The organism is Bacillus mobilis (genome assembly GCF_001884045.1).
GTDB lineage: Bacteria > Bacillota > Bacilli > Bacillales > Bacillaceae_G > Bacillus_A > Bacillus_A mobilis.
Map to the genome: position 1 here is coordinate 1 of NZ_MACF01000130.1, position 57,671 is coordinate 57,671.

60 protein-coding genes and 1 riboswitch are annotated in these 57,671 nt (G+C 36.8%); of the genes, 21 read left to right on the forward strand and 39 right to left on the reverse strand.

The features are described 5' to 3' along the window. The 3 genes from BAQ44_RS25055 to BAQ44_RS25065 all read left to right on the forward strand — a co-directional run. On the forward strand, nucleotides 1-1,088 hold a 1,088-nt coding region (locus BAQ44_RS25055), incomplete at its 5' end, for an MSCRAMM family protein (RefSeq protein WP_116758414.1). A 486-nt stretch (nucleotides 1,089-1,574) separates the two neighbouring features. Beyond that, complete coding sequence (locus BAQ44_RS25060; protein ID WP_071724422.1) at nucleotides 1,575-2,975, forward strand: M28 family metallopeptidase; 1,401 nt, start codon at nucleotides 1,575-1,577, stop codon at nucleotides 2,973-2,975. Between the two features lie 147 nt (nucleotides 2,976-3,122). Then, the gene (locus tag BAQ44_RS25065; RefSeq protein ID WP_063262354.1) at nucleotides 3,123-3,497 is read left to right on the forward strand and encodes a hypothetical protein; all 375 of its coding nucleotides are present in this window, start codon (nucleotides 3,123-3,125) and stop codon (nucleotides 3,495-3,497) included. A gap of 25 nt (nucleotides 3,498-3,522) precedes the next feature. On the opposite strand, the gene BAQ44_RS25070 is transcribed toward BAQ44_RS25065, so the two are convergent. From BAQ44_RS25070 to BAQ44_RS25090, 5 genes are all read right to left on the reverse strand, one after another. Next, entirely contained in the window at nucleotides 3,523-4,194 is a 672-nt protein-coding gene (locus BAQ44_RS25070) for an ABA4-like family protein (RefSeq protein ID WP_071724424.1), read from the reverse strand. Beyond that, entirely contained in the window at nucleotides 4,178-4,492 is a 315-nt protein-coding gene (locus BAQ44_RS25075; protein WP_071724426.1) for an anti-sigma factor, read from the reverse strand. Before BAQ44_RS25075 ends, BAQ44_RS25070 begins: the two co-directional genes overlap by 17 nt. Further along, nucleotides 4,479-5,006 (reverse strand): RNA polymerase sigma factor, encoded by a 528-nt coding sequence (locus BAQ44_RS25080; protein ID WP_071724429.1) that lies wholly within the window; start codon nucleotides 5,004-5,006, stop codon nucleotides 4,479-4,481. The genes BAQ44_RS25075 and BAQ44_RS25080 overlap by 14 nt, the downstream gene beginning before the upstream one ends. A 274-nt stretch (nucleotides 5,007-5,280) precedes the next feature. Then, nucleotides 5,281-6,951 carry an arginine--tRNA ligase gene (argS, locus tag BAQ44_RS25085; protein WP_001086441.1) on the reverse strand — a complete coding sequence of 557 codons (1,671 nt, stop codon included), beginning with the start codon at nucleotides 6,949-6,951 and terminating at the stop codon, nucleotides 5,281-5,283. Further along, complete coding sequence (locus BAQ44_RS25090; RefSeq protein ID WP_000414868.1) at nucleotides 6,951-7,388, reverse strand: YwiB family protein; 438 nt, start codon at nucleotides 7,386-7,388, stop codon at nucleotides 6,951-6,953. Before BAQ44_RS25090 ends, argS begins: the two co-directional genes overlap by 1 nt. A gap of 202 nt (nucleotides 7,389-7,590) precedes the next feature. Between BAQ44_RS25090 and BAQ44_RS25095 the strand changes: the two genes are divergently transcribed. Beyond that, nucleotides 7,591-8,577, forward strand: a complete 987-nt coding sequence (locus tag BAQ44_RS25095; protein WP_071724431.1) for a S66 family peptidase — start codon at nucleotides 7,591-7,593, stop codon at nucleotides 8,575-8,577. Between the two features lie 26 nt (nucleotides 8,578-8,603). Here BAQ44_RS25095 and BAQ44_RS25100 read toward each other — a convergent pair whose 3' ends face one another. After that, a complete protein-coding gene (locus BAQ44_RS25100) occupies nucleotides 8,604-8,966 on the reverse strand; it encodes a YxeA family protein (RefSeq protein ID WP_061680051.1) in 363 nt (120 codons plus the stop codon). Between the two features lie 234 nt (nucleotides 8,967-9,200). Between BAQ44_RS25100 and BAQ44_RS25105 the strand changes: the two genes are divergently transcribed. Next, the gene (locus tag BAQ44_RS25105; protein WP_064476077.1) at nucleotides 9,201-10,238 is read left to right on the forward strand and encodes a PTS sugar transporter subunit IIC; all 1,038 of its coding nucleotides are present in this window, start codon (nucleotides 9,201-9,203) and stop codon (nucleotides 10,236-10,238) included. A gap of 345 nt (nucleotides 10,239-10,583) precedes the next feature. Here the strand turns inward: BAQ44_RS25105 and speB are convergent, their stop codons facing one another. From speB to BAQ44_RS25125, 4 genes are all read right to left on the reverse strand, one after another. Beyond that, entirely contained in the window at nucleotides 10,584-11,456 is an 873-nt protein-coding gene (gene speB, locus BAQ44_RS25110) for an agmatinase (RefSeq protein WP_061680052.1), read from the reverse strand. Nucleotides 11,457-11,673: 217 nt separating this feature from the next. After that, the gene (speE, locus tag BAQ44_RS25115) at nucleotides 11,674-12,501 is read right to left on the reverse strand and encodes a polyamine aminopropyltransferase (RefSeq protein WP_000424696.1); all 828 of its coding nucleotides are present in this window, start codon (nucleotides 12,499-12,501) and stop codon (nucleotides 11,674-11,676) included. A gap of 163 nt (nucleotides 12,502-12,664) precedes the next feature. Next, entirely contained in the window at nucleotides 12,665-13,828 is a 1,164-nt protein-coding gene (locus BAQ44_RS25120) for an MFS transporter (protein WP_071724433.1), read from the reverse strand. 5 nt (nucleotides 13,829-13,833) lie between these two features. After that, nucleotides 13,834-14,241 (reverse strand): MerR family transcriptional regulator, encoded by a 408-nt coding sequence (locus BAQ44_RS25125; RefSeq protein ID WP_061680054.1) that lies wholly within the window; start codon nucleotides 14,239-14,241, stop codon nucleotides 13,834-13,836. Between the two features lie 152 nt (nucleotides 14,242-14,393). On the opposite strand from BAQ44_RS25125, the gene BAQ44_RS25130 reads away from it, so the two are divergent. Then, nucleotides 14,394-15,119: a glycerophosphodiester phosphodiesterase gene (locus BAQ44_RS25130; RefSeq protein WP_061680055.1), complete on the forward strand. Its 726-nt coding sequence runs from the start codon at nucleotides 14,394-14,396 to the stop codon at nucleotides 15,117-15,119. 102 nt (nucleotides 15,120-15,221) lie between these two features. Then, the gene (locus tag BAQ44_RS25135) at nucleotides 15,222-17,273 is read left to right on the forward strand and encodes a transglycosylase domain-containing protein (protein ID WP_071724436.1); all 2,052 of its coding nucleotides are present in this window, start codon (nucleotides 15,222-15,224) and stop codon (nucleotides 17,271-17,273) included. Nucleotides 17,274-17,306: 33 nt separating this feature from the next. Here the strand turns inward: BAQ44_RS25135 and BAQ44_RS25140 are convergent, their stop codons facing one another. Next, nucleotides 17,307-17,816, reverse strand: coding sequence for a YwhD family protein (locus BAQ44_RS25140; RefSeq protein WP_000136683.1), 510 nt, complete (start codon nucleotides 17,814-17,816; stop codon nucleotides 17,307-17,309). A gap of 25 nt (nucleotides 17,817-17,841) precedes the next feature. After that, entirely contained in the window at nucleotides 17,842-18,516 is a 675-nt protein-coding gene (locus BAQ44_RS25145) for a site-2 protease family protein (protein ID WP_063262363.1), read from the reverse strand. Between the two features lie 112 nt (nucleotides 18,517-18,628). On the opposite strand from BAQ44_RS25145, the gene BAQ44_RS25150 reads away from it, so the two are divergent. Next, nucleotides 18,629-18,814, forward strand: coding sequence for a 2-hydroxymuconate tautomerase (locus tag BAQ44_RS25150; RefSeq protein WP_001147171.1), 186 nt, complete (start codon nucleotides 18,629-18,631; stop codon nucleotides 18,812-18,814). Between the two features lie 39 nt (nucleotides 18,815-18,853). Here BAQ44_RS25150 and BAQ44_RS25155 read toward each other — a convergent pair whose 3' ends face one another. From BAQ44_RS25155 to BAQ44_RS25180, 6 genes are all read right to left on the reverse strand, one after another. Beyond that, complete coding sequence (locus BAQ44_RS25155; RefSeq protein ID WP_000262748.1) at nucleotides 18,854-20,158, reverse strand: HD domain-containing protein; 1,305 nt, start codon at nucleotides 20,156-20,158, stop codon at nucleotides 18,854-18,856. A gap of 147 nt (nucleotides 20,159-20,305) precedes the next feature. Further along, on the reverse strand, nucleotides 20,306-21,253 hold the full coding sequence (locus BAQ44_RS25160; protein WP_000787719.1) for an ABC transporter substrate-binding protein: 948 nt from the start codon (nucleotides 21,251-21,253) through the stop codon (nucleotides 20,306-20,308). Between the two features lie 190 nt (nucleotides 21,254-21,443). Beyond that, complete coding sequence (locus BAQ44_RS25165; RefSeq protein WP_000212060.1) at nucleotides 21,444-22,256, reverse strand: ABC transporter ATP-binding protein; 813 nt, start codon at nucleotides 22,254-22,256, stop codon at nucleotides 21,444-21,446. Nucleotides 22,257-22,271: 15 nt separating this feature from the next. Further along, nucleotides 22,272-23,288, reverse strand: coding sequence for a FecCD family ABC transporter permease (locus BAQ44_RS25170; RefSeq protein WP_001260777.1), 1,017 nt, complete (start codon nucleotides 23,286-23,288; stop codon nucleotides 22,272-22,274). After that, a complete protein-coding gene (locus BAQ44_RS25175; RefSeq protein ID WP_061680058.1) occupies nucleotides 23,285-24,340 on the reverse strand; it encodes a FecCD family ABC transporter permease in 1,056 nt (351 codons plus the stop codon). Before BAQ44_RS25175 ends, BAQ44_RS25170 begins: the two co-directional genes overlap by 4 nt. Before the next feature lie 312 nt (nucleotides 24,341-24,652). Further along, on the reverse strand, nucleotides 24,653-24,877 hold the full coding sequence (locus BAQ44_RS25180; protein WP_000526074.1) for a YuzB family protein: 225 nt from the start codon (nucleotides 24,875-24,877) through the stop codon (nucleotides 24,653-24,655). A gap of 436 nt (nucleotides 24,878-25,313) precedes the next feature. On the opposite strand from BAQ44_RS25180, the gene BAQ44_RS25185 reads away from it, so the two are divergent. After that, nucleotides 25,314-26,006 carry an RsfA family transcriptional regulator gene (locus tag BAQ44_RS25185; RefSeq protein WP_063262365.1) on the forward strand — a complete coding sequence of 231 codons (693 nt, stop codon included), beginning with the start codon at nucleotides 25,314-25,316 and terminating at the stop codon, nucleotides 26,004-26,006. A gap of 29 nt (nucleotides 26,007-26,035) precedes the next feature. On the opposite strand, the gene BAQ44_RS25190 is transcribed toward BAQ44_RS25185, so the two are convergent. Then, complete coding sequence (locus BAQ44_RS25190) at nucleotides 26,036-26,626, reverse strand: lipoprotein BA_5634 family protein (RefSeq protein WP_061680060.1); 591 nt, start codon at nucleotides 26,624-26,626, stop codon at nucleotides 26,036-26,038. A 173-nt stretch (nucleotides 26,627-26,799) separates the two neighbouring features. Between BAQ44_RS25190 and lipL the strand changes: the two genes are divergently transcribed. Further along, complete coding sequence (gene lipL / locus BAQ44_RS25195; protein ID WP_063262367.1) at nucleotides 26,800-27,645, forward strand: octanoyl-[GcvH]:protein N-octanoyltransferase; 846 nt, start codon at nucleotides 26,800-26,802, stop codon at nucleotides 27,643-27,645. A 48-nt stretch (nucleotides 27,646-27,693) separates the two neighbouring features. Here the strand turns inward: lipL and pta are convergent, their stop codons facing one another. Continuing rightward, the gene (pta, locus tag BAQ44_RS25200; RefSeq protein WP_000067226.1) at nucleotides 27,694-28,665 is read right to left on the reverse strand and encodes a phosphate acetyltransferase; all 972 of its coding nucleotides are present in this window, start codon (nucleotides 28,663-28,665) and stop codon (nucleotides 27,694-27,696) included. A 280-nt stretch (nucleotides 28,666-28,945) separates the two neighbouring features. Here pta and hemQ point away from each other — a divergent pair, with 280 nt between their 5' ends. The 4 genes from hemQ to gerQ all read left to right on the forward strand — a co-directional run bounded on the left by hemQ (nucleotide 28,946) and on the right by gerQ (nucleotide 32,368). Next, complete coding sequence (gene hemQ, locus BAQ44_RS25205) at nucleotides 28,946-29,689, forward strand: hydrogen peroxide-dependent heme synthase (RefSeq protein ID WP_061680061.1); 744 nt, start codon at nucleotides 28,946-28,948, stop codon at nucleotides 29,687-29,689. Between the two features lie 347 nt (nucleotides 29,690-30,036). After that, nucleotides 30,037-31,314, forward strand: coding sequence for a serine hydrolase (locus BAQ44_RS25210; RefSeq protein ID WP_116758416.1), 1,278 nt, complete (start codon nucleotides 30,037-30,039; stop codon nucleotides 31,312-31,314). Nucleotides 31,315-31,489: 175 nt separating this feature from the next. Further along, a complete protein-coding gene (gene cwlJ, locus BAQ44_RS25215) occupies nucleotides 31,490-31,912 on the forward strand; it encodes a cell wall hydrolase CwlJ (protein WP_000538161.1) in 423 nt (140 codons plus the stop codon). A gap of 27 nt (nucleotides 31,913-31,939) precedes the next feature. Next, nucleotides 31,940-32,368 (forward strand): spore coat protein GerQ, encoded by a 429-nt coding sequence (gerQ, locus tag BAQ44_RS25220; protein WP_000068647.1) that lies wholly within the window; start codon nucleotides 31,940-31,942, stop codon nucleotides 32,366-32,368. A gap of 30 nt (nucleotides 32,369-32,398) precedes the next feature. Here gerQ and BAQ44_RS25225 read toward each other — a convergent pair whose 3' ends face one another. From BAQ44_RS25225 to BAQ44_RS25235, 3 genes are all read right to left on the reverse strand, one after another. After that, nucleotides 32,399-32,767 carry a DUF423 domain-containing protein gene (locus tag BAQ44_RS25225; protein WP_000688322.1) on the reverse strand — a complete coding sequence of 123 codons (369 nt, stop codon included), beginning with the start codon at nucleotides 32,765-32,767 and terminating at the stop codon, nucleotides 32,399-32,401. Between the two features lie 65 nt (nucleotides 32,768-32,832). After that, a complete protein-coding gene (locus BAQ44_RS25230; RefSeq protein WP_001167358.1) occupies nucleotides 32,833-33,120 on the reverse strand; it encodes a YwdI family protein in 288 nt (95 codons plus the stop codon). Nucleotides 33,121-33,126: 6 nt separating this feature from the next. Continuing rightward, nucleotides 33,127-34,119, reverse strand: a complete 993-nt coding sequence (locus BAQ44_RS25235; protein ID WP_071724440.1) for a potassium channel family protein — start codon at nucleotides 34,117-34,119, stop codon at nucleotides 33,127-33,129. Between the two features lie 95 nt (nucleotides 34,120-34,214). Between BAQ44_RS25235 and BAQ44_RS25240 the strand changes: the two genes are divergently transcribed. From BAQ44_RS25240 to BAQ44_RS25250, 3 genes are all read left to right on the forward strand, one after another. Then, nucleotides 34,215-35,498 carry a purine/pyrimidine permease gene (locus BAQ44_RS25240; protein WP_063262371.1) on the forward strand — a complete coding sequence of 428 codons (1,284 nt, stop codon included), beginning with the start codon at nucleotides 34,215-34,217 and terminating at the stop codon, nucleotides 35,496-35,498. 236 nt (nucleotides 35,499-35,734) lie between these two features. Beyond that, on the forward strand, nucleotides 35,735-36,556 hold the full coding sequence (locus tag BAQ44_RS25245; RefSeq protein ID WP_071724442.1) for a Cof-type HAD-IIB family hydrolase: 822 nt from the start codon (nucleotides 35,735-35,737) through the stop codon (nucleotides 36,554-36,556). Between the two features lie 209 nt (nucleotides 36,557-36,765). Beyond that, a complete protein-coding gene (locus BAQ44_RS25250; protein WP_061680068.1) occupies nucleotides 36,766-37,059 on the forward strand; it encodes a DUF3817 domain-containing protein in 294 nt (97 codons plus the stop codon). Nucleotides 37,060-37,097: 38 nt separating this feature from the next. Here BAQ44_RS25250 and BAQ44_RS25255 read toward each other — a convergent pair whose 3' ends face one another. Genes BAQ44_RS25255 through BAQ44_RS25275 form a run of 5 tightly spaced genes read right to left on the reverse strand, consistent with a single transcriptional unit; the run spans nucleotide 37,098 to nucleotide 41,551 of the window. Beyond that, entirely contained in the window at nucleotides 37,098-37,763 is a 666-nt protein-coding gene (locus BAQ44_RS25255; RefSeq protein WP_071724444.1) for a uracil-DNA glycosylase, read from the reverse strand. 19 nt (nucleotides 37,764-37,782) lie between these two features. Beyond that, nucleotides 37,783-38,775, reverse strand: coding sequence for a DUF2705 family protein (locus BAQ44_RS25260; protein ID WP_001206484.1), 993 nt, complete (start codon nucleotides 38,773-38,775; stop codon nucleotides 37,783-37,785). Then, a complete protein-coding gene (locus BAQ44_RS25265; RefSeq protein WP_063262374.1) occupies nucleotides 38,768-39,685 on the reverse strand; it encodes an ABC transporter ATP-binding protein in 918 nt (305 codons plus the stop codon). The genes BAQ44_RS25260 and BAQ44_RS25265 overlap by 8 nt, the downstream gene beginning before the upstream one ends. Further along, complete coding sequence (locus BAQ44_RS25270; RefSeq protein ID WP_116758415.1) at nucleotides 39,682-40,563, reverse strand: SGNH/GDSL hydrolase family protein; 882 nt, start codon at nucleotides 40,561-40,563, stop codon at nucleotides 39,682-39,684. Before BAQ44_RS25270 ends, BAQ44_RS25265 begins: the two co-directional genes overlap by 4 nt. 10 nt (nucleotides 40,564-40,573) lie before the next feature. Continuing rightward, nucleotides 40,574-41,551 (reverse strand): LacI family DNA-binding transcriptional regulator, encoded by a 978-nt coding sequence (locus tag BAQ44_RS25275; protein WP_071724447.1) that lies wholly within the window; start codon nucleotides 41,549-41,551, stop codon nucleotides 40,574-40,576. Nucleotides 41,552-41,649: 98 nt separating this feature from the next. Here BAQ44_RS25275 and BAQ44_RS25280 point away from each other — a divergent pair, with 98 nt between their 5' ends. Next, nucleotides 41,650-42,276 carry a YczE/YyaS/YitT family protein gene (locus tag BAQ44_RS25280; protein WP_063262377.1) on the forward strand — a complete coding sequence of 209 codons (627 nt, stop codon included), beginning with the start codon at nucleotides 41,650-41,652 and terminating at the stop codon, nucleotides 42,274-42,276. 23 nt (nucleotides 42,277-42,299) lie between these two features. On the opposite strand, the gene BAQ44_RS25285 is transcribed toward BAQ44_RS25280, so the two are convergent. From BAQ44_RS25285 to BAQ44_RS25295, 3 genes are all read right to left on the reverse strand, one after another. Next, on the reverse strand, nucleotides 42,300-43,595 hold the full coding sequence (locus BAQ44_RS25285; protein ID WP_000659102.1) for a homoserine dehydrogenase: 1,296 nt from the start codon (nucleotides 43,593-43,595) through the stop codon (nucleotides 42,300-42,302). 141 nt (nucleotides 43,596-43,736) lie between these two features. Next, complete coding sequence (gene metA / locus BAQ44_RS25290; RefSeq protein ID WP_071724449.1) at nucleotides 43,737-44,642, reverse strand: homoserine O-acetyltransferase MetA; 906 nt, start codon at nucleotides 44,640-44,642, stop codon at nucleotides 43,737-43,739. Next, nucleotides 44,626-45,924: a bifunctional O-acetylhomoserine aminocarboxypropyltransferase/cysteine synthase gene (locus tag BAQ44_RS25295; protein ID WP_071724451.1), complete on the reverse strand. Its 1,299-nt coding sequence runs from the start codon at nucleotides 45,922-45,924 to the stop codon at nucleotides 44,626-44,628. The genes metA and BAQ44_RS25295 overlap by 17 nt, the downstream gene beginning before the upstream one ends. A 93-nt stretch (nucleotides 45,925-46,017) precedes the next feature. Then, nucleotides 46,018-46,123: riboswitch (SAM riboswitch) on the reverse strand. 318 nt (nucleotides 46,124-46,441) lie between these two features. Between BAQ44_RS25295 and BAQ44_RS25300 the strand changes: the two genes are divergently transcribed. After that, nucleotides 46,442-47,674, forward strand: a complete 1,233-nt coding sequence (locus BAQ44_RS25300) for a chloride channel protein (RefSeq protein ID WP_071724453.1) — start codon at nucleotides 46,442-46,444, stop codon at nucleotides 47,672-47,674. Between the two features lie 40 nt (nucleotides 47,675-47,714). Here the strand turns inward: BAQ44_RS25300 and BAQ44_RS25305 are convergent, their stop codons facing one another. Then, nucleotides 47,715-48,410, reverse strand: coding sequence for a YjjG family noncanonical pyrimidine nucleotidase (locus BAQ44_RS25305; protein WP_071724494.1), 696 nt, complete (start codon nucleotides 48,408-48,410; stop codon nucleotides 47,715-47,717). Nucleotides 48,411-48,516: 106 nt separating this feature from the next. On the opposite strand from BAQ44_RS25305, the gene BAQ44_RS25310 reads away from it, so the two are divergent. Beyond that, nucleotides 48,517-49,188, forward strand: a complete 672-nt coding sequence (locus BAQ44_RS25310) for a transcriptional regulator YeiL (RefSeq protein ID WP_063262380.1) — start codon at nucleotides 48,517-48,519, stop codon at nucleotides 49,186-49,188. A 62-nt stretch (nucleotides 49,189-49,250) separates the two neighbouring features. Here BAQ44_RS25310 and BAQ44_RS25315 read toward each other — a convergent pair whose 3' ends face one another. The 3 genes from BAQ44_RS25315 to BAQ44_RS25330 form a co-directional block, all read right to left on the reverse strand. Continuing rightward, on the reverse strand, nucleotides 49,251-49,877 hold the full coding sequence (locus tag BAQ44_RS25315; RefSeq protein WP_071724455.1) for an FMN-dependent NADH-azoreductase: 627 nt from the start codon (nucleotides 49,875-49,877) through the stop codon (nucleotides 49,251-49,253). A gap of 190 nt (nucleotides 49,878-50,067) precedes the next feature. Next, the gene (locus BAQ44_RS25325; RefSeq protein ID WP_071724457.1) at nucleotides 50,068-50,715 is read right to left on the reverse strand and encodes a response regulator; all 648 of its coding nucleotides are present in this window, start codon (nucleotides 50,713-50,715) and stop codon (nucleotides 50,068-50,070) included. Nucleotides 50,716-50,735: 20 nt separating this feature from the next. Then, nucleotides 50,736-52,307 (reverse strand): GAF domain-containing sensor histidine kinase, encoded by a 1,572-nt coding sequence (locus BAQ44_RS25330; protein WP_071724459.1) that lies wholly within the window; start codon nucleotides 52,305-52,307, stop codon nucleotides 50,736-50,738. Nucleotides 52,308-52,441: 134 nt separating this feature from the next. On the opposite strand from BAQ44_RS25330, the gene pdxK reads away from it, so the two are divergent. After that, nucleotides 52,442-53,266, forward strand: a complete 825-nt coding sequence (gene pdxK, locus BAQ44_RS25335; protein WP_000174252.1) for a pyridoxine/pyridoxal/pyridoxamine kinase — start codon at nucleotides 52,442-52,444, stop codon at nucleotides 53,264-53,266. A 79-nt stretch (nucleotides 53,267-53,345) separates the two neighbouring features. Here pdxK and BAQ44_RS25340 read toward each other — a convergent pair whose 3' ends face one another. The 4 genes from BAQ44_RS25340 to BAQ44_RS25355 form a co-directional block, all read right to left on the reverse strand. Continuing rightward, on the reverse strand, nucleotides 53,346-54,404 hold the full coding sequence (locus tag BAQ44_RS25340; protein ID WP_063262383.1) for a GGDEF domain-containing protein: 1,059 nt from the start codon (nucleotides 54,402-54,404) through the stop codon (nucleotides 53,346-53,348). A gap of 144 nt (nucleotides 54,405-54,548) precedes the next feature. Further along, a complete protein-coding gene (locus tag BAQ44_RS25345; protein WP_063262384.1) occupies nucleotides 54,549-54,752 on the reverse strand; it encodes a YbdD/YjiX family protein in 204 nt (67 codons plus the stop codon). Beyond that, nucleotides 54,745-56,823 (reverse strand): carbon starvation protein CstA, encoded by a 2,079-nt coding sequence (gene cstA / locus BAQ44_RS25350; protein ID WP_063262385.1) that lies wholly within the window; start codon nucleotides 56,821-56,823, stop codon nucleotides 54,745-54,747. The genes BAQ44_RS25345 and cstA overlap by 8 nt, the downstream gene beginning before the upstream one ends. Before the next feature lie 121 nt (nucleotides 56,824-56,944). Then, nucleotides 56,945-57,661, reverse strand: a complete 717-nt coding sequence (locus BAQ44_RS25355) for a LytR/AlgR family response regulator transcription factor (protein WP_061680084.1) — start codon at nucleotides 57,659-57,661, stop codon at nucleotides 56,945-56,947. Nucleotides 57,662-57,671 lie beyond the last annotated feature (10 nt).

The following is a 57,671-nucleotide window of genomic DNA, read 5'->3' on the forward strand; positions in this document are numbered from 1 at the left end:
CTGATTTAACTACTGATAAAGATGGAAAAATTTCTGTTTCTGATTTACGTCCGGGAGACTATCAGTTCGTTGAAACAAAGGCTCCTACTCATTACGACTTAAATCAAAACCCTATCAAGTTTACTGTTGAAAAGAGTCAAACAACTACAGCTTCTGTTACAGCTACGAATAGCTTAACTAAAGGCACTGTCGAATTAATTAAGCTTGACGACGTTGACAATTCTACTCTTGAAGGTGCGGTATTTAAAATTGTTGATATGAACGGCAATGATGTTCGTTCTGATTTAACTACTGATAAAGATGGAAAAATTTCTGTTTCTGATTTACGTCCGGGAGACTATCAGTTCGTTGAAACGAAGGCTCCTACTGGATACGATTTAAGCGCTAAGCCAATTCCTTTCACAATTACGAAAGGGCAATCTCAAGTTACTTCTGTTACAGCTTTAAATAGTTTAACGACAGGTGCAATGGAGTTAACTAAAGTTGATATGGATCACCATGGAACACTTGAAGGTGCCATTTTCAATATTTTAGATCCAGACGGAAAAGTAGTAAGAGAAGGTTTACAAACAGATGGGCATGGTAAATTAATCGTAAATGATTTGAAACCTGGTAATTATCAATTAGTGGAAACAAAGGCTCCTGCTGGCTATCAATTGGATGCATCACCGATAAACTTTACAATTGAAAAAGCTCAAGCTACACCACTACAACTTACAGTTTCAAATAAAAAAATCGATTCTTCATCAGGTGGAGATGATAAACCAGTTACTCCTCCTAATAAAGAAGAGGAAACAGGGAAAGAAACTTCTGAAGAACCAGAAAAAGGAAATCCTGAAACACATGGGAAAGAAACTTCCGAAGAACTAGAAAAAGGAAATCCTGAAACACATGGTAAGGGAACTTCTGAAGAACTAGAAAAAGAAAACCCTGAAACACAAATAAACAAACAGCAAGATGACCGGAATAAGGGTAAAGAACTTCCAAATACGGGTCACAAAAATGATCCTACTCAAACAGCCGGCATCGTACTTCTACTAGCTGGATTGTTAAGTATTTTAGCTACAAAACGCAAAAAATATTATTAATAGTTTTCACACCCAATCAAGTAAACATTTGATTGGGTGTTTTTTTATGCAAAAAGGACGATACGTAGAGTATCGTCCTTTTAACGGGGTGAGGCTGCCCAAAAGTACGGAAAACCTTTGAACAGCCTCGTATTTTCATATGGATGCCTTACATATATCACTGATGATAAATATGAAATGCGGAAACATATTTATCATCACATGATTCAAACACGAGAAAAGAACCCTATAGGATTCTTTTCTCTACATAATCTAAAGTTTGGGTACACTAGATTCATGCAATGTAGGAGCTTTCCAAGCAGAAAGCGAACCTTCATTTAAAATGATAGCATACATATCTCCATCAAAAATATGCAAATATGCATATAGCGTTTTTTTATTTCTCAATGTCAGAATATTGAAAAATAATGAAGATAACGGTAAAATAAAGTCGTTATCCGTCTTCTTTTGTCAGGCATAGAGAATAGAAGAATAGGAGAGGAAAAAATGAAAAAAACTTTGAAACAAAAAATAGTAAGCTCTTTGCTTGCTGTATCACTCGCTGTTAGCTTAGCTCCAATCGGACAAGCCCAAGCTGATTCCACGTCAGAAATCACACAGACTTCACCTATCACAAAACAAGTTGATGCAAGCCGCGCCATCGAACACATTCGTTTCTTATCCGAAACAATTGGTCCTCGCCCTGGTGGGACAAAATCAGAAGAATGGGCCTCTCGCTACGTTGGTATGCAACTTAAATCAATGGGCTATGAAGTAGAATATCAACCATTTCAAGTGCCTGATCAATACGTTGGATTTATTGATTCACCATTATCCACAAAGCGTAATTGGCAAGCTGGCGTTGCCCCTAACGCACTAATTTCTACAGAAGCTGTTACAGCCCCCCTTATCTTTGTTCAAGGTGGGACAAAATTAGAGGATATCCCAAATGAAGTAAACGGAAAAATTGTTCTATTTGAAAGAGGAACAACAGTTACAGACTATAATAAACAAGTTGAAAATGCTGTTAGCAAAGGAGCAAAAGGTGTCCTTTTATACAGTTTAATTGGCGGACGCGGAAATTATGGACAAACCTTCAATCCCCGCCTAACGAAAAAGCAATCTATCCCTGTCTTTGGTCTTGCTTATGCGCAAGGAAATGCATTTAAAGAGGAAATCGCTAAAAAAGGGACAACAATTCTTTCTCTAAAGGCGAGACATGAATCTAACTTAACATCACTAAATGTCATCGCTAAAAAGAAACCAAAAAATAGTACAGGTAATGAAAAAGCTGTCGTTGTAAGTTCGCACTATGATAGCGTAGTTGGAGCACCTGGAGCAAACGATAATGCTTCTGGTACAGGATTAGTATTAGAGTTAGCTCGTGCTTTTCAAAATGTAGAAACTGATAAAGAAATTCGTTTTATTGCTTTTGGTTCTGAAGAAACTGGCTTACTTGGCTCCGATTATTACGTTAATAGTCTGCCTCAAAAAGAACGCGATCGAATTTTAGGTGTCTTTAATGCAGACATGGTTGCAACAAATTACGATAAAGCAAAGAATTTATATGCTATGACGCCTAACGGTTCCCCAAACCTTGTAACAGACGCGGCCTTACAAGCAGGTAAACAATTAAATAATGACCTCGTACTGCAAGGGAAATTCGGTTCTAGTGATCACGTTCCATTTGCTGAAGTTGGTATCCCTGCCGCTCTATTCATTTGGATGGGAGTCGATAGTTGGAATCCATTAATCTATCACATTGAGAAGGTATACCATACACCTCAAGATAATGTGTTAGAAAACATTTCGCCTGAACGTATGAAAATGGCATTAGAAGTTATCGGAACAGGAGTTTATAATACACTTCAAAAACCTGTTACTCAAACTGAACAGAAAGCTGCTTAACCATTTAAAAGACCACTGATTTTTGTCAGTGGTCTTTTATTGAGAAAATACATATATGCATAAAAGCATATTTCCTCCTGCTCATTATCATATACAATATTAACTGTAACAAAAATGATTACAACTAATAAGGAGGCTTTTTCTACTATGAAAAAAATGATCTTAGCCGGTGCGTTAACTTTAGCAGGAACTACTGGTGCTACCGCGTTTATTCCCGAAACAAAGGTCGCTGCTGCCGTTCAAGAAAACAGCTTTACAAAATTTTATTCCTTGCAAACTGGAAGTAGTTCTGAACAAGAACCTGTTTTCCTTCAAAAGGGACAAGAGTTAACAATTCAACCTAATAGCAAAACTCCTAGTTACAGTGTGTATGACTCAAATCATAACCTTATCGGGCGTTATTCTGATGGGTACGGCAGAATTTTCACTGCAAAAACAGATGGAAATATGTATGTTCAATTTCATGCACCTTTCGTTTACTATAGTCCTGTTAGCTTTTCTGTTACTTATACTATCCAATAAAATAAAGGGCCTTTCTCAAGGCTCTTTATTTTGCTTCCCAATTCACTTTCACAAATCCATCTTTCACCATTACACCACTTATATTAAATACATACTTTTCATTTGCCTTTAATGTAGCTTTGAAAGTACCTTTTTTCGATTCACAAATTTCCTTTAACTCTTTTATCCCTTCCCCTTGTCTTTCATACAAACTAAAGCATAAATTGCCGCGTTTTGCGTCTGTCTCATAAGAAAATGTCACTTCTGTATCTTTCTCGTACTGAATTTCAATATCTTTACCAGCAATATCCCATGATGAGAATTTTGCTTCATAACTTGTCTCTCCTTGCTTCTCACTTTCTAAATATATATCACCAGCTTTCCACATATCATCTAACGTTTGAACGAAAGCAAAGCCGCTCAATAATACAAACATCACACTTGCAAATATGACAACTAATGTTATCTTTTGTTTTTTCATAGCCTTCATCGTATGTTCCCCTTCTATTTTCTTGTTACTTCTTCGTATCATATATAACAAAACTCCAATAAAAAATGGCAATACAATCGCTATAACACTCCACCATTTACTTATTCCACGCGTTTTCGCATCTGTATACACCCATGATGCTACACATACTAAAAGTGCTATAAAAGTCAAAAGCATTGTAATCCCAGCTATCTCAAATACTACAAATGGATTAGCGAACTCTATCATGTAATTTATACTCCTTCTTTAAAAATGACTGTATGACAACATATATAGGAACGTATAGATGCATCATAATCACACTTGCTATCAACATAGGGACTGTATGATTCAAATGAGTGACAAACTGCTCCGTAACGATTGTTAATAAAATAATCCAAATAGCATGAATACAAATAGCCCATCTCTTCTCTATCTTTTGAGCATTTCGCACAATCTGTTTCGTATTATTTATCAGCTCTCCGCTTGGAATCATGTCTTCAGCTAAACTGCTCCTTATCTTCTGATCAAACTTATCTTCCGTCATAAACGAACACCTCCAAATGTTCCCGCATTTGCTTCTTCGCATAATTAAGGCGGTATTTCACCGTACCAATCGGTATATTTAATATTTCGCTCATTTCTTTATAAGAGTATTGTTCATAATAGTAGAGTACGAGCACGGTTTTATATTTTTCATTCAATAACTGTATAACTTCCCGTATCATTTCCGCTTCCACTTTTTGAATAAATCCTTCTGATATATTCACTTCATCTGCGAAATCGATTTCTCCACTATCCTCTTTATGAAACAAATCTAATACGCGATCTTTCCACCTTTTCTTCTTACGATAAAAGTCATAAAACGTACGAACACAAATTGTAGTAATCCATTTTTTATAATTTTCCACGCAAGAAAGCTGGTGCCTAGAGGAAAAAACTTTTATCCAAGTCTCTTGAAAAATATCTTCTGCATCTTCTTTCGTTTTCGCTAATTTATAGCATAAGGAATATATTTGCTGCTTATATATATCAATTAATTCTTCTACCTTTTCTTCCATCTTAAACCTCCTGTCATTTATATAAGACGACGCAAATTCTCCTTTTGTTTGATAAAATTTTATTTTTTTATTATCTCCATACAAAAAGGCAATCACAACATCGTGTGATTGCCTTTTACTGAAAGCGAAAAATCGGCTCCGCTTTTCTTTATTGTCCAGCTCCAGCGGTTAGAATACTCGGTGACTTCGCGCCTTCCTCCGAGGTAAAGTACACCTCTTTGTCAGGAGCTCCATCCCCCTCCTATTCTGAACGAGCCGCTTTCGCTTTTCTTAATTACATTTTTTCTGGTGCAGATACTCCTACGATTGCTAATGCGTTTTGAAGTGTAGTACGTACTGCTTTCATTAACTCATAGCGAGCTTTACTTAATTCTAAGTTGTCTTGGTTTAATACTTTTTCTGCATTGTAGAAGCTATGTAATGCTGCTGCTAATTCAAATGCATAGCTTGTAATGCGGTGTGGCAGACGTTTTTGCGCTGCATCCGCAACTACTGCTGGGAATTCACCAAGTTTTTTCAGTAACTCTACTTCTTTCTCAGAAGTAACAAGTTTGTAGTTCACGTCTCCGCCTGTAGCTAATCCTAACTCTTCACCTTGACGAAGGATACTGCATACGCGAGCATGAGCATATTGTGCATAGTATACTGGGTTTTCATTAGATTTTGATACAGCTAAGTCCATATCAAAGTCTAAATGAGAATCACCGCTACGCATTGCGAAGAAGTAACGCATTGCGTCCACGCCTACTTCTTCCATAAGCTCACGAAGTGTAACTGCTTTACCTGTACGCTTACTCATCTTCATTTTTTCACCATTTTGGTACAGTTGTACCATTTGGATGATTTCTACTTCAAGTGTTTCCTTATCGTAACCAAGTGCTTGAATAGCAGCTTTCATACGAGGAATGTAACCGTGGTGGTCAGCACCCCAAATGTTGATTAACTTATCGAAACCACGCTCTAATTTATCACGGTGGTAAGCAATATCTGGCGTTAAGTATGTGTAAGAACCGTCGTTTTTAATTAATACACGGTTTTTGTCGTCACCGTAAGTCATAGAACGGAACCAAGTTGCGCCGCCTTCTTCAAAGATCTCATCACGCTCTTTTAACACTGCAAGTGCAGCATCGATTTTTCCGTTTTTGTATAATGATGTTTCTGAGAACCATACATCGAATTTAACACGGAAGCTTTCTAAGTCTTTTTGAAGTTTTGCTAACTCATATTTTAAACCGTATGAACGATAGAACTCATAGCTTTCTTCTGCATCAGCTTTTGCATAACGATCACCAAATTCTTCAGCTAAAAGCTTACCGATTCCAATGATGTCCGCACCATGGTATCCGTCTTCTGGCATTTCTTTCTCTAGGCCTAAAGCTTGCATGTAACGAGCTTCAACAGAAAGAGCTAAGTTATGAATTTGGTTACCAGCGTCATTAATGTAGTATTCACGAGATACATCGTATCCTGCTTTTGCTAATACGTTACATAAAGTGTCACCCACTGCCGCACCACGTGCATGTCCTAAGTGAAGGTCACCTGTTGGGTTCGCAGATACGAACTCAATTTGTACTTTTTCACCTTTACCAGTATTCGTTTCACCGTAAGCTTCGCCAGCGTTAACGATTGTTGGGATTAAGTCTGTTAAGTAGCTATTATCCATGTAGAAGTTAATGAAACCAGGACCTGCGATTTCAATTTTTTCAATAGAAGCTTTTGCTTTATCGAAGTTTGCAACTAATTCTTCTGCAATCATACGAGGTGCTTTTTTCGCAACGCGTGCAAGTTGCATTGCCATATTTGTAGAGAAATCACCGTTTGTTTTATCTTTTGGAGATTCTAATACAACGTTTGGAATCTGTTCTTCTGTCGCTAATTCTGCCTTTAATACAGCAGCTTGAATTTCTTCTTTAATTAATCCTTTTACTTGTTCTAAAGAATTCATTATTTTGCCTCCTTCAAATTAAGTGTAATTGTATATCTGCCAGCTTCTTGTTCACTTAGAAGCAATGCGTACGTTAAGAAGAGTTGTCCTTTTTTCTTTTCATCCGACCATTTAAAAAGAACGTTATCAGTTTTCGTTTGCAATGCAAACGTACCAAGTTCACTCGTATACGTACCAGTTGTCCATTCACCTTTCACATGCGTTTGACGCATTGAAACAGCACCTGAACGCATAATGAGAACTTGTTCATCTTGAATTTTAATAATTGTTTTCACTTCGCCCTGTTCGTTCGGCTCTTGGAATGTTACGTATGTACCTTGACCTTTTACATAGTATTGACCATTTGCTTCAAAAGCAACGGTTTCCTTCCTCGCCCCTTCACGGATTTCTGTTACGAAATGAACGTGTACCGGCAAGCCTGCAAGTTGTTTCTCCACGTCTTGCACACCCTTCACATGTTATAGATATTAAATAATGTATATAATAAATCACTTTTCCTATCATATCAAAAAAAACCTCTGTCTGTCTGCTGAAAAATCAGGAAAACTCCATTTCAAAAAATAATTCACTTTCCCTTTATTTCATATGATAAAATATTTTTTAAATCTAAATATTCTTTCATTTAAAGAGGTGAGTTAAGTGCTACCAACAAAATTGAAAAAAGGTGATGAAATTAGAGTTATTTCACCATCTTGTAGTTTAAGTATTGTCTCAAATACGAACCAAGAGCTTGCTATAAAAAGATTAACTGACATGGGCTTTCAAGTTACATTCTCAACATATGCTGATGAGATCGATCGATTTGCTTCCTCTTCTATTTCTTCACGCATTCAAGATCTCCACGAAGCATTTAGAGACCCGAATGTAAAAGCCATTTTAACGACACTTGGCGGATACAACTCTAATGGTTTATTGAAACATCTCGATTATGATTTAATTCGAGAAAATCCAAAGTTTTTCTGTGGCTATTCTGATATTACCGCTTTAAATAATGCTATCTACGCCAAAACAGGACTCGTTACATATTCAGGACCCCATTTCTCTTCATTTGGAATGGAGAAAGGGCTCGAGTATACGAACGATTACTTTTTAAAATGCTTAACTTCTAATGAGCCTATTGAAGTCCTGCCATCTGAAACATGGAGCGATGATTCTTGGTACGTCGATCAGGAAAATCGAGAATTCATTAAAAATGAAGGATATGTTTCGATTCATGAAGGCGAAACAACTGGAGAGATTATTGGTGGTAATATGAGCACATTGAATTTACTACAAGGTACACCATATATGCCAAATTTACAGGATAAAATTTTATTTCTTGAAGAGGATAGTTTAACCGGAACATCTACCCTTAAAACTTTTGATCGTTATTTACACTCCCTTATGCAGCAACCAGATTTTGAGTGCGTAAAGGGAATCGTCATAGGAAAGATGCAAAAAGGTGCAGAATGTACGATAGAAGACATTCAAGAAATGATCGCTTCAAAACCTGAACTTGCACATATCCCTATCATTGCAAACGCAAGTTTCGGGCATACAACTCCGATTTTCACTTTCCCAATTGGTGGACATGCAAAAATCATTTCTAACAAAGATAAGACATCTATCACCATTTTAACGCACTAAAAAAAGGAGCGAAAGAGTCGCTCCTTTTATGGTTTTTCTATTTTTTCCAACGCTTTTTGTGGAATTGATTCTTTTGAGATTTCAGCCCATCCTTTTCCTTGCATACCTTTTGCATAAATTTTTATAAATGCTCCCGTATGCAATTCGCGGTTCATCATTCTTTTCACAACTTGTAACTTTCCGTCTTCTGTATACCCTTTAAAAGTGTATAAGTATTCTCCATCTTTTTTCTCACCTTTATCTATAACCGCATAATAATCTTGTATTTCTTTATTTGAAAAGAAGTTGTCTACAAAAGCATGTACACCTTCTGTTTTTGTATTTAAATAATATGCCGTCCCCCCTAAAATAATGGCGAACACAGCTAAAACTTTAATTACCAATTTCATAAATGCGCCTCCTGTTTGCACTTCTTTCTCACTAACCTTATGTCTATACATGTATTATACGAAAAACAACATACTATACTCTATCGAAACGCCTTACACTTTCCTTACATTATTGTAAGAGTTTTTCCCTTTATAGCAAATTCCCATCAAAAAATTTTTCCGTTTAACAAACTTTTATATTATTATTGAATGATACGAATTTTTATTACAAAAATCAAAGGAGACAGTTTTCAAATGGCTATCTTGCAAGGTTTAGCACTATTACTTGTTGTACTTTGTCTATTTACACTTTTTAGTTACCGTGCTCCTTACGGCATGAAAGCAATGGGTGCTTTAGCTAATGCAGCAATCGCAAGTTTTCTTATTGAAGCATTTCACCGTTATATCGGTGGGGAAATGTTTCATAATGACTTTTTACAATCAGTAGGAGAAGCTTCTGGTAGTATGAGCGGTGTCGCAGCGGCAATTTTAGTCGCACTAGCAATCGGTGTTTCACCCGTATATGCTGTTTTAATCGGTATCGCTACTAGTGGATTCGGTATTTTACCAGGATTTTTCGCTGGATACATTTGCGCTTTCGTCGTGAAATTTCTCGAAAAGAAATTACCGGCTGGTGTAGAATTTTTAGCAATTTTATTTATTGCTGCACCAATCTCGCGCGGCATGGCAATGCTTATGGATCCACTCGTGAACGCAACGCTCGGTAAAATCGGTTCTATGATTTCAGTTGCAACTACAGAAAGTCCTATCATTATGGGTATTATGCTTGGTGGATTAATAACAGTTATTTCTACCTCTCCATTAAGTTCTATGGCACTAACTGCAATGCTTGGATTAACAGGTTTACCAATGGCAATTGGTAGTCTTGCCGTAGCAGCCTCAGCCCCAATGAACTTTATTTTCTTTAAGCGACTAAAAATTTGCTCAAAGAAAGACACAATCGCTGTAGCAATCGAGCCTTTAACACAAGCCGATGTTGTTTCAGCAAATCCAATTCCAATTTATGCGACAAACTTCGTTGGCGGTGCACTTGCTGGTATTATTACATCTCTATTCCAGCTCGTTAATAATGCGCCAGGAACAGCATCACCAATCCCAGGACTTCTTGTCTTATTCGGATTTAATGACGTTGTAAAAGTAACAATTGCTGCTGTATTATGTGGAATCGTTACCACAATTGTTGGATATATCGGATCAATCGTATTCCGTAAATATCCAATTCGTTCTGCTGATGAAATTCGTGGCATTACTTCTGAAGAGAAGGTTGCATAAGAAAAAGAGCTATTCTCATCGTTTGAGAATAGCTCTTTTTGATGTTGCGTGACAGTAAATGAAATTATATCAGCGATTTTCTAAATATATCGACCGTAACTCGAATTATATCGGCGATTTTCTAAATATATCGACCGTAACTCAAATTATATCGGCGATTTTTCGAATATATCGACTTACCGACACATAACGACAAAATAAGAGCCCCTATTCATATAGGGGGCTCTTATTTTATCCAGCTACGGCAGCTAGAATCTCCGACCATTTCACACTCTCGGCCTGCGCCAAAAGCGCTTCTCTGTCGAGCATTCCATGACCTGCGATTCTGAGCAAGCCGCTTCACTTTTATTTCACCCAACCGAGCAGCATTTCCCGCACGAATTTGCTTGCTGCGACTGGTGTTTGATCACTATGGTCGTAGACAGGAGCTACTTCTACTAAGTCTGCTCCAACTACATTTATATTTGAATTTGCAATTGCCACGATGGAATCTAATAATTCTTTAGATGTGATACCTCCAGCTTCTAACGTTCCTGTCCCAGGAGCATGAGCTGGGTCTAATACGTCAATGTCGATTGTGACATAGACTGGGCGTCCTGCAAGTTTCGGTAATACTTCTTTTAACGGTTCTAATACGTCAAACTTATATAAGTTCATACCTACTTCTTTTGCCCATTCGAATTCTTCCTTCATTCCAGAACGAATACCGAAAGAATATACGTTTTCCGGACCAATTAAATCGCACACTTTACGAATAGGTGTAGAGTGGGATAAAGGCTCTCCCTCATATGACTCACGTAAGTCAGTATGAGCATCCATATGGATGATTGCTAAATCCGGATATTTTTTTGCCATTGCCTTAAAAATTGGCCAAGACACTAAGTGCTCTCCGCCGAGACCTAGTGGAAACTTACCGGCATCTAAAAGTTTTGATACATACTCTTCAATCATGTCTATGCTGCGTTGTGCGTTTCCGAATGGTAATGGAATATCACCCGCATCAAAATATTTTACCTCTTCTAGTTCACGATCTAAATATGGGCTATATTCTTCAAGACCGATTGATACTTCACGAATACGTGCAGGGCCAAAACGAGAACCTGGACGGTAGCTTACTGTCCAATCCATAGGCATCCCATAAATAACTGCCTCTGACTCTTCAAAACTTGGATGACTTTTAATAAATACTTTACCTGAATAAGCTTCATCAAAACGCATACTCTTTTCCTCCTTGTGTGGAACTTAAGGTATCCCAACCTTTCATTATTTCTCAAATTTGGAGCGAGTTGCTCCTCTTTCTCGATTTACCGGGTCTTCTGTTTCATAACAAGAAGACGATTTTCTTTACAGGAGTGTAAGTAGCTAGCATGTTCAAGTCTTCTGGACAAACACCTTAAATGAGCTACTTACACTTTATTTGTTCAATACGATTCTCTTACTTAATTAAATCGCCAACAAATTTCGGTAATGCGAATGCTGCATTGTGTAATTCTTTTGTGTAGTATTTCGTTTCGATTTCGTGGAAGCGCTCTTCACTTACTTCTAATGGATCATGTTTTTTAGATCCAATTGTGAACGTCCAAAGACCACTTGGGTAAGTTGGAATGTTCGCTGTGTATAAACGAGTAATTGGGAAGATCTCTTTTACGTCTTTAAACACAGTTGTAATTAGTTCTGGTGTGAACCAAGGGTTGTCCGTTTGTGCAACGAAAATACCGTCTTCTTTTAACGCTTTAGAAATTCCAGCGTAGAATCCTTTTGTAAATAAGTTTACTGCTGGTCCTACTGGCTCAGTAGAATCTACCATAATTACGTCATATTCATTTTCGCTTTCTGCGATGTGTAGGAAACCGTCTCCTACTTTTACTTCTACACGCTCATTGTCTAATGCGCCTGCAATTGATGGTAAGTATTGTTTTGAGTACTCAATTACTTTTCCATCGATTTCAACAAGAGTTGCTTTCTTTACGCTTGGGTGTTTTAACACTTCACGAATAACACCACCATCGCCGCCACCTACAACTAATACGTTTTCAGGGTTTGGATGTGTAAATAAAGGTACGTGCGCTACCATTTCATGATAAACGAACTCATCTTTTTCTGTTGTCATAACCATGCCATCTAAAATAAGCATGTTTCCGAACTCTTCCGTCTCAACCATATCAAGCTTTTGGAATTCTGTTTGCTCCGTATGTAATGTGCGGTTAATACGCGCCGTAATCCCAAAATGTTTTGTTTGTTTTTCAGTGAACCATAGTTCCATCGTACAATCACGCCTCTCAATGCAAATTTATAATAGGGACATCATTAATGTCCCCTAACAAAAATAAAACAAAACATCCAAAAAGTATAGTTAAAAGTACAAAAATACCGAAAATATATTTTAGTCAGAGGGTTCTAATATATATGTATAAAGAAACCCTTTCTTAAGAAAGGGCTTTTGTCTCTACTTCTACCGGCTTTCGAACCGGAATTAAAATCATTACACAACCGACTAGCACAACAATTCCACCAACTAAAAACGGACTTTGCGGTGAAACAGTGTGACCGATGATTCCGGATAAGATTGGTGCAATTGCGCCACCTAACCAACGAACGAAGTTATAAACACCTGATGTAACAGATCTTTCATAAGGTGAAATATCCATTACATAACTTGTAAATAGTGCATTATTTAATCCGGATGCTAATCCTGATAGAACAATTAATACAATTTGTAACCACATAATTTTCACAAAGAATAGTCCGATTAAGAAAAGCGCAAATACGAGTAAACTACCTTTCAACAATGCTTTTGGCTCATATTTACCTTCTAACTTGTGAGCCAAAATTGCAGAACCGTAAGCTAACGCTAATCCCCATCCGCAAAATACAAACCCTAATTGAATCGCAGATAAATGCATAATAAGTGGTGAATATGCTAATACAACGAAAAATCCGTAGTAGTATAACATTCCTGAAATTGCACCTTGCATAAACGGTTTATACTTCACCAGGTTAATTAATTCTCCCACGCCTGCCGCTTTACGTTTCACTTTTCGCTCCGGTTCTTTTACAAAAAAGAAAACTAAAATAAATGCTAAGAAAATTAAAATACTCGTCGCAAAAAATGGGTAACGCCAAGAATGTCCACCTAATATCCCACCTAATAATGGTCCGCCTGCCATCCCTAAACCGATAGCTGCTTCATATAATCCTACTGCTTCATGAACTTCTTTACTTAATGCAATCAATAATGTCATCGCCGTTGCAAAGAACATCGCATTCCCTAATCCCCATCCAGCGCGGAAAAGAGATAATTGAGCAATCGTTTGCGATATACCGCATATAAACGCAAATACAGTTACGATCGCGAGACCAATCGTCATCATTCTTTTATCACCAAATCTCGATGCGAATATTCCAGCTGGTAACATCATAATTGCCATCGTTAAAATATATGCTGTAAATAACATCTCTACTTGCCAATGCGATGCACCAATCTTTTCAGCAATAATCGGCAAGATTGGATCGACTACCCCTATACCTGAAAAGGCAAGGAAGGTAGCCACCACTGTAATCAATCTCCCTAGTTTTTGTTTGCTCTCCATTTTGATTACTCTCCTTTTGTATTCTCTAAAAATGTCGCTGCACGATGTAAACTATCTTCGAGTTCCGCCTTTACGCGCTGCATTTGCTCCATTTTCTCGTCTAGCGTTTGCACTTGTTTTTCAAGCATCTCTTTAATTTCTTGAATCACTTCGCGGTCACGAGGGTTCTCACTATTTCTTCTTTGCTCCATTCTTTCTTTTAATGATAAGAAATGTTGCATTTCTTGAAGCGTGATTCCTAGCACTTCTTTCGCTTCCACAATCCTTTTAATTCTAGCGATGTCCTCGTCTGTATACAGGCGAATGTTCCCCTCACTACGTTCAGGGGGATGAATTAAACCAATTTCCTCATAATAACGAAGTGTACGTTTTGTTAAACCAACTTGCTTTGTGACTTCATCAATTTTATACATGTTTATTCCTCCCTTCACTCAATTATTACATTTTACGTTAACGTTAACTTTTGTGCAACTGTTAGACTTTTGTAAATGTTTATCCTATTCAATTGTATTTTTCCAAAAGCAGTTTCATAATGAAAGAAAAGAAACGATAAGGAGATTTCCGTATGAATAAACCACTTATTTTCGCTCATCGCGGGGTAAAAGGAACACATCCAGAAAATACGATGATTGCCTTCCAAGAAGCTGAACGCATTGGTGCCCATGGCATTGAACTTGATGTACACCTATCAAAAGATGGTGAACTCGTCGTGATTCACGATGAAACAGTAGATCGTACAACAAATGGCATAGGTCTTGTTTCTGAAAAAACGGTAGCGGAATTACAAGCTTTAGATGCCGGCAGCCATAAAGACCCTTCTTTCCATGAAGCAAAAATCCCAACGTTACGCGAAGTATTCATTTGGCTATCTACAACAAAGTTACAGCTCAACATTGAGTTAAAAACAGATGTCATTCACTATCCAAATATTGAAGAAAAAGTTGTCGCTCTCGTTCGTGAATATCATCTATCTAATCAAATTATATTCTCATCGTTTAACCACGACTCTGTTTCATTACTAGCAGAAATAGCTCCTGAAATCCCAAGAGCAATTTTATATGATACACCACTTGCTGATCCGATTGCTGAAGCAAAAAATAGAAACGCAACTGGTTTACACCCTAACTTTCAATTATTAACAAAAGAATTTGTCCAATTTGCACAAAATCAAGGGTACACTTTCCGTCCTTACACAATTAACGAATACAAAGATTTACAAACTATGATTGACTACGGCGTAGATGTCATTATTACCGACTGGCCAGCACGTGCCTTTGAGCTCCTTTCTTAATTGAAGGAGCTTTTTGTTTTTGAAATTTCATTGTTTAAAATAACCGAAAACCCTCAATACTAATACAATAATGTTTGTATTAGTATTGAGGGGCTGAAAAAGATGAATCAAACTATGAATCCGAAACTTAAAAAATATAAACGTCTTTTCTTCACCGTAATGTTTTCTTCTGTTCTTTTTTTCGTTTTTTCCTTTTTTGTTATTATTATAGTTGCAAAAATTATGGGACCTCCTCCTGTTGCCGTCCCGCAAACGAGTGTCTTTTACGCTAATGATGACACTGTTATCGGACAAAGTAATGAAATGCAAAAACGTTACAATGTATCTCTCAATGAAATCTCTCCTTATGTAAAAGAGGCAACACTATCTATCGAAGATCAACGATTCTACAAACATCACGGCTTTGATATGAAGCGTATTGCTGGTGCTATTGTTGCCGATTTAAAAGCGATGGCAAAAGTCCAAGGTGCTAGTACGATTACACAACAGTATGCTCGTAACCTATACTTAGATCATGATAAAACATGGAAACGGAAACTATTAGAAGCGATGTACACAATTCGCCTTGAAGTGAACTATAATAAAAATCATATTTTAGAAGGATATTTAAATACAATTTATTATGGGCATGGTGCTTACGGAATCGAAGCTGCGTCTCGTCTATATTTCGATAAAACAGCAAAAGAACTAACATTAGCGGAAGCTAGTATGCTCGCAGGTATTCCGAAAGGCCCTAGTGTCTACTCTCCCTTTTTAAAAGAGGATCGTGCGAAAGGACGACAATCTCTCATATTAGACGAAATGGTAGAACAAGGTTATATTACGAAGAAACAAGCAACTTCAGCGAAGAAAGAGCCATTAACCTTTGCCTCATTAGATACGAAAAAAGTGCCAGAAATCGCGCCTTATTTCCAAGATGCTGTACAAGCTTCTCTTCTTCGTGATATCGGATTAGATGAACAAGCATTACAAAAAGGTGGTTTGCGTATTTATACAACGCTAGACCCTAAATTACAATCGGTCGCAGAGCAAGCTGTAAAAGATCATATACCTGACACAACAAACATACAAACGGCACTCGTTTCTATGAATCCGAAAACAGGTGAAGTAGCTGCCCTTGTTGGTGGAACTGATTATAATACAAGTCAATTTAACAGGGCTACACAAGCTGCTCGCCAGCCTGGATCTACGTTTAAGCCATTCCTATATTATGCGGCATTAGAACGAGGATTCACCCCTGCTACGCGCTTAAAAAGCGAATATACTGTTTTCACTTTAGGTGACGGTGTTTCAAAGTATAAACCGAAAAACTATAAAGACTATTATGCAGACGATTTTGTAACAATGGCACAAGCTCTTGCGGTCTCTGATAACGTATATGCCGTGAAGACCAATTTATTTTTAGGCGAAGACATTCTTACAAAAACAGCGAAGCAATTCGGTATTACTACCGCATTAAAGGATGTTCCGTCTCTTGCTCTCGGTACATCTCCTGTAAAACCAATTGAAATGGTTAACGCTTATAGCATGTTCGCAAACGGTGGAAAAGAAGTAAAACCAGTGTTTATTCGCCGCATTATGGACCATGAAGGAAATATGTTATACGATGCTCATTTGGAGAGTAAGCAAGTTCTTGATAAGAGCAAAGCGTTTGTGATGGAAGAAATGATGACGGGTATGTTTAATAAAAAACTAAGCAGTTATGCTGCTGTAACTGGTCAATCGATGTTATCAAAACTATCAAGAACATATGCCGGAAAATCTGGTTCTACTGAAACGGATAGCTGGATGATTGGATTTACCCCACAAATCGTAACGGGTGTATGGGTTGGATACGATCAACCTAAATCAATTTCAAATGTAGCAGAACAAGGATATGCAAAAAGAATATGGACCGATACGATGGAAAAAGGCTTAGATGGACAACCTAAAAAAGAGTTTAAACAACCAAGTGATGTCGTTGCAGTCGATATTAACCCTGAAAACGGAAAAATCGCTACAAAAAACTGTCCCATTTCAGTTAAAATGTATTTCGCAAAAGGTACAGAACCAACTGAATATTGTATGGATCATGTTGATGATAAAGAAGAATTTGAAAAGACAACTGAAGAAAAGAAAAAAACAAGTTGGTGGAAAAAATATCTTCCTTGGTAAAAAAATAGCTGACGGGCATCCGTCAGCTATTTTTTATTCGCTTAATAATGCACGTCGCAATTCTTCACTAGATTCGTTCCAAATCGCTTCATTATGTTCTTTCAAGAACGTACCAAGTACTTTTTTAGATGATTCATCCATATGGTCAACCATAATGTGACGCTTCATTGATTTATCCATTTTGTTTACGTGCTCTGGAAGTGATTTATATCCGCGGCGAATTTCACGGTCAACTGTCATTTCACAAGCTGTTACACCTGCATAATAAGCACCTGTCGCCGTTCTTTCAATCGTTACCCACACAAGCCAAAATGGTTTTCCGTTTGGAACTTCATCTTTATTTGTTAAAAACTTAATACCTTTTTCGACTGTACTACGAGCATGCATCGCACCGATATCAACAAATGCTGTTTTCTCTAGTACATCGACAAATACAGGTGAAATGTTTTCTAGACTTAATGCTCCAACACCAAAACCACCATGTCCATCTGTTGAATCATTTTTCACGATATTAAAACCGATTTTTTTCTTTTTCTCTGTCATATGTAAACTCCTCCTCGCTTATTGATTAGAAAAGCCTAAAAATAGGCACAATGATATTTTGTAAAAACATTAATACATGCGGAATAACTACTTGGAAAATAGGTTGAATCGTGTAATTGCTAAGCGGTGTAATAACAAGAATTAATAACGCGATTGCTCCATATTTTTCATACTGTGTCATTTTCGCACGAATATTTGCTGGTGCTAGATCCTCCACTACGCGATATCCATCAAGTGGCGGGATTGGTAATAAGTTAAATACAAGTAAAACGATATTTAACATAATAAAGATTTCAAAGAACTTCCCTAATGTTTCGGCTACTGCAACTGGAATTGCATCAAATACTCCGAATACCGTTAAGCTATATAAAATAATTAAACCAATCGCACTTAAAATAAAGTTACTAATCGGTCCTGCAATCGAAACTAATATTCCCGCAAGACGTGGTCTTTTAAAATTATATGGGTTAACTGGTACTGGTCTTGCCCAACCGAAACCAAGAATTAATACCGCAATCATCCCGATAGGATCTAAGTGTGCCATCGGTGATAAAGTTAAGCGCCCCTGTCTCTTTGCTGTATCGTCTCCAAATTTATATGCAACATATGCATGCGCAAATTCATGCACTGATAATGCAATAACAATTGCCATTGCTACCAACGGGATTTCTTGCAATGGATATCTAAATAACTGATCCATACTCCAACTCCTCTTCAATATGTCCAAAAAAGAAAATATTTGTTTTTTCGATTGTTCTTCCCCATAATCCGCTATAATAAGAGTGTAACTTACATAAAAGGAGCGATTATATATGCCATACGTAACAGTGAAAATGCTAGAAGGACGCACAGAGGAACAAAAGAAAGCTCTTGCTGAGAAAGTAACAGCAGCAGTAAGCGAAACAACTGGTGCTCCTGAAGAAAACATCGTTGTTTTCATCGAAGAAATGTCTAAAAACCATTATGCAGTTGGCGGAAAACGCTTAAGCGACAAATAATTTCAAGTTCTTTCATAAGAAGCAGCCCTTAGCTGCTTCTTATTTTTTTCCTTCTAGTAACTCGATGATTCTCTCTTTATATTTTCCTTTTCTTCCATCTTCATAGATTAAATCATGCGGATAGAATAATTTTTGATCCCTTCTCTTCTTACCAGTAATCGCCTCAACAATATCCGATTCACGTGAAAGCTCTCTAAGCTCTCCATTTGGCATAAGAAGTAAGATTGGCAGACGCTCTTCTTCTTCACCAGCACGGTAAAAGTCGTACGGTAAGTCTGATGTTGAATCAACTACTAAATAGTATTCTGGATCAAGTCCAATCTTTTTGAATAAGCTACTTAATTCCATCCAATTATCTAAACCGTGTTTATCTGTAAACTCTACGTATTTAAATAGGTTTCGATTCATAAAACGACGACATAAGTCACTTAAAATTGGATCTTCTTCGTCTTGCCATACTTGGAAGTAATAATACATAACGTTCTCGTCTAACTTTAAATAATCCTCTACGGTTACTTCTTCTTCAAATAAAGAATAGAAATGAACCGGATGATTTTTAAATGTATAATACTTCTCGTGCAATGATTTTGCACGGTGTAAAATCTTCGTTAAAATAACTTCGGCGCTGCGCGTTACCGGGTGGAAATATACTTGCCAATACATTTGATAACGACTCATAATATAATGCTCAACAGCATGCATACCACTATTTTTAATGACTACTTGATTCCCATACGGACGCATGACACGTAGTATACGTTCCATATCAAAGTTTCCATACTTTACGCCAGTGAAATACGCATCTCTTAATAAATAGTCCATACGATCTGCATCAATTTGGCTGGAAATCATACTAATCGCTAATTTATTAGTAGATGTTTTTGCGATTACATCGGCCACCTTTTGCGGAAAGTCTTTATCCACGCGGCTTAATACACGGTTAATTTCCGTATCTCCAACGATAATTTTTTGCGTAAATTTCTCATGATCTAATGAAAATACCTTTTCAAACGAGTGAGAAAATGGGCCGTGACCGACATCATGAAGTAATGACGCACATAAACATAACAATCTATCTTCAGCATTCCAGTTCGGCCTGCCATCAAACACATCATCAATCATACGACGAATAATTTCATATACACCTAACGAATGAGTAAAGCGACTATGCTCTGCACCGTGAAATGTAAAAAATGTCGTTCCAAGCTGCTTAATACGGCGCAAGCGTTGAAATTCTTTCGTTCCGATTAAATCCCAAATAACACGATCGCGTACGTGCACATATTTATGTACCGGGTCTTTAAACACTTTTGTTTCGCTGAGTTTGTCGTTTAAATATACCACCTTCCGACATCCCCCTTTCTTTACTGCATTCTTACTATATATTATAAACGAAATAGGAAACAGAAAGAAATGAAAGACTATATTAATTGCCCGTATATAAAGAAAAAATCACTTTTACCGAAGTAAAAGTGATTTTTTCTTTATATATTATTTACCTAAAACGAATTCAGCAACTTCATCTAAGATCATTTCTTTACCTAGAGGGAAGTAACCTTTGTTTAAGTCTTCGTTTTTAATTGTAAATACGTGGTTATTTTTAACAGCGTTCATGTTTTTCCAAATTGATTCTTCTTGGAATTCTTTTAGACGCTGAGAACCGTCACCAGTTGTAAATACAAATAGGTAATCTGGGTTGTAATCGATTAAAGCTTCTTTTTGTACTTGTACTAATGGTTTATCCGTTGGTGTACCTTTAACTGCTGGTAATTTCAAGTCATTAAAGATTACGCTACCGTAACCGTAGTCACCGTATACACGGAAAGCATTTGGATATGCAGCCATTTTCATGAATGTTGCATCGCCAGTTTTCGCAACGATTTTGTCATGTAATTTGCTTGCTTTTTCTTCATACTGTTTGAACCATTCTTTTGTTTCTTTCTCTTTACCGAAGATTTGACCTACTTCTTCGAATTTTGGACGCCATTGGTCTAATGGAGTTTTTAACATAACTGTTGGTGCAATTTTAGATAGTTGATCATAGATCTTTTCTTGACGATTGTTTACAAGAATTAAGTCTGGTTTTGCAGCAGCTACTGCTTCGATGTTAATTTTATCGCCCCAAGCAGAGCCAACTGGTTTTACGTCTTTTAATTTCTTTTCAATATGTGCATCAATTTTTTCTTGAGATGTATTAGCAGTAATAATTGGTTTCATACCAAAAATTAATAATTCTTCTGTTGAACCACTAAGGTCAGCAATTTTCTTTGGATTTGCAGGGATTTTAATTTCCCCTTTTGCGTGTTGTACAGTGCGCTCTTCAGTTTTCGCATCCTTCGCATCTGCTTTCTTCTCTTCTTCTTTGTTAGAACAAGCTGCAAATAGTACAGAAGTAACGACTAGTACCATTGCTAATAGTGCCATTTTAAAATTCTTCATGTTCCCACTCCTTCTAGCTGTATTTCTCTTATAAGTTACAATGAACTATAAGAAACAAGATTAACAATTAATAAATATATATCGATTAATTGTTGCTTATGCCCCGTTCTAACGGGTGTTCAACTTCCTATTTACTAATAAGAAGCTCAACGTCCATTAGAAGTCCCCCTCTTTACGAGGGGGATTCTACTTATGCTTTTTTACGCAATTGATTACTAATCATCGCTAGATCATACGTTAAACAAATTGGTTTACAGTTTACTGGACATGGAACGATTTGAGCTTCAATCTCAAATACGTTACGAAGTGTTTCACTCGTCATCACTTCATCTGGCGTTCCTTGTTTCATTAACTTACCCGCTTTTAATGCAATCATATGATCTGAGAAACGAGAAGCATGGTTTAAGTCATGGATAACCATAACAATCGTTCTACCTTCTTCTTCATTTAACTTTTTCAATAAGTTTAATACTTCTAATTGATGCGCCATATCTAAGTACGTCGTCGGTTCATCTAATACTAGTAATTCTGTTCCTTGTGCAAGAGCCATCGCAATCCATACGCGTTGACGTTGTCCACCTGATAACGCCTCTGCTGGACGATTTGCGAATTCTGTCATTCCCGTCACTTCAAGTGCCCAATGAATGTAACGATAATCCTCTTCTTTCAACGTTCCAAATCCTTTTTGATGAGGAAAGCGTCCATATGAAACAAGCTCAAACACAGTAAGGCCTGTTGGCACTTCTGCAGTCTGTGGTAAAATTGCCATTTTCTTTGCGATTTCTTTCGTTGGTTGTTTCTCAATTGCTTTTCCGTCAAGATAAACAGTACCTTTTTTCGCCTTCAAAATACGAGAAGCCGTTTTTAATAATGTGGACTTCCCACAACCATTTGGTCCAATAATTGTTGTAATTTTCCCTTCCGGAATTTCAACTGTTAATCCATCAATAATTAACCCTTCATTATAGCCAACAGATACCGCATCAACTGCTAAAGTTGCCATACAAAAAGCCTCCCTTTATTTTGTCCTCATAAGTAAGTATATGAAATACGGTGCACCAATTACAGAAATAACAAGACCGACCGGTATTTCTGAAGTTGTTAACACACTTCTTGAAATTACGTCTGCGAATAAAAGTAAAAACGTCCCTATTAGTGCAGCCGTAGGCAGCATAATTTGATGTTTACCACCAACAAGACGCCTCGCTAAATGCGGAGCCATTAAGCCGATAAAACCAATTCCTCCGGCAACAGCGACAGATGCACCAGCTAAACAAACGGCAATAAATAATAATTTACGTCTTTCTTTTTCTACATTTACACCAAGGCCAACAGCTGTAGAGTCGCCTAGGTTCATTACATTTAATATGTGCGCCTTACTAATAGCAAGTGGCAAGAAAATAACCATCCATGGAAGTACACTTAATACGAACTTCCAATCTGTGCCCCACAAACTTCCTGCTAACCAAATCGTTGCAAAACGGAAATCGTTAGATGTCATCTTCATAGAAAAAATTAAACTAACAGCACCAAACCCAGCTGCAACAGCGATACCGACAAGTATTAATCTCGTTGATGAAACGCCGTCTTTCCATGCTAGTAAATAAATGATAACTGCTGCTAATATCGCACCAACTAACGCGAAGAATGGAAGGATAAACACAGATAAAAATGTACCAGTCCCAACTTTCCCGAAGAAAAAGTAGACGAATATAACAACTGTTAATCCCGCTCCAGCGTTAATACCGATAATACCTGGATCAGCAAGGGGATTTCGTGATAACCCTTGCAAAATCGCACCTGACATTGCTAAAGCAGATCCAACTAATATAGCAATAACCATACGTGGCATACGGAATTCAAATAAAATAACAGACTGATCTTCAGCCCCAAGTCCAACCAATGACTTTAATACGTCCATTGGTGGTATTTTAAATGTCCCTGTATTTAAACTTACTAAAAATACAGTAACAATTAATCCTACTAAAATTGTTAAAACCGAAACGTTCTTTTTTGTTAAGACACTTGTCCTCACATTTTCCCTCTCCCTTCGTTACGTGCTAAGTAGAGGAAGAATGGAACCCCAATTAGCGCTGTAATGGCTCCAATTGGCGTTTCAAACGGCGGATTAATAACGCGAGATAACATATCTGCACATTCAATTAACAGTCCGCCTAAGACCGCAGAACATGGAATAACCCATCTATAGTCCGAGCCTACAAGGAAACGAGTCATATGCGGGATTACAAGACCAACAAATCCAACCGATCCTGCCATAGAAACTGCAGAACCTGTTAACACAAGAACAAGTACTGTTCCGATAAATTTAATTAATGTCGTATTTTGACCAAGTCCAATCGCAATTTCTTCACCGAAGCTTAAAATTGTAATATACCTCGACATTATTATTGCAATAAAGAGACAAACAAGACCAATCGGTACTAACATATTAATACTTTCCCATTTCACTCCAGCAACTCCGCCTGCATTCCACATACTCACTTCTTGGGCGAGGTTGAAATATAACGCAATTCCAGATGAAATGGCCCCTAATAAAGCACTAATTGCCGCTCCCGCTAAAGCTAACTTCACAGGCGTTAATCCACCTGGTGAAGAAGACCCAACACCATATACAATAGCCGCTCCAAACGCCGCTCCAATAAAAGATGCGATAACGAACATTAAATAAGGTGAATTAGGGAAGAATGCATACATAATCGCAATCCCAAATACAGCCCCATCTGTAATCCCCATTAATGATGGAGAAGCAAGTGGATTTCGTGTCATACCTTGCATAATTGCCCCTGATACCGCTAAAAAGGCACCAGCAACTACGCCCCCTATCGCTCTAGGCATGCGAAGTTCTTGAATTACGTTATGGTGCGTAATAGAACCGTCAAACTGAAACACAGCTTGCCATACAGTCTTCAAACTAATATCTGCCGCTCCAAACGAAATAGAAACTGCCATGCTTAAAGCTAACAAAATTGTACCTACTATTAAAATAATAGAAGCAATGAGCGGTCTGCTCTTAATCTCTTTAACATTCACATCTTGCTGTTCTATACTCCTTGCGCTCGCTTCCATCCCTCAACCATCCTAACCAACAACATATATTTATTGAAATGAAATTTATTCTCAAATAGTAATAAAAAAATAAGCGAATCGGCCTTTTCCTGATAATGATTATCAGAATCAGACACCTTCTATTCTACCTATCGCTTCCAAAGACTGTCAACTATTATTTTGAAATACAAATTCATATAGGTCGAGACCTTAATACATAGATAATGACCATCTGTCGTTAACTATTATCCTCACCATTTAAGCTTCCACAGAATAAATCCTTCCTCTTATGGGCATAAAAAAAGAAGAGTAATCTGTTCACTCTTCTTTTTCTTACTTCTTTAATTTTGCTTCAATTTTTACAATTAATTCATCTTCTGTTGGAGCCGCAACTGGACGATTATTTACAAATGCGAATGATTTTTTACGACCAGGCCCACAGTAAGACTGGCATGCAACTTCAATCGTTGCGCATGAATCTACTTTTTTTAACTTCGGAATTAACGTTTTAACGTTCGTTGCCTGACAATCATCGCACACACGAAATTCGTTTCCCATTATATATAACACTTCCTCTATTTTAAACTTTTCACAAGTACATTTAAAAATAAACACTAAATGGTATTTTACCGCTCTTTGAAGCTCGTTGCAAGTTTCCCTATAAAGCTCTTTCTTCATATAATGCTACATATTTATATGTTCTCCTACAGAAGTTTCCGTCATTCTTGGCAAAATTTATCCCGCTTTAACGGGCAGTAAGACCTCCACCTCAAAATGCAGCGAAAACAAAGAATCTAGGGGGGCGGGCTGCCCATTAAAGTCCGATTGGTGAGGGATGATAATCATTGGGGGATGAAGAAAACCCCCACTGATTAAAGTTTCACTTTATACCTTTCATCGAAATCTACCATATTTTTAAAAGCTTTGTATAAAAGCTCCTTTTTTTGCCCATTATAAAAATAGGAAGTTCATAAAAAGAAAGGGAGTTGAATCTATGAAAGTAAGACAAGATGCTTGGACAGATGAGGATGATTTATTACTTGCTGAAACTGTACTTCGTCACGTTCGAGAAGGAAGTACTCAATTAAATGCATTTGAAGAAGTAGGAGATCAATTAAATCGTACATCGGCTGCCTGTGGTTTCCGTTGGAATGCTGTTGTTCGCTATAGTTATGAACAAGCTCTTCAACTAGCAAAAAAACATCGTAAAGATAAAATGCGTGCTGCAAGCGGTGAACAAGCGAAAAAACGTTTACTTTATACACCACCAGCTTCAGAGACGATAACTGATTATGAAGAATTCGTACAAGAGGAAGCAATTGTACAATATAAAGAAGCTATTCCATATCAAGAATCTAATGTTCCTGCTGCAAAAGGCTCTATGACAATGCAAGATGTTATTTATTTTTTACAAACAGTCGGATCTTCAAATATAAAAGTGACAGCTCTTGAAAACGAGAATACGAGATTGAAACAAGAAATCAAATCACAAATTCTTCGAAATGAAGAACTAGAAAAGAAACTAGAAAAATTAGAAAAACAATCTCATACTGTACAAGAAGATTACGAAACACTTATGAATATTATGAACCGCGCTCGTAAGTTAGCAGTTATGGATGACGAGGAACGTTCTCAAACATCTTTCCGAATGGATCGAAACGGTAATTTAGAAAAAATTGCAGAATAAAAAGGATGCATTGCATGCATCCTTTTTTGTTATTTCACTTCAACCATATGCACTTCTTCTACGTTAGAACCTCTCTTTATATCTGGGAAGATTTTTTCCTTTGGATTTTCTTTAAAGGCTGCTAATCCAATCGTTTTTACTGGTTCATTTATCTTTGTATATTCAGCATCACTAACAACTGCATACATATCTGTATATTTACGCGCATCACCGATTACTACATTACCTTCATATTTCATTTTCTTTCCATCAATTACTACATCTTTTTGTTCCTCTTTAGCAAATACGATTCCCACTTCATCTGAAACAGATGGCAATGCTTTAATTGGTTCCACATCTTCTTTTACTACCTTTTTCAGCATGTTTTCTTTTACCATTTTTTCAGCTGTTGTTTTATTCATAATTAAAACCTTTTTCTCATTAACCGTACCTAGTTTTGCTTCGAATTTACTTTGGGATTCAATTTTATCTTTATATTGGTCCATTGTTTTTTGAACGCCTGTTTCATCTCCGTACATAACAACGCCCTTTGCTTGTGGCGCAATCATATCCATAATCGAACAGCCACTAAATACGGCAGCTGACATAATCGCTACGAGTCCTAATTTAACTTTTTTCATTTGTATGCCTCCTAAAATCATAATTGCATCTCTTAGTTTAACGACAGTAGCTCGTTTTACCAATTCACTTTCCTTACAACAACATTACAATTTAGTAAGATTTCTCCCTAAAACTATTTTTTATATTTTTGCTATAATAGAGATTGTCATTTTAAAGATAAGGGGTTAGTTATATGAGCAATTCCCGTTCCATTTTATCTCAGCCAGAGTGGCGTATTGTAGATCAGTCTAGTTTGGGACCAACATTCCATGCATTGCAGTCATTCGCAATGGATGACACGTTATGCACAAGTATTGGAAACGGTCAATCAGCTGCAACAATGCGTTCTTGGGTTCATCACAATACAATTGTTCTTGGCATTCAAGATTCACGCCTACCACACTTAGAAGAAGGTATTTCCTTTTTAAAGGAAAACAACTTCAATGTTATCGTTCGTAATTCCGGTGGACTTGCAGTCGTACTGGATGAAGGTGTTTTAAACGTATCGCTTTTATTCCAAGAGACGGAAAAAGGTATCGATATTGATCTTGGATACGATACAATGTGGCATTTAATTAAAGAAATGTTAAAAGATTACGATGTTACAATCGAGGCAAAAGAAATTGTTGGTTCTTACTGTCCTGGTAGCTACGATTTAAGTATTCGCGATCAAAAATTCGCTGGCATTTCACAGCGCCGTATTCGCGGCGGTGTCGCTGTCCAAATTTATTTATGTGCTACAGGAAGTGGCTCTGAGCGTGCCGCACTCGTTCGTGATTTCTACAACCTAGCCATTCAAGGAGAAGAAACGCGCTTTACGTATCCTGAAATTGTACCGAGCACGATGGCTTCACTTTCAGAATTACTTGGCGAAACCATTACAGTACAAGATTTAATGATGCGCCTTTTAAAAACATTGCAGCAATTCGCTCCAAAGTTAACACCATCTCAATTAACAATAGATGAAATACCTTTATATGAGATGAATTTACAACGTATTATTGATCGTAACAATAAAGCACTTGGCTTAGAAAAATAAAGACCGTCGCTATTATAGCGACGGTCTTTATTTCAATTCATTATAGAATTAAAGTGCTTGAGCTGCTGTAATTAAAGCTAACTTGTACACTTCTTCTTCGTTACATCCACGAGATAGGTCATTTACAGGCATGTTTAAACCTTGTAAGATTGGTCCTACTGCTTCGAAGTTACCTAAGCGTTGAGCGATTTTGTAACCGATATTACCAGCTTCTAAGCTTGGGAATACGAATACGTTAGCATCACCTTTAATTGTAGAACCTGGAGCTTTTTTCTCAGCTACAGATGGTACGAATGCAGCATCGAATTGGAATTCTCCATCTAAAGTTAATTCTGGAGCCATTTCTTTTGCAATGCGAGTTGCTTCTACAACTTTTTCTGTTTCTGGTGATTTCGCAGAACCTTTTGTAGAGAAGCTTAACATAGCAACGCGTGGATCAATACCGAATAGTTCAGCAGTTTTCGCACTCTCGATACCAATTTCAGCTAAATCTTGGCTGTTTGGTGCAATGTTAATTGCGCAATCAGCGAATACATATTTCTCTTCTTCACGTACCATGATGAATACGCCAGAAGTTTTTGTAACGCCTGGTTTTGTTTTGATGATTTGAAGTGCTGGACGAACTGTATCAGCTGTAGAGTGAGCTGCACCACTTACTAAACCGTGTGCTTTGCCCATGTATACAAGCATTGTACCGAAGTAGTTTTCGTCTTTAAGGATTTTGCGAGCGTCTTCTTCAGTTGCTTTACCTTTACGGCGTTCAACGAAAGATGCTACCATTGCATCCATTTCTTCGTATGTAGCTGGGTCGTAAATATCAACGCCTGCTAATGTTAAATTCATGCTAGCAGCTTTTGCGCTAATTTCTTCTTTATTACCAACTAAGATTGGTTGTACTAACTCTTCTTTTGCTAAACGCTCTGCAGCGCCTAAAATTCTTTCATCAGTTCCTTCAGGAAGTACGATAGAAATGCCTTTTCCTTGAACTTTTTCTTTTACTGTTGTAAATAAGTTGCTCACGAATAAACCCTCCTACTTATGTTAAAAAAACTCTATCTTTAAGAATACTGCTTTTCCTCTCTATTTTAAACTTATAGCTCCCAAAAAATAGATAAAATAAAAATGATTATATTTTCATAAAATTCAGCCTAGGAATAACGCCCCTTTAAGCCTTGTCCCCTCCTATTTTCAAATAAACTTAAATGTGACAATTTTATGCGCCAAAGCTTTATATAGATGATTTTAAAACTATATATGCTATAGTTAACGTGTAAAACTATCATTAACTGAGGTGAATAGAATGAGTGAAGCAACAACAACGTTAGATGGCTGGTATTGTTTACATGATTTACGTTCTATTGATTGGGCTGCATGGAAAACATTATCTAGCGACGAACGCGGACAAGCTGTGTCTGAATTTTTAAATGTCGTTGAAAAATGGAACGAAGTATCTACTGCGAAAAAAGGTAGTCATGCAATGTATACAGTTGTTGGCCAAAAAGCTGATATTATGCTTATGATTTTACGCCCAACAATGGAAGAGTTAAATGAAATTGAGACAGAATTGAATAAAACAACATTAGCTGAATATATGGTTCCTGCATACTCTTACGTATCTGTTGTTGAACTAAGCAACTACCTTCCAGCTGATGAAGACCCATATCAAAACCCACAAATCTTAGCTCGCTTATATCCAGAACTACCAAAAGCAAATCACATTTGCTTCTACCCAATGGACAAGCGCCGCCAAGGTGATGATAACTGGTACATGCTTCCGATGGAAGAACGTAAAAAAATGATGTACAGTCATAGTAAAATTGGTCGCCAGTACGCAGGTAAAGTACGCCAAGTTATTTCAGGATCTGTTGGATTCGACGATTTTGAGTGGGGCGTAACATTATTCGCTGACGATGTTCTTCAATTTAAAAAACTTATATATGAAATGCGCTTCGATGAAGTAAGTGCTCGTTATGGTGAATTCGGAACATTTTTCGTTGGAAACATTTTACCAGACGCAAAGGTAGAGAAATTTTTACACATATAAAGTGAAACTTTAATCAGTGGGGATTTTGTTCATCCCCACTGATTATTAGTTGAACCAATCGGGCTTTTACGGGCAGTTGATCGCCCACCTAACCTCCTTGCTTTCGCTTAATTTTGAGGTGGGGATCTTACTGCCCGTTAATGCGGGGTAAATCGTGAAAAAGGAACGAAATTCGTTCCTTTTTTTATTACCTTCTATATTTCTCTTCAAAAAACTGCTTTTCTCCGCAAATTTGAACAAAAATCGACAAATTCCTTTCAAATTCCTTACAAAATTGTAACCTTTCTATATCCAAATTTATGCTAAAATGGTACGAGCTACATGCTAATAACGATGCGAAGGTGATAATCTATATGAAGAAAATCTTGTCTATTTTACTAGTGTTTTTATTGTCAATTTCTTCCTTAGGAGTAACAACATCCCATGCGGAAGAAAAAATACACATTGAGGCCGCTGCTGCACTTCTATTTGATGCAGATACAGGAAAAATACTGCATGAACAAAATCCAGATGAATTGCTAGCTATCGCTAGTATGTCAAAACTAATTGTTGTTTATGCTGTATTAGAAGCAATTAAAGAAGGAAAAATCACTTGGGATACAAAGGTAAACATTTCTGATTACGCTTATGAAGTTTCACGTAATAATGAATTCTCTAACGTTCCGTTTGAAAAGGGACGTCAGTATACTGTAAGAGAATTATATCATTCAATCGTTATCTTCTCTGCAAACGGATCTAGTATTGCCTTAGCAGAACTTCTTGCAGGAAGTGAGAAAAACTTCTTAAATCTTGCAAATGAACATGCAAAAAAACTAGGGTTAAAGAAATATAAATTTGTTAACGCTACGGGGTTAAACAACGCTGACTTAAAGGGAAAACATCCTGAAGGAACAGATCCAAATGGAGAAAATTCCATGTCAGCTCGCGATATGGGTATGCTTTCAAAAGCAATGATTACAAAGTATCCAGAAATGCTAGAGGATACAAAACAAAGATTTAGAAACTTTCCAGATAATCATCCGAAACCAATTCGTATGGAAAACTGGAACTGGATGTTACCAGGTGCTGCTTTCTCTTATGAAGGAACAGATGGTTTAAAAACTGGTAGTTCTGATACCGCTGGATACGGATTCACTATTACAGCAAAACGTGGCGACTTACGCCTTATTTCAGTAATTATTAAAACAAAATCAATGGACGAACGTTTCACTGAATCTCGTGCATTAATTGAATATGGATTTAATAACTTTGAAAAACAAAAATTAAAAGTTGATAAGCACAATACAATCTCTGTAGTAAAAGGTAAAGAAGATCAAGTAACTGTTGCACCTGAAAAAGAAATAACAGTCATTGCGAAAAAGGGTGACAAATCACCTTACAAAATTTCTACTGAAGCGGATAAATCACTCGCTGAAGATGGACATTTAGTCGCTCCTGTTAAGAAGGATGCAAAGGTAGGTTCCATCGTTCTAGAACCGACTGATAAATATGGATTCTTAGATGGAAATAAAAATATGAAAGTTACTGCAAAAACGACAGAAGAAGTTGAAAAAGCAAATTGGTTCGTATTAACAATGCGCTCTATTGGAGATTTCTTCTCAAACTTATGGTCTAAAGTATTTTAATGATGAAAAGCTAGCTCACGCTAGCTTTTTTTATTTTCCTCCCTCCATGTAAAACTTCGTTTGGTTGTCATATCTGAGTCCTTTTTCTCATACGTATGAACTAGTAATTGTTACACACTCCATCTAGAGATAAACCTCTTTCCACAAGGTATTCCAAAAAGAGAGGTGACACATAATGGGCGTTATTGCTTATAACGAAGAAGATGTAAAGTTGTTAGCTAGGCTGATGCGTGCTGAAGCTGAAGGAGAAGGTCAACAGGGGATGTTGATGGTCGGAAATGTTGGGGTAAATCGTGTCCGCGGAAATTGTTTAGACTTTAAAAAAATACGTAATTTACGTCAAATGGTTTATCAAAATCCTGGTGGTTTTGAGGCAACACAAAAAGGGTATTTTTATCAACGTGCAAGGGAACAAGATATCGCTTTAGCAAGGCGAACGATTCAAGGACAACGTTTTTGGCCTGCCAATTTTGCTTTATGGTTTTTTAGACCGGAAGGCCCTTGTCCATCAACTTGGTATAATCAACAAAACTCTGGTCGCTTCAAAAAGCACTGCTTCTTCCAGCCATCTGGCGAAGATTGTCCTAGCGTATATTAAGGATTGATAATGAGGAGGGATTTTTGAATGGCACAGCAACAAAACCCGTATTACGGAACAGGTTTCTATCAACCATCTGGAACTTATGTACAACCGCAGCAAATGACTCCACAACAACAGCAACAACAGCAAGCAATGCAACAACAAGCGGCGCAAGCTCAATATGCTGTTTCTCAAGGCATGTTACCATTAGAACAATCCTATATTGAAAATATCCTTCGTTTAAACAAGGGTAAGCAAGCTACGGTTGTAATGACTTATGAACGTGGTAGCTCACTCGGTACCCAATCGTATACAGGTATTATCGAAGCAGCTGGTCGTGATCATATTGTAATTAGTGAGCCACAATCAGGGAAACGTTTTTTACTATTAATGATTTACTTAGATTATGTGGAATTCCCAGAAGAAATTACGTATTTACCTAGTCAACAAGCAACTTATGCTCCAAGACCATAAAAAAAGCTGGCATATGCCAGCTTTTGTTTTTTATAACCCTTTTACAACTGCAGTTCCGACTAAGATCCACGCTACGATAAAAGCTACACCACCAAGAGGTGTAATTGGGCCAAAGAACTTAATACCTGTCGTACTTAATGCATACAAACTGCCTGAAAACATAATAATCCCAGCTACCATAAGCCAGCCAGCAGTAGTTAAAAGTGATGATTGAATTTTATCCATTAATAAAGCAACTACGAATAGTCCACCTGCATGAAACATTTGATATGTAACACCTGTTTTCCAAACTTCTAACATTTTTGCAGAAACTTTATTTTCTAAACCATGTGCTCCAAAAGCCCCTAAAGCAACAGATAGCCCTGCTGCAATACAACCTAGTAAAAAGAAAATTTTCATCTTAATTCCCCTTTTTTTACCTTTATCATAAGCAATTTTTTCATATAAGCCAAACGATTTATCTTCTAGAAATCAAATAAAGAATTACCGTTTGCACCTTCTTCTTTTATATAAACAGGCTCTCCAGAAACCGGCATAACTGGTTGAACTGTCGTCATAGGCTGAGATCCAATTACTTGCGATGGAATCTCAGGTTCTCTATACATAGAAGGCTCAGCTTGTTCATCTAATAATAAATCACATAACGCTCGCACAACTAATAAATGCGCTTTTGATTGTTGTCCTTCACTGCTTTTTGCCTTTGCAATTTCATTCGCCATTTTATTTAAAATCTTATCGCTCGATATTTGCATTCCTTGTCACCTCATACTTTGTAGTTCTTTCTCAAATTGTCCCAGCTTCTCTACTGAACCAAACACTATTATCATATCATGTTCTTGTAGTTTTTCCTGCCCAGTCGGATTATGTATAACATTCCCATTTCTCAAAATCGCTAAAATTGTTACATCAAATTGATTTCTCACATCGCTCTCTAGTAACGATTTACTAGCTAAAATAGAGCCCTCGCCAACTGCAATTTCTTCAATTACAAATGACTGCTCCACGCCATACAGTACTGTATCAATATAATGAACTGTTAGTGGATTCGCAATACCTTTTGCAATATGAATTCCTGCCATGCTAGATGGATTAATCACCTTATTTGCCCCAGCCCGCTTCAATTTGTCTTCAGTTTCTGGTTTTTCTGCTCTTGCCACAATTTTAATTGCATCGTTTAATCCTCTTGCCGTTAATGTAATAAATACATTTTCAGCATCATTTGCTACGATGGCAACTAAACCAGCTGCCTTCGAAATTCCAGCATGATGTAACACTTCGTCTTCCGTTGCATCTCCGTGTACATACAAAAGTTTTTCCTTCTCTAATATGCTTTCATCTTTATCCACAACGACAAATGGAATTTTCTTTTCTTGCAATTCATGTACAACTTGAAGCCCTACTCTACCACAACCACATACAATAATATGATTTTGTAACTGTGCTATTTGCTTATCCATCTTCTTCCTCCGCACTGCATGAAATAAATTCCCTTCAATAATCATAGCTGCCACTACACCAATCGCATACGTAACAATGCCGACTCCAACCGGTATGATAAGAAGCGCAAAAACTTTTCCTGCCTTTGTTACAGGAACAGCATCTCCATATCCAACAGTTAATACAGTAATCATCGTCATCCAAAATGCTTGAAACAAACTAATCTCTTCGATCGCCATAAATCCTAACGTTCCTAGAATTACAACGAAGGTCATACATATAACGGCTATCCATAATTGCTTACGTGCATTCATATCGTGTTTCAACTCTTTTCTCTATCTACAATCTTTGCCAGTGCAAATGAAATACATATATACTAGATACGGAATCTATGAAAGAGGTTGATATAATGAAAACATTTCTTTCCGCCTTACAATGGGCGCTATTTATTTTAGCTGGGAGCCTTATTGTACCAATTAGCGTCGCAACTAATTATGGTCTCGATGGCGCTGAAGCTATTGCATTCGTACAAAGAACATTATTTGTTCTTGGCTTTGCTGGCCTACTGCAAGCTATATTTGGGCATAAACTTCCTATTCAAGAAGGTCCAGCAGGCCTTTGGTGGGGGATTTTCTCCCTTTATGCAAGTTTAGGTGTCGTATTATTTGGATCCAGCAATGAAACGCTGAAAGTCCTTCAGTATGCCTTCCTATTAAGTGGAATCATTTGTATTATTCTTAGCGTTTTTGGACTCATCGATAAACTAGTTCGCTATTTTACACCGACAGTCATTGGAACATATTTATTTCTTCTTGTCGCGCAACTTAGCGGTTCCTTCCTAAAAGGAATGTTCGGCCTTGACGGACAACATACAGAAGTACAAGCTAACGTATTTATTCTTTCACTCATTGTTATTTTACTATCCTTTTTCATCATGAAGCTACCTATTATTGGACAATATTCCGTTCTTTTCAGTATCGTCTGCGGCTGGATATTATTCGCATGCTTCGGATTATCTAATCCAGTAACGCCTGTGACCGATATAATCCGTTTTCCGTCTCTGTTTGTTTTCGGAATGCCTCGTATTGAATGGAACATGGCAATTACGGTAGTTTTCGTTACACTATTACTTCTAACAAATATGTTGGCAAGTATTCGCGTTGTCCAAAAGATTGTCTCTAAGTATGAAAAAAATGCAGCACCAGATCGCTTCAAACAAGCCGGCATTATAACAGGAATCAATCAATTGCTAGGGGGTCTTTTTTCAGCTATTGGACCTGTCGCCATTTCTGGATCAGCAGGCTTTATCGCAACGACTAATATTTATAAGCGACTCCCATTTATGTTAGGATCAAGCTTTATTATTCTCGTTAGTATATTCCCGAAGATTACTTCATTCTTTGCGGCAATCCCTGTCGCAGTCGGATATGCTGCCATTTATCCTGTATTTGCAAGCATGATTGGTCTTGCCTTTCGCGAATATGAAACAGTACAAGATAAAGAACGATTGTTTAAAGTAGCAGGTCTTTCAATCTTTACAGGAGTCGGGGTTATGTTCGTTCCAGCAGGGGCATTTTCTACGCTCCCACCATTTTTAGCATCGTTTTTAAGTAACGGTCTCGTTCTTGGATCTGTAATGGCAATTTTACTTGAAATACTATTTTCTCGTTCAACAGAAAAACAACCATCGTAAATTGGAAAACTTCCATTATTGCACTCTATCTTTAGAGTTGTTACGATAATGATAAAGTGAAAGCTAATCAGGCGTTAGCGATATAAATTATCATGGGCAACATGCTCATGGTAATTTATACTAACAATATAGAACTTTTCCTAACTTCATATGAAGAAGTTCGATGTCTTACTATATATTCCCCAATATCTTCATAAAACTTTATTTCTATTTCAACAAAGAGAGGAATTTTCAATATGACTTATAAAATGATTGTTTTAGATTTAGATGATACTTTATTACGTGACGACCATACTATTTCACCTCGTACGAAAGAGGCTCTAATGACTGCACAAGAGCAAGGTGTAAAGGTTGTACTTGCTTCTGGACGTCCAACGTTTGGTATGCGCAATGTAGCGAAAGAACTTCGTTTAGAAGAATACGGCAGTTTCATTCTATCTTTTAATGGCGCAAAAATTATTAACTGTAAAACAAACGAAGAAATCTTTAGTAGTACGCTATCTCCTGAAATCGTTCACAACCTATTTGAAATTAGTAAAACTGAAGATGTATGGATTCATACTTATATGGGCGATGATATCGTAACGGAAGAAAATAATCCTTATACTGAAATTGAGGGCGATATTACTGGTATGCCAATTGTTGTAGTAGATGACTTTAAAACTGCTGTTCAAGAGCCTGTAGTAAAAGTATTAATGAATAAAGAGGCCGAACGCCTTGTTGTAGTAGAAAAGAAACTACAAAAACAACTAGAAGGCCAATTAAGCGTGATGCGTTCGAAACCATTCTTCTTAGAATTTACTGAAGCCGGTGTTACAAAAGGAACGAGCTTAAACAAACTGATCCAAAAACTTGGCATTAAGCGTGAAGAAGTTATCGCAATGGGTGATAGCTATAACGACCAAGCGATGATTGAATTTGCTGGTCTTGGTGTTGCAATGGGAAATGCACCAGATGATATTAAAGAAATTGCAAACTACGTAACAGATACAAATATGAACGATGGCGTTGCAAAAGTAGTTGAGAAATTTGTACTAAAAACCGAAGTACTTGTTTAATATTTTCATTCACAAAACCTATTTGAAGTCAAATACTTCAAATAGGTTTTTATTTAAATTACCACGTTTTTGTGACTATATTTTGAACTTTGCACTATTCTCGTAGTGTAAACTTTCTTTTTGTATATAATGAAACAAAATAGACTATTTTATTTTGAAAAAGAATACAAATTTACTATATACAAGCATACGTTAAAGGAGGCTATTTCATGTTATCTACACCGATCGGACGATTAAGAGCAATCGGCTTAATTGAGGGGATTTCTTTCCTATTACTATTATTTGTAGCAATGCCATTAAAATATTTCGCAGGATTTGCAACAGCCGTTAAAATTACAGGTATGGCTCATGGTGTTTTATTTATTCTATTCATCTTTGCGGTAATTCAAGTAACAATCGTACACCGCAAATCAATTGCATGGGCACTTGGGGCATTTGTTTCATCAATTATTCCATTTGGCACGTTTGTACTAGATGCAAAATTAAAGAACGAACAACAATAACAAAAAGGTAGTTAACAACTGTTAACTACCTTTTCTATTTATAGATTTGGAATTTCCCAATCAATTTCTCTCTCACCCATATTAGCTAAAATCGTATTTACTTTAGAGTATGGTTTACTACCAAAGAAACCACGTCTTGCTGATAGTGGGCTTGGATGTACAGATTCGATAATATGATGCTTCGTATTCGTAATTAACTTTTTCTTCGCCTGTGCATGACGTCCCCACAATATGAAAATAACTGGGGTTTCACGTTCATTTAATAGCTCAATTACACGATCTGTGAAATGCTCCCATCCTTTCCCTTTATGAGAATTCGCCTCACCTTGACGAACTGTTAATACCGTATTTAATAATAAAACTCCTTGTTCTGCCCACTTTACTAAATAACCGTTATTCGGGATTTCATAACCATATTCATCTCGGAGTTCTTTATACATATTTAACAATGACGGTGGCGTTTTAATACCGGGTTGTACCGAGAAGCTTAAACCATGCGCTTGATCCGGTCCGTGGTATGGATCTTGTCCTAAAATAACGACCTTTGTATTTTCATAACTTGTATACTCTAGAGCACTAAAAATATTTTCTAGCTTCGGATACACAACATGTGTACTGTACTCTTCTTTCAAAAAACCAGCCAGCTTGTGATAATATTCTTTCTCAAATTCTGGCGCCAATAAAGAACCCCAATCATTTTTCATGCGTTCACTTCCTGTCCAATTAATTCACCATATCCTGCTTTGTAAATACTACAAACGAAATAATAAGGGACACAACAGCCCAAACAGTTAAATTCATTAAAGAAAACCCCATCGATAACCCTTGTAATGCAGGTAATTTCCCTGATAGATAATCTGTTAATGATAAATTCACACTAAAAATATATTTCGCGCCTTCCCATGATGTTGCGAATGAGCTTAAAATACCACCTGCGATTAATGCCGCTAACATAACGCCCATACCAGCTGGTGTATTTCGAATTAAAACAGAGACCATAAACGAGATAGTTCCGACAACGATAGCAACAAACCAAGCTAATCCATATGCCATCAAGATATATTGCCACTGCGGAATAAGATGTACAAAATTCGTATTTAACGTTTCCTTATCAATAACAAACCCTGTTAAAACAGGTAAATTCCATCCCGAGTATCCAAATACAAGCCCTGATAATACGTAAGCAAACAAACCGACAAGGAGCAGTATAAGTGAAATGAAAAATAACATCGTCACGTACTTACTAAGAAGTATTTTCCAGCGCCGAATCGGCCGCGTAAGTAGCATCTTCATCGTTCCATCACTTCGTTCTCCTGAAACAATATCAATAGCGACAATCATTACAAGCAGCGGAATAAACAATGTAATTCCTTGCTCAATAAACGCCCTTACAAAAGTCGGTGCGCCCGGTGCCATCGGGTTAATATCATGATCTAAATAATATTGTTGCTGCTCCACTCTTACCTTCAGCCAATCCCGCCATTCTTCCGGTAGTCTAGAATTGTTCAAGCGGTTTTGAGAATCAACAATTTGTTGTTGCAACGAAACTTTCCAATCCGTTGTACCTAGCCTTTTTTGTGTCGTTTCTATTTCACGATACTGCGCATACACAAAGAGCGGGATTAAGATGGCTAAAATAAGCATGACAACAAAAATACGTTTCTTACGATAAATTTTCTCCGATTCATTTAAAACTAGATTCGCAAATTCACGCATGCTGCTCACCCCTTGTGAGTTCAATAAATAAATCTTCTAGCGTAAATACAAGCTCTTTAACACTATGCACATCCACCCCATGTTCTACAAAATGTTTATTCCAATTACTTATAGATTTGATATCCATACGGCATAGTAATCGATTACCTTCTATGCCTACTTCTCTTACTTCCTCAGCATCTTCTAGCATATCTTTCGCCTTAGAAATCGGTGTAACAATCCATTCTACACGATCACTTGCTGTTTTAATTAACTCTTCAATCTTGGCAACTGTTATCATTTTTCCTTTATGAATAATCGCAACCCGATCGCATATCATTTGTACTTCGCTTAGCAAGTGACTTGAAATAAACACACTCATATTTTCTTCTTTCACAAGCTTATGTATAAATTCCCTAAGTTCTCTAATTCCAGCTGGATCTAAACCATTTGTTGGCTCATCTAATATGAGCAATTTTGGATTTCCAAGAAGCGCTTGCGCAATGCCAAGGCGCTGTTTCATACCGAGTGAGTACGTTTTTACTTTATCGTGAATTCTTTCATCTAAATGAACCATTTGAGCAATTTCAATAATACGTTCATCTGATATATTACCTAACATACGGGCAAATTGTTTTAAATTCTCCCATCCCGTTAAATATGTATACAGTTCAGGGTTTTCAACGATACTCCCAATTTGACGCATCGCTTCTCTGAAATTTTCCTTAATAGAATAACCACCGATAGAAATTGTACCCTCTGTTTCTTTAATCAATCCAACTAACATCCGAATAGTAGTTGTTTTTCCAGCGCCATTTGGTCCTAGGAAGCCAAACACTTCTCCTTGCTTTACATCGAAGGAAATATTCTCTACAATAGTCTTCTTTCCAATTACCTTCTTCACGTCTCGTACAGAAAGTATCGTCGTCATTTTACCCCTCCTTGTTCTAGTTTTAATTTACTCGCAACATTTTGAACTAATCGGTCCGCCATATATGTATACCCTACTTCATTCGGATGGAAATGATCGGAGTATAATAAATCTTTCCCGCGGTTTTGGAATAAATCAAATGTCGGTGTAATATAAACACTTTTATTATTTAGCGCTAACTTTTCTAGAGATGCATTCCAGTCTACAACAATGTTTGATGATCCTTTTAAATCTTCTACATCTTCAAAAGGATTGTATAAACCAAGCCAAAAAATAGGACTATCTGTATTGAACTTCCGAATTTCTTCTATAATTTTCTTCGCTTCATTTTGGAACGTTTCTGTATCAGGACGGTATGTTTCTAAATCTATCTTTCCGAGTGATTCCCATCCTGGAAATAAATCATTTCCTCCTATCGTTAAAACGATTACATCTGCTTGCTTAATTGAATATTGAGCGCCACTACTCTCCATTTGTTTTAATAAGTCGGGCATTTTTGCACCACTAACAGCTAAGTTAGTTAAAGCAACCTTTTGCTTATAATCTTTTTGTAAATCTTCTTTCATCCGTCCAATATAGCCAATTCCTTCTTTATCACCAACACCGCGTGTTAATGAATCACCTAGACTAACAATTTGTAACGCTCCCGTTTTCTTTTTCTCTTTTGCCACTACATCGGTCTTTTTAATTAAATTTGAAGCTTTCGGATTTAACACATCATTTACACCTGAAACAAAGCCATATGCAAATAAACAGAAAGATGCAATTGTGATGAGTAGAATTACTTTTACTACTTTTGATCTCATATCAAAACCCCTTTTACCCCTCATAGATTGTCCATAATTATACCAAACGCAATTTTGAAAAGCGATTTTCACACCTTGTCTATTATGTTGTTTCCCTATGTACTAATTCTGGCAATAACTCTACGTGCTTTACATCTATTTTCTCATCATTAATCTTTTCATATAATAATTCGAATGCCTTCACACCAACATTTTTACTACAATACGAAATCGTCGTAATGCCTAAAATATCTGCCACACCTTGATCATCACAACCAATAATCGTAATATCTTCTGGAATACGAATGCCTTGTTTTTTTGCTTCCGTTACCATTCCCGCTGCAATGTGATTGCAAGATACAAGAAACGCTGTCGGTTTTACTGACATACGGGCCCATTCCCTAATTACATTACGCCCATCCTCCACCGTAAAACAGCCTTTAAACTTCCAGTCCTCTATCGGTGTTACAGCAATCGGTTGAAGCGAATCCTCATATGCTTGTTTTCTTCTCTGGCTATTAATGCTATTACTTCTTCCAATGCAATACCCAATACTTGTATGGCCGGCATCTATTAAGCTCTTCATCCCGCGCGAAAAGACTTTATAGTAATCAATATGCACACTCGAAATGAAATTCGAATCTATTTCTTCACACATAACAATTGGACCAAATTTCGTATATTCTTCAAGCTTTTCCTTACTATTCGCCCGGGAGCATATAATAACCCCATCAAGCTTTTTCATTTTTAACATATTCAAAATTTCTAATTCTCTTTCCTCACTATAATTCGTCTGACAAAGCATCATATTATAATTATTTTTTGCTGTTTCCTTTGATATTCCCTCGATAATAGCACTATAATATTGATCATTTACGTGCGGTAATAAAACGCCAATGACATTCGTTTTTCCTTTCACTAAATGAATTGCATTCACATTTTGCGTATAATTTAATTCTTCTATAATTGCTAAAATTTCTTTTCGTTTCTGTTCATTCACATATGGATGATTATTCAGTACACGTGAAACAGTTGAAACAGATACCCCAGCAAGTTCAGCAATCTTTCTTATATTCGTCATCTCATTTTCCCCTTCTCTGCAAAAATTCTCCCTTGACCTGGTAAGCTTTCCACAATATATCCTTTCCTAGCAAATACATTTTGAAAGGATATACAACTATGCTTCGATTCAGATTAGAATATATATTTTTCATTGGTGGTCTACTTACTCTCGCCATCGGTATTAATATGATGACGACAATTACTTCCTTTGGACTTAGCCCTTATGATTCCTTCTTTATTGCACTATATCAAAATTTCGGGATAAGTATCGGTTTTTGGATTTTCATGATTAATTTTGCATTTACACTTATCGTACTCTTTTGGAATAAAAAACAAATAACAATTGGTACCATTGTAACGATGGTTCTTATTTCGCTTTTTGTTGATTGGATTGGTTCCATTACAACTATTATGGACGCTATCCGCTCTCTTCCAAAATATATAACACTTATTTGTGGAAATCTATTTGTTGGAGCTGGGATTGGTCTTTACGTCTCTACAAACCTTTGCGCGGCGCCTCAAGAAGCTTTCGTTTTGACGGTTGCTGAGAAAAAGAAGTGGACATTTAGAAGAACAGAAATTTCGTTAGCGTTTTTATTTTTAACATTAAGCTTCCTATTAGATGGACCTATCTATTTTGGAACAATCATCTTATCTTTTACAACAGGCTGGATTATCCAAGCATTTATTCAAGTTGGTACGCAAATTTTAAATAGAAAAAAACCTATTAAGCAGGCTGCTTAATAGGTTTTTTATTAGGGGAGATGCTACTTTGCATCTCCTTCAATTCGGTAATTTGCTTTCAGACAATCTATTTCTTCATACCCTTGCAACGTATGTAGAATATAATCATAATCAGCAAGAGATGCACGATGCGTTACAATTACAATTTCAGCTTTTCCTTTCTCTTCAAGTGGCATTTGAATAATCTTTTCAAAGCTAACACCACGCTCAGAGAACAATGAAGTAATTTTTGCAAATACACCAATTTCATCTTTTACATGAAGTCTTAAAAATTTCTTCACAACAATTTCGTCTGGCTCTTTTAATACCTTTTTATACTGCGGGGATACCGCGCTATTTCCGTTTACACCTAATCGAATATTTTGCATGACAGCTACTAAATCCGAAACAACAGCTGTTGCTGTTGGTAAACTTCCTGCACCCGGTCCATAAAACATCGTTTCCCCGACCGCTTCACCGTACACATATACAGCGTTATATTCGTTTTGTACGGCCGCAAGAGGATGTGTATTTGGAAGTAGCGTTGGTTCAACTGTAACTTCTAATTTTTCACCATCTCGCTTCGCAAGACCGATTAATTTAATCGTGTAACCTAAACTCTTACTGTATTCAATATCTTCTTCTGTAATAGAAGTAATTCCTTTTACCTTCACATCTCCAAGCTCCACATTTGTAGAGAAACCAAGGGTAGCCAAAATCGTCATTTTTCTTGCTGCATCTAAACCTTCCACATCTGATGTTGGATCTGCTTCTGCAAATCCAAGTTGTTGGGCTTCTTTTAACACGTCGTTATATGCTCTCCCTTCATCTGACATTTTCGTCAAAATAAAATTTGTCGTTCCATTTACAATTCCCATTACCTTCGTAATAAGATCTGAAGAAAGTCCTTCTACGATACTTCGTAAAATCGGGATTCCTCCGGCTACACTTGCTTCATAAAACAAGTCTGCTTTATTATCTTTTGCTACCGCTAAGAGTTCCGCCCCATGTAACGCCATTAAATCTTTATTGGCAGTTACAACATGCTTTCCACTTTGTAAAGCTTGCAAAATATATGCTTTTGCATCATCAATGCCACCCATCACTTCGATGACAACGTCAATGTTCGGATTATCTAAAATTTCATTTGCATCTTGTGTTAATAGAGTAGAAGGTACCTCTACTTCTCTCTCTTTTTCAATATTTTGTACTAGTACTTTCGTTACTTTCACGGGACAACCTACTTGGTGTATGAGTCTCTCTTGATGATCTGTAATAATACGAACTACACCGCTACCAACTGTCCCAAGACCTAATAAGCCAACTTGAATTTCCTTCATAATACTGTCCACCCCTCAAAAATCGTGTTTAGATGAAATTATATGAGTAAAAAATCTGAAAAACAATGTTTTTTGAACATTCGGAAAAATATAAGTTAATTTTTACAAAAAAAACGTTGCCACGTGTTACACAATCTTTTTTTATAATACATAAGGGGTTTCTTGATACACGTAATAATTCAGCCAATTAGAGAATAATAGATTCCCATGACTTCTCCACCTTACAAGCGGTTTCTCATTTGGGTTATTATGCTTAAAATAATTTTTCGGCACATCAATATTTAACCCTTTGTCGCGGTCTCGTTCGTATTCTTCTTTTAACGTATCACAACTATATTCACTATGGCCGAGCGCAAACACTTGTCTTCCTTCTTGCCCAATAACAAGGTGAACACCCGCTTCCTCAGAGTTTGCTAATAATGTTAATTCTGTCACCTCTCTAATATCACTCTCTCGCACTTCTGTATGACGAGAATGCGGGGCAAAAAACAATTCATCAAACCCTTGTAACAATTTCACATGTTGCTCACAGACTTCATGTTCAAATACACCGAACATTTTTTCCTTAAGAGGATACTTTGGAACGCCATAATGATGATACAAACCAGCCTGTGCCCCCCAGCAAATATGAAGCGTAGATGTTACATTCTTTTTTGAATACTCCATAATACGTTTAAGCTCTTCCCAATAATCTACCTCTTCAAAAGAAAGAGTTTCAACTGGTGCTCCCGTAATAATCAATCCATCAAATTTCTCATTCTCAATATCACGGAATGTTTTATAGAAGCTCGTTAAATGTTCCTGTGCTACATTACGGGACAAATGTGATTCCATATGAAGTAAATGAACATCTAATTGCAACGGCGTGTTGCCAATTAAACGAAGTAATTGCGCTTCTGTGTCTTGCTTTGTAGGCATTAAATTTAATATAGCAATTTTCAATGCCCGGATATCTTGTGTTTCTGCTCGCTCCTTCGTCATTACAAAGATATTTTCCTCCTGCAACACTTTGCGAGCTGGTAAATCTTTATCAATTATGATCGGCATGTTCTTTGCCTCCGACTAGCGCTGCTTCTAAATCTGCAATAATATCAGAAACATCTTCTATACCAACTGATAAACGAATTAAATCTGATGTAACGCCAGCTAGACGCTGATCTTCAGCACTTAATTGTCTATGCGTTGTGCTAGCAGGATGTATAACGCAAGTTCGTGCATCCGCTACATGCGTTACGAGAGTTGCTAGTTTTACATTTGCGATAAATTCTTTCGCAGATTCTAATCCGCCCTTAATGCCAAATGTTAAAACACCACTAGCACCTTTTTTCAAATACGTTTGTGCTAACGAGTAATTTTCATTACTATCTAGTCCCGGATAATTCACCCATTCAATACGTTCATGGTTAGCAAGCCACTTAGCAACTGCAAGAGCATTTTCACTATGACGCTCCATTCGTAAATGCAGCGTTTCTAAGCCAATATTGCTAATATACGCATTGAATGGGCTCATACAGTTTCCGTAGTCTCTTAATAATTGAACACGTGCCTTCACAATATAAGCTGCTGCACCAAAATTTTGAACGTAACTTACGCCGTGATAACTTGGATCCGGTTCAACAAGTTCAGGATATTTCCCATTTGTCCAATCGAAGTTCCCTCCGTCAATGACAATACCGCCTAAAGAGCTTGCATGACCATCGATATATTTCGTCGTAGAATGAACGATAATATTTGCCCCGTGCTCAAATGCTTGGCATAAATAAGGTGTCGCTAATGTATTATCCACGATAAAAGGTACTTCTAACTCTTTCGCTGCATCTGAGAATTCTTTGAAATTTAAAACGTTCATCGCTGGATTTCCTAGCGATTCTGCATAAACAAGCTTCGTCTTATCATTAGCAAGAGCCACGATTTCATCAGCAGTTAAATTTGGATTAAAGAACGTAACATCGATACCAAGCTTACGCAAACTCACCCCAAATAAATTAAACGTCCCGCCGTAAACTGTGGAAGAACAAAGCAAGTGGTCTCCGCTACTACAAATATTTAAAACAGCAAGCATAATAGCAGCCTGCCCAGAAGCCGTCGCAACAGCTCCTACACCACCCTCTAACTCCGCTAATTTTTGCTCAAATGCAGCTAGAGTAGGATTTCCAATACGCGTATATATATATCCTTCTGCCTCTAAATTAAATAGTGCTGCTAAATCATCCGAAGTATCATATTTATACGTTGTACTTTGATAAAGTGGCAAAACACGCGGTTCACCATTCTTTGGTGTATAGCCACCTTGCACACAAATTGTTCCTTTTCCCCATGATTCTCCCATCTCTCATTCTCCTTTCTTCTATGCAAAATAAAAAAACTGCTCCTTTCCTGAAAACAAGAAAGGAGCAGTTTGAAAACACGCTCTAAAGGCTCTTTCTTATCTCTCAGGATTTATTACCTGCAGGATTTGGCACAATTCCGTTATACGGCTGTTGCCAAGGTTTCATCGGGCCTGTCCCTCCACCTTTTCTTGATAAGACTATGCAATTACCGTTGATTTTATAGCAATAATTTCCTAATGTCAATCAGTTTTTCTGAATGTTCTAAATTAACTACAAAGGATTTGACATACATAACAAAAGAAATATATTCCATATCCCTTTGAAAAAGACCTTTTAAAACCCACGATTACTATATAGAATTAAGTAAGTAGTTTAACTGTATACATTTCAAATTCTCACGAGACCCCAATATATTGAATAAGCCAACCTCTCAAAAAGATACTATACATATTCATTTCATTTCGCAGGAGCATATTTAATCCTTTCGACATTACAACTTACATAACGGAGGTAAACATGACAAACACAAAAGACATGCACTATATACTCGTCCTATACGGCATTCTTTTAGGCTCTATAGTAGGAGCAACAGTCTGGCTATTTTTAGTTACAATAAATATCGGCATTCACTTTATTTGGGGATACTTGCCTACTATTTTCTCTTCTCCCCCGTATTACACTATTTGTGTAACAACTGTCGGTGGTATTCTCGTCGGTTTAACTCAAAAATACTTCGGCACATATCCACGTCTTATGCCGGAAGTAATGGGTGAATATAAAAAAACAGGTAGAATTGAATATCGTTTCGTACATAAAGCTACTTTAACTGCGATTATCGTTTTAATATTTGGAGCTAGCTTAGGTCCCGAAGCAGCACTTGTTGGCATTATCGGTGGACTTTGTACATGGATAGGAGATCGCTTTACATTCGCCTTAAAAGGAATGAATGAACTAACAGAGGTTGGAATTGGTGCTACTTTAAGTGTAATTTTTAACGCGCCATTATTCGGTTATTTAGCTCCAAATGAAAATGAGGGTGAGCAAATTAACGAATTTTCTAAAGGAAAAAAAGCAATTGTATATTTAGCTACCACTTTCGCTGGTTTTTCCGTTTATTTATTACTTAGTAAATTCGATAATCGTGGATCCTTTATCGTTGATTTTGGAGAAGGTTCCCTTTCTCTTAATGAATGGATTGCCTTTCTACCACTTGCTAGTATTGGTGCTATAGTTGGCTTCTTTTATTTCAAATTAGAATTCACATTAGAGAAATTAATCCATCCCTTAAAAGAATATAAACTATCACTTGGAATTATCGGTGGTATTTTATTAGGAATTACAGGAACTTTTCTCCCTTACACGTTATTCTCAGGAGAACATCAATTAAAAGATTTAGTCGTTGAATGGAGCCATTTATCCTTCTGGGTACTACTTCTTTCAGGGGTTTTAAAATTATGTATTACTGCCGTTTGTTTGAATACAGGTTGGCGCGGTGGACACATTTTCCCAATTATATTTGCTGGATCTAGTATCGGATATGCTATAGCGTCCATTATCCCTATAGATCCAATTGCTTCGGTAGCCATCGTCACAACAGCAATTTCAAGCTATGCATTAAGAAAACCAATTGCTATAACATTACTATTACTCATGTTTTTCCCGCTCAATTTACTACTACCGATGCTTGGAGCAGCAGCGATTGGTAATGCATTTCCACTTCCTAAAAACAACGAAGCTACAAGCGAATAAAAGTAGGCAGTAGGGACAAAAGTTCCACTGCCTATTTTTATTACACACGTTGCTTCAATAGTGTGTATAACTCTTCAAAATTTTGCACTTCATATGTTGGCACAACCTCGCTATGATTTGATTTCTTTTCTCGATTAAACCAACAAGTATCAATTCCCGCTGCATATCCGCCTTTAATATCAGCACTTAACGAATCCCCAATAATAAGCCCCTTTTCTGGAGCAAAATTAGGAATTCGTTCAAAAACATAATCAAAATACTCTTTCATCGGTTTTTGGAATCCTGTATCCTCAGAAACAAAAATATCTTGAAACAAGGCATGTAATCCTGCATTACGTAAACGTTTATCTTGCGTCTGAGAAATACCGTTCGTCACAATATATAAATCGTACTCACTTTGAATTTGACTTATGAATTCAAATGCGCCTTGCATGAGCTGATTTCCTTCTTCTAAGTAGCTACGATAATTATTTTCGAATAATATCCCATCTACCTCTTCCCCATATTCTTTCAACAAAATCGAAAATCGTGTATTTAAGACTTCATCACGATTTATTTCCCCTTCTTCAAAAGCCTCCCAAAGGCGTTTATTAATTTTTTTATACTGCGCTTCAACCTCTCTAGTTAGATTAATCCCTCTCTCTTCAAACAGCATACGTAACGCCACTTTCTCCGCCTTTTGAAAATCTAACAATGTATCATCTACATCGAATAACAATGTTTTATATTTTTTCATAAGCACTTCACACCCTCTTTTCTACAAAAATAAATTTACGTAAATCGTATCATTCCTTCTTGTAAACATAATAGGAGATATCTCATACTAAGCAGGAGGTGAAAACATGAAAGTTAGCAAAAATAGCGAAGAAATCTCTCATTACATGCAAACTTCCAACTTCCATACCCTTTTTTCTTTTAATGTCTTACCATATGTTGAACTACACTCCTTTCAAAAGAAAGAAAGGATATGTAATGAAGGCGTTGATGTTCCTTATCTTTATTACTTAATTTCCGGGAAAGCAAAAATATATATGAGTCACAAAAACGGGAGGGTCTCCTTAATTAACTTTATTCAAGAACCTTCGTTCATTGGGGAATTAGGGTTAATCGGCGTTGAATCCGTTACGAAAACGGTGGAAGTGATTGAAGATTGTATGTGCTTGGCACTCCCTCTTAAAGATTGTCAGCATCTTTTATTGCAAGATCCTATCTTTCTACAGAAACTATGTAAATTTATCGGCGAAAAAACAATTACCCGAACAGAAAGTTACGCCAAAAATAATAGTTATCCGTTCGAAAACCGGTTAGCGGCATTTATTCTATTAACAGAACAAAATAACAGTTATACAGAGAAACATACCGAGGCTTCGGAATACTTAAATGTCAGCTATCGTCATCTTTTATATGTATTAAACCAGTTTTGCCAACAAAATTACTTACAAAAGGACGGAAGAACCTATTACATACAAGATCGAATTCAATTAGAAACACTAGCTGATGAACTTAAAATATAAAAAAGCAGCATTAACGTTTATATGTTAATGCTGCTTTTTGCGAGTGACGATTCTATTTTCAATTAAAATTTGCTTGCTACTTTAGCTGCTTCTTCAAGACCCGCTGTAATGATTTCTTCTGCTTTATCTGGGAATTGATTATGTCCTTCAATAACTACTGTTTCCATGTTTGTTGCACCGAAGAAGCCCATCATACTTGCTACGTATTTAACAGCCATTTCTACTTCTGCTGCTGGACCTTCAGAATATACACCACCGCGCGCGTTTAATAATGCAATCTTCTTATCTCCAATTAGACCAACTGGACCTTCTGGCGTATATTTAAACGTTTTTCCAGCTCGGTTTAAATAATCAATATATGTGTGCAATACTGCTGGGATTGTTAAGTTCCATAATGGGAAACCGAAAACGACTTTATCAGCTTCTAAAAATTGATTTAAATACTTATCAGCAACTGCTACTGCTTTTGCTTCCTCTTCAGTTAAATCAAATCCTTTACCTACTTTGAATGTACCGTTAATCATATCTACGCCTACATATGGTAATTCTTCTTTATATAAATCAAGTTCTACTACTGTATCATTTGGATGTGCTTCTTTATAGTTTGCTAGAAATGCCTCGTATAATTTCACACTAACTGCTTGTTCCGCTGGGCGGTTGTTTGCTTTTACAAATAAAACTGTTGCCATTGTTTTTCCTCCTAGTACTCACTCTTCTGTTGTTATATGCTTTCAAAAAAGGTATCCCTTGTAATTGTTGTTTTGTTGCTTACAAACATATTTTATCTTTATATCAAGACAATTTCGTCCTCACATAGACGTATTTTTCCATAAAAAAAGTCCACCTTCTAAAGGCGAACTAGGTCTTACGACTTTTGTCTTATACAATTCCGTTTTTCACTGCATACAATGCCGCTTGCGTGCGATCAGATAAATTCAACTTACTCAAAATACTACTTACATGAGCTTTTACCGTTTTTTCTGTAATAACTAAAACGGAGGCGATCTCTTTATTACTCATCCCCTTCGCTAATAGCTGCAACACTTCATTTTCCCTCGCTGTTAACACATCCACTTGAATAGAAGGTTCTTCTTCTTTTTCTTCCATAGGTAATGTTTGAGAGAGAAGAGCATTTGCTATATCCGGATGTAATTGAATATTACCTTTATATGCGCTTCGAATAGCTTCAACAAGCTGATCCGGCTCTACATCTTTTAAAATATAACCGCTTGCTCCCGCCCTTAACGCTGGTAAAACATGCGCCTGATCAGAGAAACTAGTTAATACAATTACTTTCACATTTGGATATTCTTTTTTGATGCACGCCGTCGCCTCGACACCATCCATTTCGGGCATATATAAATCCATTAGTACCACATCAGGATTTGTATCCCCTACTTTCACTAATGCTTCTTTCCCATTATTTGCTTCTCCAACTAACGCTAAATCTTCCTGTGTACTCAAGAAAAATGCTAACCCTTTTAAAACGACTGTATGATCATCAACTAACAATACTTTTATTTTCACAAACTTCCCTCATTTTCACATCATAATGGTACGTTTACTTTTACACTTGTTCTTTTCTTATCACTTACGATTTTAATTGTTCCACCAACTAATTCTACTCTTTCACGCATCGTAGTCATACCGAGTGATTTCTTCTCTTTTATATTCTTTTCTACAAAGCCGTTCCCTTGATCGACTATTTCTAATGATACATTCTTCTCCGTCACTTTGAAATAAATCGCAGCTTCTCTGACATTCGCATGTTTACTTACGTTATTTAAAGCTTCTTGTCCAATTCGCCATAGCGCTTCCTCTACTACGCGCGGCAAATCACGAACACCTGTAACTTGTTCCCGAATTTTCAATCCCAAACTTTCGCCATATTGCTTTAAAGCTGGTAATAATCCTTTCTCTAATCCCGCTGGACGTAGCTGCCAAATTAACGTCCTCATTTCTTTTAAAGCTCCTTGCGATAACTCACGTATCTCATGCAAAGATTGATCTACCTTTTCATTTCTCCCCTTTAAGACAGCTTCGGCACCTTTCGTCATAAAAGTTAATGAAAACAACTTTTGGGAAACAGAATCATGCAAATCTCTTGCTAAACGATTACGTTCTTCCATTCGTACAAGTTCTCGGCGCTTTTCGTTTAACCTTAAGTTCTCTATCATTAAAGATATATGGTTTGCTAACGCCTGTACTACATCTATCGTATTTATATCAAATTCTCCATTATTCGAACTTACACTTAATACGCCAAATATATGATCTTGAATGTGTATGGGAATGGCAATAACTGCACGATTAGGATGTACGATATTCCCAACCTGACTCTTTAACAAAACAGGTTCTTCTTTTTTCAGCGCTTCCTGTGCCGCTGAATTCAAATCCTCTTGCAACTCATCTATCTTATACGAAGCTCTTACAGCAAGTTCATTTTCTTCTCTAATAAAGAATACAACTTGCTCCCATAGAAATAACTTCCCTATTTGTTTTACAATCTCCTCAGGCAATGCATTAAATTTATGAATCGTCCTTAAAGCTTGAATAAAACGTTCTAACTTTACATAATAATGAGCCCTTCTCTTTTCATTCTCATACAATTTTGTACGTTTTAACGCTGTTCCAATTTGGAAAGCAACTGATTGTAATAACACTAATTCTTCTTCAGAAAAATGTGTTTTACCCGGGCTAGCGACATTTAATACGCCAAATTCATCTTCTCCCGCTTTTAGCGGCACTGTCGCATGATGCACGATTCCTTCTGTATCTCCCCAGTTATATTCAATCGCATTATTAATCCTCTTACATTCAATAATATTAACGGCTCTCTCTAGTTTCCCTTCCACAAATCGGTGTAAACACCAGCAATTCCCCTCACACATCGGTCGTTTATTTTCAAATCTCAATCCCTCTGGCAATTGATAATCGATTAATTTTGTATATCTACCATTTTCATCCGCAAGAAATATCCATCCTGTCGTTAAACCCGTTACATGCAATAGTTTTTCCAATACAGCTTGCATCACATGATATGTATCATTTGAAGTGTTCAACGTCTCTGCAATCTCTTTTAATATAACTAATTCATTTGTACGATTTTCTTGAAACATAACTCGTCTCCTACATACAAGATTTTCAATAGCTCCTAAAATAAATCATCTACTTTTCACTTTGTACTTATTCGTAACATTGATATAATGGTGAAAACATAGTTTTCATTATATCACTTGAGGGGGCTTTCATAATGACATTAAATAAAGCACTTACTATCGCTGGTTCTGACACAAGTGGCGGTGCTGGTATACAAGCAGATTTAAAAACATTTCAAGAACTTGGTGTATACGGAATGACATCTCTTACGACAATCGTAACGATGGATCCACATAACGGTTGGGCACATAACGTATTCCCAATCCCAGCTTCTACATTAAAACCACAATTAGAAACAACAATTGAAGGTGTTGGCGTAGATGCTCTAAAAACAGGTATGCTTGGATCAGTAGAAATTATTGAAATGGTTGCAGAAACAATCGAAAAACATAATTTCAAAAATGTAGTAGTTGATCCTGTTATGGTATGTAAGGGCGCTGATGAAGCATTACATCCTGAAACGAATGATTGCTTACGTGACGTTCTTGTTCCAAAAGCATTAGTTGTAACACCAAACTTATTTGAAGCTTACCAATTAAGTGGTGTAAAGATCAATTCTCTTGAAGACATGAAAGAAGCAGCGAAAAAAATCCACGCTTTAGGTGCGAAATACGTCCTAATTAAAGGCGGTAGCAAGCTTGGTACAGAAACTGCAATCGACGTCCTATATGACGGAGAAACATTCGATCTTTTAGAATCAGAAAAAATCGATACAACAAATACACACGGCGCAGGTTGTACATATTCTGCTGCAATTACAGCAGAACTTGCAAAAGGAAAGCCTGTGAAAGAAGCAGTAAAGACTGCTAAAGAATTTATCACAGCTGCTATCCGTTATTCGTTCAAGATTAACGAATACGTAGGCCCAACACATCACGGTGCATATCGTAAATTCGTTGTATCAAAAGAACTTGTCTAACCTGTAAATGAAAACACCCACAGAGTTTATATATTCTCTCTGTGGGTGTTTTTTATAAGCTCTTCTGGTCATCGTATCTTTAAGATGCAGAACTAACTTGATTTCTGCCATTTCTTTTGGAGTAGTATAATGCATCATCAGCAGCTTGAATAAATTGCTCTGGTGATTCTTCATACACTGAAATGCCTACTGAAACTGTAATTTTTATTTTTGTTCCATTTAATAATTGGAATGGATGGTTTTCAACAGCTGTGCGAACTTGTTCCCCTGTACGTATTCCATAAGCTAATCCCTTCTTCGGTATCAAAAGTGCAAACTCCTCTCCACCCTTTCGAAAGGCCAAATCTGGAAATGGTGAAATTTCTCTTAAAATACATCCAATTTGTTTTAACACTTCGTCTCCTGCAGGATGTCCATACGTATCATTTACACACTTAAAATGATCAATATCTATAAGTAGTAAACAAAGTGAATCATTTTTCATACGCTTACTCCCAATATGACGATTCATTTCTAAATCGAACTGTCTTACGTTTCCTAAACCTGTCAGCGCATCTATCGTTGCATATTGCTTCATCGTTTGAAATAGCTCATTGGATTGTAAAACGTAATTTGCACTTATGAACGTTATGTAGCCTGTAATCATACTAGAAATCAAATATAATCCTACTATGTTAATATCTTTAATTAACCATATATATAGTGAGGGAATTAGAATAGATAAAATATAAGTATGTAACCATGCCCACTTTTCTCCTAGAGAAAGGTTTAGACGCGAAATAAAGATACTACCTACTCCTATCGCAATAATTGTATAAAAAGCTACTTGAGAAGCTAATGAATAATCCATAAATACTAACCTAGTTACTAAAATCATACTAACAGCTATAGTACTCGCTATTGGGCCTCCAATTATAACGGCTAGAATAACCGCTAAGTAGCGTAAATCCAATAGGATAGTACCAACATGAACACCGAAATACATTAGTAATATACCTAATATCCCAGTAAGAATACCTACTACACATTTCTGCCAAAGAGAAAACTCTTCTTTTAACGGCCTATCTCTTAAAATCTGACCTCCAACAAAAATAAAGGAAAGAATAATTGTTGTGTTTACAAATAAGTCCCTTAACATAAAATAATCTCCCTACTTTTCTATCTATCCCTTTCCTTATTTTATTGTATACGAGATACCTATAATTCCCAAAGCTTTTTATTTATTTTTTGCTGTTCCACGTGAAACAGCAAAAATAAAAAGGGCGAAAATTCGCCCTTTTCACTAACAACATCGTGATATCTTTCCGCCCTTTGCATTAAACCTAGCTTCTTGCGCTTCTGCAAAAAACTGTTTTTGACATACCACTTCTTCTTCTGGATGATGCTTTTTCATATGCTCTACATATGTTTCATAGCTTGGTACCCCAACGAGTAAACTAATAAAGTGTTTCCTTTTCCCCCATACTTTCCTTAGTTGTTTAAGCATAATAGTTTCTCGACCCACTTTCATCTCTAGGTATATATGGTGCCTCTTTTAGCTTCATTGGCTTATTTCTTAATACTTGAATCCAAATTCGAATTGCAGAAATTAATACAGCAATTACAACTATCATAAAAATCCCACAAAGTGCTGCATCAATATAATCATTGAAAATAATTTGTTTCATTTGAGCGACATTTTTAGCTGGTGCTAACACTTTCCCCTCATCTAATGCACCTTGAAATACCTTTGCATGAGATAGAAATCCTATTTTAGGGTTTTCATGAAATAGCTTTTGATAACCCGCCGTCATCGTTACAATAAGCAATCCGACAGTTGGAATAAGTGTCACCCACACATATGCCTTTTTCCCCATTTTGAACAAAATTGTCGTTCCAAGTAATAATGCAATACCTGCTAACATTTGGTTTGCAATACCGAATAGTGGCCATAATGTATTAATTCCACCAAGCGGATCTACTACCCCTTGATATAAGAAATAACCCCATCCTAATACACATAACGTTGTAGCTATTACATTTGCTAATGTAGAATCCGTTTTCCCAAATGGCTTATATACATGTCCTAAAATATCTTGAATCATAAATCGGCCTACACGCGTTCCAGCATCAATTGTTGTTAAAATGAATAGTGCTTCAAAGAGGATTGCAAAATGATACCAAAAGGCCATCATGGCCGTTCCACCTATTACTTGTGAGAAAATATATGCCATACCTATCGCTAACGTCGGTGCGCCACCTGTACGTGATAAAATCGTTTGCTCTCCAACGTTTACAGCGAGATCTTTTAGTTCATTTGGTGTAATAGCAAACCCCCATGAAGAAATAACTTGAGCTGCCTGCGAGACATCCGTACCGATAAGTGCTGCGGGACTATTAATCGCAAAATAAGTTCCTGGTGTTAATACACAAGCTGCAATCATCGCCATCGCGGCTACAAATGACTCCATTAACATTGCTCCATAACCAATTGGTTGTGCGTGTCCCTCTTGTTCAATCATCTTTGGTGTCGTACCTGATGAAACGAGAGCATGGAATCCAGACACCGCACCACAAGCAATTGTAATAAATAAGAACGGGAATAAGTTTCCAGAGAAAACAGGACCTGTTCCATCGATAAATTTCGAAACTGCTGGCATTTGTAAATCTGGTGCTACAATTAAAATACCGATTGCTAATCCAACAATTGTCCCGACTTTTAAAAATGTGCTTAAATAATCACGTGGTGCTAAAAGCATCCAAACTGGTAATGCCGATGCGATAAACCCATATACAATAAGCATAATAGCAATCGTTTCACCGCTAAATGTGAACATACTTGCAAGTGTTGGATGTTCTGCTACATACTGTCCTCCAATAAGAGACAGTATAAGTAGAATAATTCCGATTACTGACCCTTCACCAACCCGTCCAGGCCTAATGTAGCGCATGTACACTCCCATTAAAATAGCGATAGGAATCGTTGCTGCTATCGTAAACATTCCCCAAGGACTTCCTACAAGCGCCTTTACTACTACTAATGCTAATACCGCTAATAAAATAATCATAATGCCTAAAATACCTATCATTGCAATAAGCCCTGTAACAGGACCAATCTCATCTTTAATCATTTCCCCTAAAGATTTACCATTCCGTCTCATTGAAGCAAATAAAATTACAAAATCTTGCACAGCTCCAGCAACAACTACCCCAACAATAATCCATATTGTCCCTGGTAAATACCCCATTTGCGCCGCCAAAATCGGTCCTACTAAAGGGCCTGCCCCAGCAATGGCCGCAAAATGATGTCCAAATAATACCCACTTATTTGTCGGAACATAATCTTTTCCATCATTTAAAGTATGGGCTGGCGTTTGCCGATTATTATCTAAACCGAATACCTTTCTCGCTATAAATCTACTATAAAAGCGATAAGCAACTGCATACACACATACCGCAGCTACTAAGAGCCACACGGCATTAATAGTTTCACCTTGTGATAAAGCTATTACACCAAAAGCACCTGCTCCTACTGCTGCAATAACTCCCCAAAGTAAAATCGACTTCAATGTTTTCACATACAATCCCCCCAATACTATTGCTTAGTGGGATTGTACTAAATTTTCTGAATATTTTATTTGAATCCTCCTTATCATGAAGGATTTTTAGTTTATCATGTTAAAAATTTCGCATTATCTACTATAATTCTATTTTATTTCGAAGTTTTTTCACGTAATTCCGACTAACTGGAATCGGTTGCTCATCATATTTATCTAAATACAAATTATATGTGCCATTATAATAAGGTTTTAGTTCTTGTACATATGACATATTAATTAAATAACTTTTATGTACGCGTAAAAAATCATATGCATTTAACTTATTTTCCAGCTCCTGAAGTGTATATGTTGAAATATACTGATTATTCGTTGTATAAATTGAAACCGTTTTGTTCTCCTTATTTTTGCTTATATATACAATATCTTCAGGGAAAATATATCTAATCCCCTCTTGACCTTCTATCGGTAGTTTTCGCAAATAACTCTTTGCTTTCTCGCCGTGCTCTTTACACATTCTATATAAAAGGAATTGCAAATCTTCCTCACGAAATGGGCGTAGTAAATAATAGAATGCTTGAAAACGAAATGCCGTAATCGACTCTTCTATATCTTCACCCATAAAAATCAATTTCGTATAACAATTTACTTCCCGTAATAAACTCGCATATTCAAAACCAGTTCCATCTAGTAATTTTGAATTCAAGAAAACAAAATCTGGTGTATGCTTTTTCATGATAAATAATGATTCTGTTCCCGTATTTGCTTCAAAACATTCTACATTCTTTATATTTTCAGTGAATTTTTCAGCTAAACTTCTTCGCTCTTCTACTTCTTCCATGATCAGTAAAATTTTCATTTCCTCAACC

Excerpts from the sequence above, each read along its gene's own strand:
- BAQ44_RS25060 (WP_071724422.1), top strand. The coding sequence starts at position 1,575 with ATGAAAAAAACTTTGAAACAAAAAATAGTAAGCTCTTTGCTTGCTGTA.
- BAQ44_RS25065 (WP_063262354.1), top strand. The coding sequence starts at position 3,123 with ATGAAAAAAATGATCTTAGCCGGTGCGTTAACTTTAGCAGGAACTACT.
- BAQ44_RS25070 (WP_071724424.1), bottom strand. The coding sequence starts at position 4,194 with ATGATAGAGTTCGCTAATCCATTTGTAGTATTTGAGATAGCTGGGATT.
- BAQ44_RS25075 (WP_071724426.1), bottom strand. The coding sequence starts at position 4,492 with ATGACGGAAGATAAGTTTGATCAGAAGATAAGGAGCAGTTTAGCTGAA.
- BAQ44_RS25080 (WP_071724429.1), bottom strand. The coding sequence starts at position 5,006 with ATGGAAGAAAAGGTAGAAGAATTAATTGATATATATAAGCAGCAAATA.
- argS (WP_001086441.1), bottom strand. The coding sequence starts at position 6,951 with ATGAATTCTTTAGAACAAGTAAAAGGATTAATTAAAGAAGAAATTCAA.
- BAQ44_RS25100 (WP_061680051.1), bottom strand. The coding sequence starts at position 8,966 with ATGAAATTGGTAATTAAAGTTTTAGCTGTGTTCGCCATTATTTTAGGG.
- BAQ44_RS25105 (WP_064476077.1), top strand. The coding sequence starts at position 9,201 with ATGGCTATCTTGCAAGGTTTAGCACTATTACTTGTTGTACTTTGTCTA.
- speB (WP_061680052.1), bottom strand. The coding sequence starts at position 11,456 with ATGCGTTTTGATGAAGCTTATTCAGGTAAAGTATTTATTAAAAGTCAT.
- speE (WP_000424696.1), bottom strand. The coding sequence starts at position 12,501 with ATGGAACTATGGTTCACTGAAAAACAAACAAAACATTTTGGGATTACG.
- BAQ44_RS25120 (WP_071724433.1), bottom strand. The coding sequence starts at position 13,828 with ATGGAGAGCAAACAAAAACTAGGGAGATTGATTACAGTGGTGGCTACC.
- BAQ44_RS25125 (WP_061680054.1), bottom strand. The coding sequence starts at position 14,241 with ATGTATAAAATTGATGAAGTCACAAAGCAAGTTGGTTTAACAAAACGT.
- BAQ44_RS25130 (WP_061680055.1), top strand. The coding sequence starts at position 14,394 with ATGAATAAACCACTTATTTTCGCTCATCGCGGGGTAAAAGGAACACAT.
- BAQ44_RS25135 (WP_071724436.1), top strand. The coding sequence starts at position 15,222 with ATGAATCAAACTATGAATCCGAAACTTAAAAAATATAAACGTCTTTTC.
- BAQ44_RS25140 (WP_000136683.1), bottom strand. The coding sequence starts at position 17,816 with ATGACAGAGAAAAAGAAAAAAATCGGTTTTAATATCGTGAAAAATGAT.
- BAQ44_RS25145 (WP_063262363.1), bottom strand. The coding sequence starts at position 18,516 with ATGGATCAGTTATTTAGATATCCATTGCAAGAAATCCCGTTGGTAGCA.
- BAQ44_RS25150 (WP_001147171.1), top strand. The coding sequence starts at position 18,629 with ATGCCATACGTAACAGTGAAAATGCTAGAAGGACGCACAGAGGAACAA.
- BAQ44_RS25160 (WP_000787719.1), bottom strand. The coding sequence starts at position 21,253 with ATGAAGAATTTTAAAATGGCACTATTAGCAATGGTACTAGTCGTTACT.
- BAQ44_RS25165 (WP_000212060.1), bottom strand. The coding sequence starts at position 22,256 with ATGGCAACTTTAGCAGTTGATGCGGTATCTGTTGGCTATAATGAAGGG.
- BAQ44_RS25175 (WP_061680058.1), bottom strand. The coding sequence starts at position 24,340 with ATGGAAGCGAGCGCAAGGAGTATAGAACAGCAAGATGTGAATGTTAAA.
- BAQ44_RS25180 (WP_000526074.1), bottom strand. The coding sequence starts at position 24,877 with ATGGGAAACGAATTTCGTGTGTGCGATGATTGTCAGGCAACGAACGTT.
- BAQ44_RS25185 (WP_063262365.1), top strand. The coding sequence starts at position 25,314 with ATGAAAGTAAGACAAGATGCTTGGACAGATGAGGATGATTTATTACTT.
- BAQ44_RS25190 (WP_061680060.1), bottom strand. The coding sequence starts at position 26,626 with ATGAAAAAAGTTAAATTAGGACTCGTAGCGATTATGTCAGCTGCCGTA.
- lipL (WP_063262367.1), top strand. The coding sequence starts at position 26,800 with ATGAGCAATTCCCGTTCCATTTTATCTCAGCCAGAGTGGCGTATTGTA.
- hemQ (WP_061680061.1), top strand. The coding sequence starts at position 28,946 with ATGAGTGAAGCAACAACAACGTTAGATGGCTGGTATTGTTTACATGAT.
- cwlJ (WP_000538161.1), top strand. The coding sequence starts at position 31,490 with ATGGGCGTTATTGCTTATAACGAAGAAGATGTAAAGTTGTTAGCTAGG.
- gerQ (WP_000068647.1), top strand. The coding sequence starts at position 31,940 with ATGGCACAGCAACAAAACCCGTATTACGGAACAGGTTTCTATCAACCA.
- BAQ44_RS25225 (WP_000688322.1), bottom strand. The coding sequence starts at position 32,767 with ATGAAAATTTTCTTTTTACTAGGTTGTATTGCAGCAGGGCTATCTGTT.
- BAQ44_RS25230 (WP_001167358.1), bottom strand. The coding sequence starts at position 33,120 with ATGCAAATATCGAGCGATAAGATTTTAAATAAAATGGCGAATGAAATT.
- BAQ44_RS25235 (WP_071724440.1), bottom strand. The coding sequence starts at position 34,119 with ATGAATGCACGTAAGCAATTATGGATAGCCGTTATATGTATGACCTTC.
- BAQ44_RS25240 (WP_063262371.1), top strand. The coding sequence starts at position 34,215 with ATGAAAACATTTCTTTCCGCCTTACAATGGGCGCTATTTATTTTAGCT.
- BAQ44_RS25245 (WP_071724442.1), top strand. The coding sequence starts at position 35,735 with ATGACTTATAAAATGATTGTTTTAGATTTAGATGATACTTTATTACGT.
- BAQ44_RS25250 (WP_061680068.1), top strand. The coding sequence starts at position 36,766 with ATGTTATCTACACCGATCGGACGATTAAGAGCAATCGGCTTAATTGAG.
- BAQ44_RS25255 (WP_071724444.1), bottom strand. The coding sequence starts at position 37,763 with ATGAAAAATGATTGGGGTTCTTTATTGGCGCCAGAATTTGAGAAAGAA.
- BAQ44_RS25260 (WP_001206484.1), bottom strand. The coding sequence starts at position 38,775 with ATGCGTGAATTTGCGAATCTAGTTTTAAATGAATCGGAGAAAATTTAT.
- BAQ44_RS25265 (WP_063262374.1), bottom strand. The coding sequence starts at position 39,685 with ATGACGACGATACTTTCTGTACGAGACGTGAAGAAGGTAATTGGAAAG.
- BAQ44_RS25275 (WP_071724447.1), bottom strand. The coding sequence starts at position 41,551 with ATGACGAATATAAGAAAGATTGCTGAACTTGCTGGGGTATCTGTTTCA.
- BAQ44_RS25280 (WP_063262377.1), top strand. The coding sequence starts at position 41,650 with ATGCTTCGATTCAGATTAGAATATATATTTTTCATTGGTGGTCTACTT.
- BAQ44_RS25285 (WP_000659102.1), bottom strand. The coding sequence starts at position 43,595 with ATGAAGGAAATTCAAGTTGGCTTATTAGGTCTTGGGACAGTTGGTAGC.
- metA (WP_071724449.1), bottom strand. The coding sequence starts at position 44,642 with ATGCCGATCATAATTGATAAAGATTTACCAGCTCGCAAAGTGTTGCAG.
- BAQ44_RS25295 (WP_071724451.1), bottom strand. The coding sequence starts at position 45,924 with ATGGGAGAATCATGGGGAAAAGGAACAATTTGTGTGCAAGGTGGCTAT.
- BAQ44_RS25300 (WP_071724453.1), top strand. The coding sequence starts at position 46,442 with ATGACAAACACAAAAGACATGCACTATATACTCGTCCTATACGGCATT.
- BAQ44_RS25305 (WP_071724494.1), bottom strand. The coding sequence starts at position 48,410 with ATGAAAAAATATAAAACATTGTTATTCGATGTAGATGATACATTGTTA.
- BAQ44_RS25310 (WP_063262380.1), top strand. The coding sequence starts at position 48,517 with ATGAAAGTTAGCAAAAATAGCGAAGAAATCTCTCATTACATGCAAACT.
- BAQ44_RS25315 (WP_071724455.1), bottom strand. The coding sequence starts at position 49,877 with ATGGCAACAGTTTTATTTGTAAAAGCAAACAACCGCCCAGCGGAACAA.
- BAQ44_RS25330 (WP_071724459.1), bottom strand. The coding sequence starts at position 52,307 with ATGTTTCAAGAAAATCGTACAAATGAATTAGTTATATTAAAAGAGATT.
- pdxK (WP_000174252.1), top strand. The coding sequence starts at position 52,442 with ATGACATTAAATAAAGCACTTACTATCGCTGGTTCTGACACAAGTGGC.
- BAQ44_RS25340 (WP_063262383.1), bottom strand. The coding sequence starts at position 54,404 with ATGTTAAGGGACTTATTTGTAAACACAACAATTATTCTTTCCTTTATT.
- BAQ44_RS25345 (WP_063262384.1), bottom strand. The coding sequence starts at position 54,752 with ATGCTTAAACAACTAAGGAAAGTATGGGGGAAAAGGAAACACTTTATT.
- BAQ44_RS25355 (WP_061680084.1), bottom strand. The coding sequence starts at position 57,661 with ATGAAAATTTTACTGATCATGGAAGAAGTAGAAGAGCGAAGAAGTTTA.